51 protein-coding genes, 1 pseudogene and 1 riboswitch are annotated in these 56,284 nt (G+C 65.2%); of the genes and pseudogenes, 25 read left to right on the top strand and 27 right to left on the bottom strand.

Annotation, left to right across the window (positions count from 1 at the left end):
• The first annotated feature begins 451 nt into the window (after positions 1-451).
• The 5 genes from WHH00_RS08425 to WHH00_RS08405 all read left to right on the top strand — a co-directional run bounded on the left by WHH00_RS08425 (position 452) and on the right by WHH00_RS08405 (position 4,311).
• Positions 452-1,069 (top strand): hypothetical protein, encoded by a 618-nt coding sequence (locus WHH00_RS08425; RefSeq protein WP_190612414.1) that lies wholly within the window; start codon positions 452-454, stop codon positions 1,067-1,069.
• 205 nt (positions 1,070-1,274) lie between these two features.
• The gene (locus tag WHH00_RS08420; RefSeq protein WP_190612412.1) at positions 1,275-1,973 is read left to right on the top strand and encodes a hypothetical protein; all 699 of its coding nucleotides are present in this window, start codon (positions 1,275-1,277) and stop codon (positions 1,971-1,973) included.
• A 267-nt stretch (positions 1,974-2,240) separates the two neighbouring features.
• Positions 2,241-2,849: a sigma-70 family RNA polymerase sigma factor gene (locus WHH00_RS08415; protein ID WP_350006254.1), complete on the top strand. Its 609-nt coding sequence runs from the start codon at positions 2,241-2,243 to the stop codon at positions 2,847-2,849.
• On the top strand, positions 2,846-3,646 hold the full coding sequence (locus tag WHH00_RS08410; protein ID WP_350006253.1) for a peptidase M56 family protein: 801 nt from the start codon (positions 2,846-2,848) through the stop codon (positions 3,644-3,646). The genes WHH00_RS08415 and WHH00_RS08410 overlap by 4 nt, the downstream gene beginning before the upstream one ends.
• A gap of 131 nt (positions 3,647-3,777) precedes the next feature.
• Positions 3,778-4,311: a hypothetical protein gene (locus tag WHH00_RS08405; RefSeq protein WP_350006251.1), complete on the top strand. Its 534-nt coding sequence runs from the start codon at positions 3,778-3,780 to the stop codon at positions 4,309-4,311.
• 68 nt (positions 4,312-4,379) lie between these two features.
• On the opposite strand, the gene WHH00_RS08400 is transcribed toward WHH00_RS08405, so the two are convergent.
• Entirely contained in the window at positions 4,380-4,601 is a 222-nt protein-coding gene (locus WHH00_RS08400) for a hypothetical protein (RefSeq protein WP_406638021.1), read from the bottom strand.
• Between the two features lie 731 nt (positions 4,602-5,332).
• Here WHH00_RS08400 and WHH00_RS08395 point away from each other — a divergent pair.
• Both WHH00_RS08395 and WHH00_RS08390 read left to right on the top strand, forming a co-directional pair.
• On the top strand, positions 5,333-6,001 hold the full coding sequence (locus WHH00_RS08395) for a vitamin K epoxide reductase family protein (protein ID WP_350006224.1): 669 nt from the start codon (positions 5,333-5,335) through the stop codon (positions 5,999-6,001).
• 400 nt (positions 6,002-6,401) lie between these two features.
• A complete protein-coding gene (locus tag WHH00_RS08390) occupies positions 6,402-6,917 on the top strand; it encodes a barstar family protein (protein WP_190612410.1) in 516 nt (171 codons plus the stop codon).
• Between the two features lie 131 nt (positions 6,918-7,048).
• Here WHH00_RS08390 and WHH00_RS08385 read toward each other — a convergent pair whose 3' ends face one another.
• The 3 genes from WHH00_RS08385 to WHH00_RS08375 form a co-directional block, all read right to left on the bottom strand.
• A complete protein-coding gene (locus WHH00_RS08385) occupies positions 7,049-7,918 on the bottom strand; it encodes a hypothetical protein (protein ID WP_406638019.1) in 870 nt (289 codons plus the stop codon).
• Positions 7,919-8,586: 668 nt separating this feature from the next.
• The gene (locus WHH00_RS08380) at positions 8,587-9,399 is read right to left on the bottom strand and encodes a hypothetical protein (RefSeq protein ID WP_190612403.1); all 813 of its coding nucleotides are present in this window, start codon (positions 9,397-9,399) and stop codon (positions 8,587-8,589) included.
• Positions 9,400-9,581: 182 nt separating this feature from the next.
• Positions 9,582-10,193 (bottom strand): RNA polymerase sigma factor, encoded by a 612-nt coding sequence (locus WHH00_RS08375; protein ID WP_190612401.1) that lies wholly within the window; start codon positions 10,191-10,193, stop codon positions 9,582-9,584.
• 284 nt (positions 10,194-10,477) lie between these two features.
• Between WHH00_RS08375 and WHH00_RS08370 the strand changes: the two genes are divergently transcribed.
• The gene (locus WHH00_RS08370; protein WP_314216569.1) at positions 10,478-10,675 is read left to right on the top strand and encodes a hypothetical protein; all 198 of its coding nucleotides are present in this window, start codon (positions 10,478-10,480) and stop codon (positions 10,673-10,675) included.
• Between the two features lie 730 nt (positions 10,676-11,405).
• Here WHH00_RS08370 and WHH00_RS08365 read toward each other — a convergent pair.
• A complete protein-coding gene (locus tag WHH00_RS08365) occupies positions 11,406-12,209 on the bottom strand; it encodes a thioesterase family protein (RefSeq protein ID WP_350002404.1) in 804 nt (267 codons plus the stop codon).
• Between the two features lie 184 nt (positions 12,210-12,393).
• Between WHH00_RS08365 and WHH00_RS08360 the strand changes: the two genes are divergently transcribed.
• Positions 12,394-13,071, top strand: a complete 678-nt coding sequence (locus tag WHH00_RS08360) for an endonuclease/exonuclease/phosphatase family protein (RefSeq protein ID WP_350002405.1) — start codon at positions 12,394-12,396, stop codon at positions 13,069-13,071.
• On the opposite strand, the gene WHH00_RS08355 is transcribed toward WHH00_RS08360, so the two are convergent.
• Positions 13,068-13,571, bottom strand: a complete 504-nt coding sequence (locus WHH00_RS08355) for an NUDIX hydrolase (RefSeq protein WP_350002406.1) — start codon at positions 13,569-13,571, stop codon at positions 13,068-13,070. The genes WHH00_RS08360 and WHH00_RS08355 overlap by 4 nt on opposite strands.
• A 56-nt stretch (positions 13,572-13,627) precedes the next feature.
• Positions 13,628-13,825 (bottom strand): DUF1918 domain-containing protein, encoded by a 198-nt coding sequence (locus WHH00_RS08350; protein ID WP_066276358.1) that lies wholly within the window; start codon positions 13,823-13,825, stop codon positions 13,628-13,630.
• Positions 13,826-13,969: 144 nt separating this feature from the next.
• On the opposite strand from WHH00_RS08350, the gene WHH00_RS08345 reads away from it, so the two are divergent.
• Positions 13,970-14,476 (top strand): metallophosphoesterase family protein, encoded by a 507-nt coding sequence (locus tag WHH00_RS08345; RefSeq protein WP_406638015.1) that lies wholly within the window; start codon positions 13,970-13,972, stop codon positions 14,474-14,476.
• 89 nt (positions 14,477-14,565) lie between these two features.
• Positions 14,566-15,459, top strand: coding sequence for a glucose 1-dehydrogenase (locus tag WHH00_RS08340; protein WP_231456889.1), 894 nt, complete (start codon positions 14,566-14,568; stop codon positions 15,457-15,459).
• An 85-nt stretch (positions 15,460-15,544) separates the two neighbouring features.
• On the opposite strand, the gene WHH00_RS08335 is transcribed toward WHH00_RS08340, so the two are convergent.
• The 5 genes from WHH00_RS08335 to WHH00_RS08315 form a co-directional block, all read right to left on the bottom strand.
• On the bottom strand, positions 15,545-15,988 hold the full coding sequence (locus WHH00_RS08335; RefSeq protein WP_406638012.1) for a DUF1810 domain-containing protein: 444 nt from the start codon (positions 15,986-15,988) through the stop codon (positions 15,545-15,547).
• The gene (locus WHH00_RS08330; protein ID WP_406638010.1) at positions 15,972-16,541 is read right to left on the bottom strand and encodes a DNA alkylation repair protein; all 570 of its coding nucleotides are present in this window, start codon (positions 16,539-16,541) and stop codon (positions 15,972-15,974) included. The genes WHH00_RS08335 and WHH00_RS08330 overlap by 17 nt, the downstream gene beginning before the upstream one ends.
• Positions 16,538-16,897: a TraR/DksA C4-type zinc finger protein gene (locus WHH00_RS08325; protein ID WP_231457981.1), complete on the bottom strand. Its 360-nt coding sequence runs from the start codon at positions 16,895-16,897 to the stop codon at positions 16,538-16,540. Before WHH00_RS08325 ends, WHH00_RS08330 begins: the two co-directional genes overlap by 4 nt.
• 19 nt (positions 16,898-16,916) lie before the next feature.
• A complete protein-coding gene (locus WHH00_RS08320; RefSeq protein WP_406638007.1) occupies positions 16,917-18,272 on the bottom strand; it encodes a lytic transglycosylase domain-containing protein in 1,356 nt (451 codons plus the stop codon).
• A gap of 107 nt (positions 18,273-18,379) precedes the next feature.
• On the bottom strand, positions 18,380-19,360 hold the full coding sequence (locus WHH00_RS08315; protein ID WP_406638005.1) for a dienelactone hydrolase family protein: 981 nt from the start codon (positions 19,358-19,360) through the stop codon (positions 18,380-18,382).
• Between the two features lie 274 nt (positions 19,361-19,634).
• Positions 19,635-19,836, top strand: a riboswitch (cyclic di-AMP (ydaO/yuaA leader).
• Between the two features lie 3 nt (positions 19,837-19,839).
• Here WHH00_RS08315 and WHH00_RS08310 point away from each other — a divergent pair.
• Complete coding sequence (locus WHH00_RS08310) at positions 19,840-20,691, top strand: LysM peptidoglycan-binding domain-containing protein (RefSeq protein WP_406638003.1); 852 nt, start codon at positions 19,840-19,842, stop codon at positions 20,689-20,691.
• A 137-nt stretch (positions 20,692-20,828) separates the two neighbouring features.
• On the opposite strand, the gene WHH00_RS08305 is transcribed toward WHH00_RS08310, so the two are convergent.
• From WHH00_RS08305 to WHH00_RS08290, 4 genes are all read right to left on the bottom strand, one after another.
• Complete coding sequence (locus tag WHH00_RS08305) at positions 20,829-22,304, bottom strand: protein adenylyltransferase SelO (RefSeq protein WP_406638001.1); 1,476 nt, start codon at positions 22,302-22,304, stop codon at positions 20,829-20,831.
• Positions 22,301-23,743 carry an APC family permease gene (locus tag WHH00_RS08300; RefSeq protein WP_406637999.1) on the bottom strand — a complete coding sequence of 481 codons (1,443 nt, stop codon included), beginning with the start codon at positions 23,741-23,743 and terminating at the stop codon, positions 22,301-22,303. Before WHH00_RS08300 ends, WHH00_RS08305 begins: the two co-directional genes overlap by 4 nt.
• A complete protein-coding gene (locus tag WHH00_RS08295) occupies positions 23,740-24,717 on the bottom strand; it encodes a ribonuclease Z (protein ID WP_406637997.1) in 978 nt (325 codons plus the stop codon). Before WHH00_RS08295 ends, WHH00_RS08300 begins: the two co-directional genes overlap by 4 nt.
• 66 nt (positions 24,718-24,783) lie before the next feature.
• Positions 24,784-24,966 (bottom strand): hypothetical protein, encoded by a 183-nt coding sequence (locus WHH00_RS08290; RefSeq protein WP_231457746.1) that lies wholly within the window; start codon positions 24,964-24,966, stop codon positions 24,784-24,786.
• Positions 24,967-25,214: 248 nt separating this feature from the next.
• Between WHH00_RS08290 and WHH00_RS08285 the strand changes: the two are divergent.
• A pseudogene (locus WHH00_RS08285) lies at positions 25,215-26,417 on the top strand (globin domain-containing protein).
• Between the two features lie 24 nt (positions 26,418-26,441).
• Here WHH00_RS08285 and WHH00_RS08280 read toward each other — a convergent pair.
• The 3 genes from WHH00_RS08280 to WHH00_RS08270 form a co-directional block, all read right to left on the bottom strand.
• A complete protein-coding gene (locus WHH00_RS08280; protein WP_406637995.1) occupies positions 26,442-27,797 on the bottom strand; it encodes a phenylacetate--CoA ligase family protein in 1,356 nt (451 codons plus the stop codon).
• A gap of 32 nt (positions 27,798-27,829) precedes the next feature.
• On the bottom strand, positions 27,830-28,090 hold the full coding sequence (locus WHH00_RS08275; protein WP_406637993.1) for an SHOCT domain-containing protein: 261 nt from the start codon (positions 28,088-28,090) through the stop codon (positions 27,830-27,832).
• Between the two features lie 236 nt (positions 28,091-28,326).
• Positions 28,327-28,755, bottom strand: coding sequence for a hypothetical protein (locus WHH00_RS08270; RefSeq protein ID WP_231457750.1), 429 nt, complete (start codon positions 28,753-28,755; stop codon positions 28,327-28,329).
• Between the two features lie 238 nt (positions 28,756-28,993).
• On the opposite strand from WHH00_RS08270, the gene WHH00_RS08265 reads away from it, so the two are divergent.
• The 5 genes from WHH00_RS08265 to WHH00_RS08245 all read left to right on the top strand — a co-directional run bounded on the left by WHH00_RS08265 (position 28,994) and on the right by WHH00_RS08245 (position 36,106).
• A complete protein-coding gene (locus WHH00_RS08265) occupies positions 28,994-29,860 on the top strand; it encodes a universal stress protein (RefSeq protein WP_406637991.1) in 867 nt (288 codons plus the stop codon).
• A gap of 63 nt (positions 29,861-29,923) precedes the next feature.
• Positions 29,924-31,666 (top strand): DUF4389 domain-containing protein, encoded by a 1,743-nt coding sequence (locus tag WHH00_RS08260; protein WP_406637989.1) that lies wholly within the window; start codon positions 29,924-29,926, stop codon positions 31,664-31,666.
• A 98-nt stretch (positions 31,667-31,764) separates the two neighbouring features.
• Positions 31,765-32,223, top strand: coding sequence for a universal stress protein (locus tag WHH00_RS08255; RefSeq protein WP_406637987.1), 459 nt, complete (start codon positions 31,765-31,767; stop codon positions 32,221-32,223).
• A 40-nt stretch (positions 32,224-32,263) separates the two neighbouring features.
• A complete protein-coding gene (locus WHH00_RS08250; RefSeq protein WP_406637985.1) occupies positions 32,264-33,283 on the top strand; it encodes a polysaccharide deacetylase family protein in 1,020 nt (339 codons plus the stop codon).
• An 18-nt stretch (positions 33,284-33,301) separates the two neighbouring features.
• Complete coding sequence (locus WHH00_RS08245) at positions 33,302-36,106, top strand: HAD-IC family P-type ATPase (protein WP_406637983.1); 2,805 nt, start codon at positions 33,302-33,304, stop codon at positions 36,104-36,106.
• A gap of 37 nt (positions 36,107-36,143) precedes the next feature.
• Here the strand turns inward: WHH00_RS08245 and WHH00_RS08240 are convergent, their stop codons facing one another.
• Complete coding sequence (locus tag WHH00_RS08240) at positions 36,144-36,776, bottom strand: hypothetical protein (protein WP_406637981.1); 633 nt, start codon at positions 36,774-36,776, stop codon at positions 36,144-36,146.
• Between the two features lie 180 nt (positions 36,777-36,956).
• On the opposite strand from WHH00_RS08240, the gene WHH00_RS08235 reads away from it, so the two are divergent.
• Positions 36,957-37,484 carry a hemerythrin domain-containing protein gene (locus tag WHH00_RS08235; RefSeq protein WP_406637979.1) on the top strand — a complete coding sequence of 176 codons (528 nt, stop codon included), beginning with the start codon at positions 36,957-36,959 and terminating at the stop codon, positions 37,482-37,484.
• An 11-nt stretch (positions 37,485-37,495) separates the two neighbouring features.
• Here WHH00_RS08235 and WHH00_RS08230 read toward each other — a convergent pair whose 3' ends face one another.
• Positions 37,496-37,957 carry a universal stress protein gene (locus WHH00_RS08230; protein ID WP_350002428.1) on the bottom strand — a complete coding sequence of 154 codons (462 nt, stop codon included), beginning with the start codon at positions 37,955-37,957 and terminating at the stop codon, positions 37,496-37,498.
• 315 nt (positions 37,958-38,272) lie between these two features.
• Between WHH00_RS08230 and WHH00_RS08225 the strand changes: the two genes are divergently transcribed.
• Positions 38,273-38,896, top strand: a complete 624-nt coding sequence (locus WHH00_RS08225) for a response regulator transcription factor (RefSeq protein WP_231454033.1) — start codon at positions 38,273-38,275, stop codon at positions 38,894-38,896.
• A 42-nt stretch (positions 38,897-38,938) separates the two neighbouring features.
• On the opposite strand, the gene WHH00_RS08220 is transcribed toward WHH00_RS08225, so the two are convergent.
• Entirely contained in the window at positions 38,939-40,618 is a 1,680-nt protein-coding gene (locus tag WHH00_RS08220) for a GAF domain-containing sensor histidine kinase (protein ID WP_406637976.1), read from the bottom strand.
• Between the two features lie 252 nt (positions 40,619-40,870).
• Here WHH00_RS08220 and WHH00_RS08215 point away from each other — a divergent pair, with 252 nt between their 5' ends.
• The 5 genes from WHH00_RS08215 to WHH00_RS08195 all read left to right on the top strand — a co-directional run bounded on the left by WHH00_RS08215 (position 40,871) and on the right by WHH00_RS08195 (position 46,352).
• The gene (locus WHH00_RS08215) at positions 40,871-41,332 is read left to right on the top strand and encodes a pyridoxamine 5'-phosphate oxidase family protein (RefSeq protein WP_406637973.1); all 462 of its coding nucleotides are present in this window, start codon (positions 40,871-40,873) and stop codon (positions 41,330-41,332) included.
• A 55-nt stretch (positions 41,333-41,387) separates the two neighbouring features.
• Entirely contained in the window at positions 41,388-42,263 is an 876-nt protein-coding gene (locus tag WHH00_RS08210) for a universal stress protein (RefSeq protein WP_406637971.1), read from the top strand.
• 24 nt (positions 42,264-42,287) lie between these two features.
• On the top strand, positions 42,288-44,732 hold the full coding sequence (locus tag WHH00_RS08205) for an HAD-IC family P-type ATPase (RefSeq protein ID WP_406637969.1): 2,445 nt from the start codon (positions 42,288-42,290) through the stop codon (positions 44,730-44,732).
• Between the two features lie 79 nt (positions 44,733-44,811).
• Entirely contained in the window at positions 44,812-45,816 is a 1,005-nt protein-coding gene (locus WHH00_RS08200) for a zinc-dependent alcohol dehydrogenase family protein (RefSeq protein ID WP_406637967.1), read from the top strand.
• 113 nt (positions 45,817-45,929) lie between these two features.
• Positions 45,930-46,352 carry an Hsp20/alpha crystallin family protein gene (locus tag WHH00_RS08195; RefSeq protein ID WP_406637965.1) on the top strand — a complete coding sequence of 141 codons (423 nt, stop codon included), beginning with the start codon at positions 45,930-45,932 and terminating at the stop codon, positions 46,350-46,352.
• Between the two features lie 56 nt (positions 46,353-46,408).
• On the opposite strand, the gene WHH00_RS08190 is transcribed toward WHH00_RS08195, so the two are convergent.
• The 5 genes from WHH00_RS08190 to WHH00_RS08170 form a co-directional block, all read right to left on the bottom strand.
• The gene (locus tag WHH00_RS08190; RefSeq protein WP_406637963.1) at positions 46,409-47,434 is read right to left on the bottom strand and encodes an ATP-dependent 6-phosphofructokinase; all 1,026 of its coding nucleotides are present in this window, start codon (positions 47,432-47,434) and stop codon (positions 46,409-46,411) included.
• A complete protein-coding gene (locus WHH00_RS08185; protein ID WP_406637961.1) occupies positions 47,431-50,637 on the bottom strand; it encodes an HAD-IA family hydrolase in 3,207 nt (1,068 codons plus the stop codon). The genes WHH00_RS08190 and WHH00_RS08185 overlap by 4 nt, the downstream gene beginning before the upstream one ends.
• 42 nt (positions 50,638-50,679) lie before the next feature.
• The gene (ppsA, locus tag WHH00_RS08180; RefSeq protein WP_406637959.1) at positions 50,680-53,094 is read right to left on the bottom strand and encodes a phosphoenolpyruvate synthase; all 2,415 of its coding nucleotides are present in this window, start codon (positions 53,092-53,094) and stop codon (positions 50,680-50,682) included.
• 113 nt (positions 53,095-53,207) lie between these two features.
• Positions 53,208-55,760: a cation-translocating P-type ATPase gene (locus tag WHH00_RS08175; RefSeq protein WP_406637957.1), complete on the bottom strand. Its 2,553-nt coding sequence runs from the start codon at positions 55,758-55,760 to the stop codon at positions 53,208-53,210.
• Positions 55,757-56,221 carry a universal stress protein gene (locus tag WHH00_RS08170; RefSeq protein ID WP_406637955.1) on the bottom strand — a complete coding sequence of 155 codons (465 nt, stop codon included), beginning with the start codon at positions 56,219-56,221 and terminating at the stop codon, positions 55,757-55,759. The genes WHH00_RS08175 and WHH00_RS08170 overlap by 4 nt, the downstream gene beginning before the upstream one ends.
• Between the last annotated feature and the right edge of the window lie 63 nt (positions 56,222-56,284).

The raw sequence follows: 56,284 nt of genomic DNA, 5'->3' as shown, positions 1-56,284 counted from the left end.
GCCCTTATCGTGGCCTCACCAAACATTGAGCCATTCCCTACGCGCCCGGGCCGGTCGCCCGTCCGCTGGGGTTACCCGCAAATCGTGGACAGTTGATCAGGCGGCTTGTGCTGGCTGAGGTTTATCACTGGTGAGGAACTGTTCGTGTTCTACGGGCGTGGTGTATCCCAGGGAGGTCACGCTCGAATATGGAGAAACGAGAGTTGTTCTCCCGCCAATCTGACTAACCAGTGTGAGACCTTGAGGTTGTCACTGCATGTCTCGGAACTCTAGGGATTCGAGGCGCTGAGGTTATAAGACATCAGGAGTTCATCTGTCCCGCAAGGGGAACCTGCATCGGGCAGTGGAGCGTCCGATTCTCTTCCGAGACCGTTCGGATGCTCTAGACCGAACACTACGGACGTGATGCGACCTCTTTAGAGCTGGCTCCCGGGGCGGTTAGGCTTCGCATATGAAGATGGGGTGGTTGCCGTTCACCTTCACCAAGCACCTGGGGTTCAAAAAGCGCCTTATGTATGGAAAACGTTCGGCGGAGACGGACGAGGACCGCGCGTCGCGCCTCAGTTCGGTGTCACAGTTTCATGTCCGCGAGGTCGTGCTCAACAACGCAGATCGGCAAGCAGTCCTACTGAAGGTAAGGGCCAAAGTGCCCGGGTTCCCGACTGAGCGCTACGAGCAGGCCTTGGATGAAGCAGAGAATTGGGTAAGGGCTGATCTCGAGCGTTCCCGTCAACGCAGGGCCGAACTCGTACGGGCCGCGCGAAAAGAGGATGTCCTGAACGCCGTCTTCGTTTTGCGCTACTTCAACCACCGGTACTCTGGTCGAGTAACGGAGTACGACCTCGGGCAGGTCAATATCTACGAAAGCCTCCGAGATCTCTACGACCAGGCCGACATTGACGCTGCCGTGGTCCGGGTCGATGCCCTAATCAGGGATGCAGCAAGGAGTGTCGAATATGACCCCGAAGCCGGAAAGGCTCGGTGGCAGGAATTGATGCACTCCCACCCCGGCTTCAACAACCGGAGCCTCCATAAGGCCATGGAGTGGGGCTACTTCTCAAACCGATAGAGCGCGCCGTAAATTTGGAGTTCTTGTGACACCCGCGTTCCCGTCAGATCCCTGAATGCGACAGCGACATCTCAACGGTAATCAGGCTTGCAGGCGTCCTTTGAAGGATCCCTTAACGGGTGGCGATGACCTGGCGTATAGAAGACTCACCCTCGTGAACAACGATTCCAAAGGGACCTTGCACCAAAGCCGGTAGAGTGCGTCCATGACATTGGGGGATGCCACGCCGAACACTGACCGCCGCCCGTGGACTTTCGCCGCGGTCTGCGCCATGGTCCCGACACTGACGCTGATGGTGTTCAACCTGGCCGATCCGGTGATCCAGTTGCTGCCTTGGTACGTGGCCACCTACCTGCTGATCGGCGCCTGCATCTTTGGCCCGACAAGAAAGTTCCCGTCGCTGCGGCAGGCCGGTGCGTTCCTGCTTCCCGGCGCCCTGCTCGTGCCGCTGGCGCTGACGAACGTCGGCTGGTGGTGCGGCGGCTGGCTGCTCGGGCTGCCGGCCTGGGGCTTGCTCCTGAGCCGTTGGACGCCGGAGAATCCGCTCCCGGCAGTGCAGGTGCTGAAATTCCTGGGGCTGTTACTGCTAGGCATGACGATCTACACGTTCAACGGGATCTACCCGATCCCCAGCCTGGGCCTGTTCCTGCTCCCGATCATTCCCCTTGTCCGGCTGGCCTACCCTGAGTACCGCGCCAGACCGCTGCAGGCGGCCGTGGAGGCCGTTCTGGCCGTGGCTGCCATCGTGATTGCTTTTGCTATTCCCACCCCCAAAGGGTCATGGTCCTCGCCCTGGACCTACGCGGGTGGGGCCGCCACTGCTGGACTCATGATCGCCTATTGGGCCTGGAGGCTCCCCCGCCGTTCCCGGCACCGGCAGATCGATAACGGCGCCATCGTCTAGCCCTCGGTCTTCGGTAATGGATCGGCTACCGCGACCGTCTAGGGGCAATTGCCCATAGCCCGGTTGTGGCGGAGGGCGCTGGTCTTGAAACTCAAAAGGACTGAGCGACGGGTATCTTCAGGCCCCCGGCTCTAGAAGTGGCATTTGCCCTGGGAATGGCCGCTCGTTGGTTCGGCGCTTTCGAAGTATTTCTGTGCATTCGGCCGTGGGCCTTAAACTTTTTCGGATTCGGTGAAACCTTTTGGGCTTTGCCGGACACTAAAGGGCATGGGGAACAACGGAGACAGCGAAGAGGGGTTGTGGCGCCAGAGTCTTCTGGGCCAGGGAGATCCCTTTGGTGCCCTTTACGACAGGCATCGGGACAGGGTCTTCCGCCATGCATACCGGCTGTGCGGGAATCACCACGACGCTGAAGACATTATGGCTGCCGCCTTCCTCGAGCTCTGGCGGCGGCGAAAGCAGGTCAGGGTCGTGGAAGGATCAATCCTTCCGTGGTTGCTGGTGACGACCACGAACATGGCACGTAACAGCGCCCGGACGGCATTGCGCTATCAACGCCTCTTGAAAGCCCTGCCCCGATCCGAGGACATCAGCGACCCAACAGCAAATTCTTACCGCTCTTACCAGGACGCTCTTGACCATGACCTTGCACGGGCTCTGGCCACACTGACGGCCGAGGACCTGCACCTGGTCACACTGGTCGTTTTCGAGGAACACACCATCGTTGCCGCCGCCGCTGTTCTAAATCTGACCCCTGCAGCAGCGAAATCAAGGATCCACCGAGCCCGGCAGCGGCTCAGAGCAGCCCTCGACGGAGATGCATCAACAAACCCGCCGACCGCTCCAACCCCGGTACTGGAAGGAGGACGGCAATGAACCAGCTCCACGTCGATGACCGTTTCAGTGACGCCCTGCGGGCAGAACTCGTCTCCCAAGTCAACAAGGAAACACCGGCCGCCAAGCGGAGGCGCACCAGGGTGTGGCTTGGTACCGGCGCTCTGACCGGTGCGGGACTGCTTGGCATTGGAGCGGCGGCGGCAGGTCTCTTCGTCATCCCCGGCGGTGAAAAGGTGACACCGTTGGCCTCGCCTGTGACCACAACCTACGCCGGCACAGCAACCGTTGAACTGGGCACTCCTCCCGAGGGAACCACCGGGATTCAAATGGAACTTAGGTGCCTGACCCCTGGCTGGTTTGAGTTTCCCGACGGTGCGTCCAGCAGCTGCTCCGAGGAGGATGCAGCCAGCGACAGGCTGGGCTGGAGCGGCTACACCATCCCCCTCGCACCCGGCCAGGACAGTGTAACGATCAAGGCCGGCCCGGAGGCCCACTGGCAGCTTACGGCCGAGTATGTGAAGCAGGAACGAACGCCCCTGGGTGTCAATGCCAAGGGTGAAACCTACGGTGTCGAAAGCCAGGAAAACGGAACCCCCGACCTGATCGCGGTGATGGCCACCAACGGGCAATCCGGTTACGCCTACGCCAGTGACCTATACGGCGGCCCCATGCCAACCAGCCCGGAAGACGCCGTCAAGAACTTCAGCACCCCGCGCCCTCCGCACGAGATCCCCGTCTTCCAAAGCGACGGAGAAACCCAGATCGGTATCTTCATGGCCTCCGGTTCCGGCGGAGGGATACCCTCCTACCCCACGCGAAGTGCCCCGCCAGAATGAACCGATCAGTCGCCGGCCTTCACATGCTGCGCCGTTTGATGTCGCTCCCCCTCCGGTCCGAGAGCGACATCCGTGAGTGCAGGTACGCAACTCTATTTCCACCGATCAGCATCCACCTTTGAGGGAACAGAATGAAGCGCGTTCGGTTATGGCAATGCCTGATCCTGCCCCTACTTGTCACGATGCTGGTGACTTCGTGCGGCGACAAGTTGGCGGGAGGACCGGGAACTGCGGAACCCACGACGAAGGCCACTAGCTCAATCGCTGGCTCCACCGGTAGCCCCGTTCCGAGCGGTGGCCCCTTCGCATGCGTGGACTGGGTCCGGTTCGCCAACCCGCAGGACCAATACGACAACGCCGGCCTGGTGCTCATCGGAAAATCTGTAAGCCAGGCCGGAGAGATCACAATTTACGGTCATCAGGCCACGACTCACCTCGTGGAAGTCGAACAGGTACTCAAAGGGAATCCCCGGGAGGGGAACCTGCGCATCACCTCCACGCCTCCGACCTGCACTGCAGGAGAGTCCTACCCTGACGGCGACCCACTCGACACCGCTGAAAGAGTCATTATTTTTGCCAACAACCAAGGCGGCGAGTGGTTCACCATAACCCCCACGCAAGGAGTCATGTCCTTCCCCCAAGGCTCAAAACTTCCCTTTCACTGAGTCACACCCCATTGGAGAACCAACCAGCAGGCGGTAGAAGAGCTCATAAGCCGATCGGCTTACGGCCTTCAGTTGAGGGTGAGGTGCACGGGCTTGAATCTGAAAGGACCTCCGCATCCAAGCCCGAACGGATATTCACCGGTGGATTCCGTTTCTACTGGCATGTCAGTCGCTATTCGGCCGCCAATCGCAGCTATCGCTTCGACATGGATCGAGGTGATGCTGACAGGACCGTTCAGGTACGGCGCGGATTGCGGCACCAGCCACTTTCGCTCGTCATTCTGTGACACCGGCTCAGGCTGGCACCCTTCCCCAAAACAAGCTGCAACTGACGACGGTGGAGTGGAAAAAACCAACTCCACGGGACCTGTGTAGGCATATCCAATGGCTGGGCACACTCGGGGCACCCGATACATTCCGCTGATCACAGCGATGACCGTCAACACTGCGATACCTATGCCTACTGCAAGTAGGACTGCCCCCCGACGCTTCATGAAGTGAGACTAGCTCTTCAAGCATCCATAATTCTCGGCTACGAGCGTCCGGGTGAAGGATCCTCCACCGGCGCGCTGCCGAGGGTACCGTCCCTGCTCGACGCCTGGGCAAGGCTGAGTTCCGTAGTATCGGATGTAGCTCACATATGACGTAGGGGGACGTGAATGAGCAGGACTATTAGTTGGGGGCTAATTCTCGCTGTCATGGCCTTATTGGTGCTGGCATTGATTGGGGTAGCCAGGACCCCCGTGGCTATCCCTGCCATTGCCCCACCCAGCCACGGCGTCAGTACAGCTACTCGCTCCACTCTTGCGACGATCGCAATCTTAGTGGTCGTAGTCCTTGGCCTTGCTCATGCTTTTGCTGCTGACCGGATTGCCGACCGTAGGGCGAGATTGTCCTCAAACGGAGTTCTCTGGATGGTCGTTGCGGGAGTCGTCATTGGCCTCATAGCCCTGTTCTCAGCTGGTTTCTGAGAAGTCTCCCCGTACTGGCCTGGCTACTCACGAAGAAGGAAAACAAATCCATGAACCCCAACGCAGCTGGGATTGTCGACCACTCCGGCCATACGAGCGAGACCCCGGAAAGCCATGCCAGGACTCGACCTCAGATGACTCGTGAGTTGCCTTTTGGCTGGCTCTTGGTCATAACTGGGGCCATCGGCTGGATAGCCTCTGGCGTCCTGGTTTTGGAGAAGCTTGCTGTGCTGCAGGACCCAAACCATACGACCGTCTGCGATGTAAACCCTTGGATCTCCTGCGGCCAAGTGATGCAGAAATGGCAGAGCTCGTTGTTCGGGTTCCCCAACATGTTCATCGGCATCGTGGCGTTCGCCGTCATCCTCACCGTGGGCATGGCGCTGGTCTCCGGGGCGACATTTGCCCGGTGGTTCTGGGCATGCCTCCAGACCGGCATCACCCTTGGCTTCGCCTTTGTCGTCTGGTTATGGTCCCAAGCCCTTTATGACATCCACATCCTCTGCCCGTTCTGCATGATCGTCTGGGCAGCCATGATTCCCCTCTTCGTGTGGGTCACCATCCGAAACATCACCGCCGGCATCATCCCCGTCCCGCCAGGCGCCGCGCGCATCATCTCCGACTCCGGCTGGATCATCACAGCCCTGCTCTACGTCGCCGTCATCGCCAGCATCTTCTTCGCATTCATCCAGGTCTTCGCAGGAACGTCAGGGTTCTAAGGAAGCAAAACTTCTCGAAACCTCTGTGCCTGGAAAATCCAGCCATGGAAGACCGCGGGGCTGCGGTGCGGCGCCCGGTAGAGGATCCGCTTACGGGACAGCTGAATTCCTGTGTCTTATAACCTCGGCGTGTTGAATCCCTAGAGTTTCGAGGCGAGTTCGAGCCGGCGCCTGCGGGCCTGCTGGGCCCGTGCCAGCCCTGGGATAGTTATCCGAGGGCGACACGGAGCGGCGCAAAAACACCGCCATTTATCGCCAACAGTCATACCGCGGTCTGACTGCTTAGTCTGATTCTCACTTCCCTGATGCTGCTCCCATAGGGTGTAGGACATGAGCCAAAGGGATGCGGGCGGAAGAGGCCACCTGAGTTTGCGCCCGGACGTGTGGGGGTGAGGCACGGATGAAGAACCCGACAGACTTCCTGGAGGTGCCCACCAGCCCGTCCTTCCAAGTGTTGGTCTCGGACCCCGGCGCAGCCGACACTCTCGCCCGGGGATGGGCCGACAACGGGCTGCTCGTGCGCATTGTCCGAGGAGCGAAGATGCGCACGACCACTGCCGCCATGGATGAAATGGCAGCGGCCTTGCAGTTCCCGTACTACTTCAGCGAAAACTGGGCAGCGCTGGATGATTGTCTCTCCGATATGGACTGGCTTCTGCCAGCACCGGCAATTGTCCTGCTGGTCCGTAACGCCGGCCAGGTACTCGCCGATGAAGACCCCCACCAGCTCGTAATCCTTGCCCGGACACTGGCAGATGCGATCAACGAGTACGCAGCCCCAGTTGCGCTAGGAGAATGGTGGGACCGGCCCGCAGTGCCATTCCATGTCGTACTCCAGGCAGATGAGCACGGGCAGGAGGCCCTAGTGGCGCGGTGGGAAGCCGCAGGTGCCCAAACTTCGGTCAGGAAGCCCTGAGCAATTCGCCTTCGGTGGCTTTACTGCAGCCGGCATTCCATCACCGTCGCCCCTGCCGGACGGCGCACGTGTTCTTGCCGTCAGCGCATTTGGCCGGGTCCCGCGACAAGGATCTGACTGGGCTCCGTGGGCTAGAGAAGGTGTTTGGCCTCCGAAATTGCCTGGCGACTGGGAACGTAAAACTTTCGGGATTGAAGTGATAGGGCCCGAAGGTTTGGAAGTTGCAGCAAAGGAGCCAAGTCCCCGTCGCTGACTCTTGTTGAGCCGTAGGCGTGGAACTCCTCCAGCCCTTCTAAGTGGGCGAGGGGGCGGATAGATTGGATGGCGCCACATTCGCTTAGATTCAAGAACTTCAGTGCTTTAAGCCCTTGAAGTGGGCCAATCTCGGAAATTCCCTTGCAGGCAACCAACTCAAGTCTGCTTAGCGGAGCCGACATGGATGACAGTGCTGAGATGTCTTGCAACTTAGTCGCCAGAAATATGCCGAGCTCCTTAAGATGTGTCAGATCCTCCAGCCCGTCCAAGGAGACGAGTTTTGGCCTATCTTTGAGCCGTACACTTTCGAGCTCAGGGTGGACTCCAAGACTTCGCAGGTCAGTGGGGTTGAAATGGCGCAGGAACAGGGCTTTGAGATGTTCAAGCCCAGAGAGGGTTTTTGACACCTGCTCCCAGTCCGCGCCGAGGCTTGCAATATGTGGCAGCTCTGAGAGGTCAAGAGCTGTGGACGGCGCAGTCAGAACGTCAAGGTCGGTAAGTGATTCGCTCAAACGATAAATGGGGGAAAGGTCAGCGATGTGCCGGGCTAGGATCTTCAACCTGGCCAATGGCCAGGACTCCAGGAACTCAAGATCCGGCGCAGCAAATCCATGAGCAGTGTTAAGGACCAGACCATCGACTGCTCCGCTAGTGACAACATCTTGGCATAAAGATGTCCAGGGACCCTTTACAACCAGGTCGACCCCTTCATCCGATCTCTGTAACTCATACTCCAAGGAATTCACACCCCTAAGGTATGCGAATGCCGGCCGTGTATTGGGCTGGTTGGGCATCAACCAACCCTCCATGGCACAGATCTCGCAAAGTTCCGACGAAAGACCGGAAGCCTCCGCCGCATAACCCTAGGGATTCGAGGCGCCCAGCTTACGAGACACCTAGATTGGGAGCCTTATGGGTTCACCTCGACACTGAATGTGCATAGCTCTGTCGGACGTGGAGGGTGGCTAACTTCCCGGGCTGGTGGATCTTCCCCGGCGGTGACGAAGGGCGATTATCAGTGTGGCAGCGGTCGCGAGGGCTGGAACTGTCAAGAAGACCTGTGCGCCGTTTGGCCCTGTGCTGATTAGTCCGGCGATGCCTATCCACCACAGCAGGGCAGAGGCAAATGCTGCCAGGGGCACAACTGAATGATGGGCGCCGGATAGGGTCACGTTCCTGTGTTTGTGTCGTCGTTGAAGCGGTTGGATTCGCCAGCGGCGTCTGGTGCGATTTCCGATCATGATGGTTCCGATGGTGGCCAGGGCCGGGATGGTCAGGAACATGAGCGCACCGCCTCCGGTGGTTATGACTCCGACGATGCCGATCCACCAGAGGAGGGCTGTTGTGAACGCCGCCAGAAGCACGAGGAGTGTTCTGCGGTTGGGCCTTGCCGTGGTCCATGCGTTTCGGTGGGTCACTTTACTGGTCCTCCGGCCTCCTGGGCTGGCTGGTTGGCGGGCGGTGCTGACCCCACGATGCTGTAGTCAATGGCGGTATGGGCTATGAGGTTATTCGCTCCTACTCCAAAGATCGCATAGGTGGTGACCACTCGTTCGCCGATGACCAGGCCAGTGGCCGGGTCAATGATGATTTCATCGCGTTGTCCGGCCCGGAGCGGCTCAGATCTTCCGATTGCGATCCCTGGTTTGCCATCGAAGTTGGTTTGTTCGCTGGCGTTCACCCCCGGGATTAAGGCCAGAGCCTCATAGAGACCGGCGCGCAGGTCCGCTGAGATGAGTCCGGTCCGCAACAGATCTGTGATGCGCACGAAGTTGTCCTCGTCCCTGGAGGCGGACCCACCCTGATATTGGGCATTGAAGTGATCGATCAGGGCTTTGCCTTCGCGTGGCAGGTCCTGGATTTCCTGGTCACTGATCACGGTCCACGGGATCCCGTAGAACTCGCCATTAGGCGCGTGAATGGTGTCCTTCTGACCGGGGCGCGGGGCCACTGATCCCCAGTCTCGATCCAGTACCCAGTCCCGGGAGGGGTCCCCTGGAACATACACGTCGATGGTCTGGGCGTTCATGTGGGTCTCGATCGTGTTCCCGGAGACCAGCCAGTTTGCGTGCGTATGGACTCGCAGGTACTCGCCCCGGCCCGGGGTGGGGTCGGAAAAGGCCATGGTCTGTTCGGCTGCTGACCGCAGGAGACTTGCCGCATGGGCGCTTTGGATCGATATATTGGTTTGCCCCAAAACGATCACGCCGAGACTGGCTGCGGCCATTGTCAGTACCACTCGGCGCGTGCGGTGCGGCCGACGAATCGAGTCACGATCTCTGTCCACGAGATCGGTTGCATCGCTGCCCGAGCTCCCGGTTAGCCGTCTGCGGGGGAATTCTTGTTCCGCCATGTCTACGAGCTGCCTGCGAAGCGCATCGCTCCTGTCGGGCTGGAACTGATGGGTTTTCATAAGGGCCTCTGTCCTTGCGCGGCCTGCCGGTCGATCGCATACGTGCTGGAAACTTCGTCATATAAATCCCCGAGCCTTGCTTTGGCCCGGTTCAGTCTGGATTTCACGGTGCCTTCGGGGACGCCGAGTGCGGCCGCAGCGTCTCGTATGCTCATTTCTTCAACCACACAGAGCGTCAGCACGTTACGGTCCCCTGGGCGCAGCCGTGCAAAAGCCCGCTCTAACGTGGCGGCCTCAAACTCCTGCTGATCCCCGTCGGCGAACGCCTCAGCGATATCAGGGCTGTTGGCTGGGGGCGGGAGCCGGCCCAGGAAGCTCCTGTACCGCCGGCGTTGGCGCAGCTCGTTCCGGAGTGTGTTGTTCGCAGTAACCAGCAACCAGGCAACAATGGACCCGTTCACCATCCGCACGTACTCCCGGCGACGCCACGCCTCATAAAACACCATCGCCGTGACGTCCTCGGCTGCGTGAGCGGAGCCTATGACCCCCAGTGCGTGATGCAGCACTCTGTCACGGTGACGGTCGAAGACTGCGCCAAAGGCGTCACCGTCCCCATTTACGACGAGCCTCCAAAGAACCTCGTCTGTCCCTTCCAAATCTCCGCCCATACCCCATAGTGTCCGCACACATGGAAAGGTTCCATGTTTTGAGGCACAACTTTTCGCGCATCAGCGTTGAGGGCCTCCACCCTACAAAAGACGAATGCTCACTGGCCCGGCTCACCACCCAAAGGAGCTGGCTACCGGATTACTAACGTTCGTGCTTCAGTTCACGTATGGCATCACAATTCCGGAGGAAACCGCGGGCAAGCCCGCACCCAGTAGACGCGAATCCTGAGGTCAAGCGCCGGCTGAGTCGCCTGGTCTACTTCGGCGGGGCTTTGGCGTTGGTGATGATCACGCTGAACCTCATGCCAATTAATTCCGAGCCTTGGGTTTGGATAAAGCTGGTCATCCTTGCTGCCGGGACGACGATATTCGCCATCTGGGCCACGCGGTTTTCATTGTGGCAACGTGACGAGTACTGGCGCGAACGCGGCAGAGACCCTAAGCATCCTGATCGCTTTCCCGATCGCTCAGACGAGAACTAGCGGCGACGCGCCAGTTCTAGGGATTCCAGGCGTTACGATTGCGGCTGCGCCACGGGCGGGCCCTGGCGACGGAAGCCCGTATGGCCTGTCCGATTAGCCTCCCGGGGGCGTCTCTCATTCGAGGCACGTTGTCGTCTCATAACCCTTGGGAAACGAGACGTCTCGACGAGCTAGCAGTCGCCTGACCTGCACGGTTACAGATTTTCTGCGGAATCTTGGACGCGCGATGGCATTGGCGATTCTCGTAACTATGTCTCATAACCTTCTGGCAAAAATCGAGTACTTAGCCTTAGTTATGAGACACCTCGAAGCAGCCCGTGACAGAACTGATTTGCTACCCAGTAGCCCGGCCCGGCAGCGCTCCACTAATCGAGAACAGGCGGACCTTCTGGCCTCCGGCGTCCGCCGTTTATGACCACTACGTTGAGTACGGCATGTCTGAAGCGAGAGCTTCACGCCCCTATGCCGTCCGGCCCTCGAGGCGCTGATCGAAACGACACCCGGGCCATATCAACCCTGGACAGACTCGGGCAACCCATCCAGCGCATGTCCGTCTTCGACGACGAACCTGGCAACGCAGACGGCGATCCCGAAGCGCAAGGTGCCCTCGAGCCTGGGATGTATCGAGCAGCCTTCTGCAGGCTCACGATCATTCAATAACCATCCGGGCGCCAGCAAGGATCGCGAAAATACCGCCATCCGATGCCGTGCTCCACACCCGGCGGGCCGGTCAGGTCTTTCGGAGCGTAAGGATCTGCTCTGCGCGCCCGAACGACCCCTGGAGGTCGTGCAGAACTGTGGAGGTCAGCCCTATCCCGTCCCCGCCGAACGAGACCGCGTTGTCCAGCCCCAACCACTCCCCTTCCGGGCGGCGGTACATGTGGATCTGCAGGTCAAGGTTGGGAAACGAGTAGCTGTCCTTGCCGGGCGGAACCCTGGCCGCGATGCCATTGGCCGTGTCCACCATGCCCATGAGCCGGGCCAGGGCACCGCTGTCCCCTCGGTCGGTCAAGGGATGTTCCGTGCGCAGCCAGACCTTTCCGGCCCCGGGGCGGTGCCCTTCCGCCACGCGCATTTCCAGCGAGCGGATGTAGCCGCCGGGCCACACGGACGCGCCGTCGTACGGCTTGCAGTCTTCCGGGCCGGGGATGGGAGTGTCCTCTATTGCGGCCACCGGCGTTGTATCGCTGGTAGCCAGCCGCCAGGCGGTGGCACGGATGGCGGTCCGACCGCCCGCCACCAGCTCGGCCTGCAGGAGCTCGATGGTTTTTCCCGGCCGAAGGGTGCTGGCTGCGATGTAGAATTCGCCGCCAGGGATGAGTCCGAGGATCTCGTAGCTGATCCGGGCCATCCGCATGTCCGGCCGCGGGTCATGGCGTTCCAGGCTGTCCGCGAGCAGGCCGGACGCCGGCGCCATGTGCTGCTCGTGAACGTTCCAGGCACCCTGGGCATGGATGGTGGAACGGAAACGGCCTCCCCCCAGGTTCAGGTAGTAGAAGTTTCCCTCAGCCAGTTCAGGCAGCTCTGCGGTCAACGTTGGCCCCTTCGGAGTTCCAGTGAATCGGCCTTAACTCTAGCTGCGCCGGGCCTTGCGGCTGTCCCGGACCCTCGGCCCGTCATTCCACCGGAAGGGACGCGGCGAAATGTTGGCCACTAGCAGTATCCATCCGGCTAGACTCAGGAACTGGTCCTGTCAGCAACCTCTGAAGAGGTGTTCCATGCGCGTCATCAGCTACAACCTCCGCAAGCACAAAGCCAGTGGCGAACTCCTCGCACTGGCGCGGAACCATGACATCGATGCGCTGTGCCTCCAGGAGGTGGATTCCAGCGATCTTCCCGAAACACTGGGGCCGCTCCATCTGGCCGATGCCACCAAGGGCAACCGCCTGGGGCTGGCCATCTACTACCGCACCAGCCGCTTCACCGCCCTGGACACCCAGTCCTTCGCGCTGAAGAAGTCGATGCATGACCGCGTCCTGGCCCCGGCCCATGAACGTCTGATCGGCACCCGGGTCATGGACAACGAAACACAGCATGAACTGGTGATCGGCTCGTTCCACGCAGCACCGCTCACGGCCTCCAACTCGCTGCGGCGCAAGCAGATCCACGCTGCCCACGCTGAGCTGCTGAGCATGGGCAAGGGCCTGATGACCCTGATGGTGGGCGATTTCAACTACCCGTTCTTCACCAAGAACCTTGACCTGCACATGAAAAACTCGGGCTACGCACTGTCCCTGAGCAATAGGCGCACCTACACCCGGTACAAGGTGTTCAAGGGCCACTTCGATTTCGCGACGTCGCTGGGCCTGGATATTGCCAGCGTGGAGACACTGCCGCGCGGCAATTCAGACCACCTTCCCATCCTGGTCACGGCGGAGTACGGCCCGGACTACTAGGACTCGAGCCTTGCACGGAGGTCCGGCCAGGACGCTTCGAACCCGGGGTGAAGTTCCAGTCCAGCCACTTCGGGCAGCGGGACCCACCGGAGTTCCAGGCTTTCGGGATCGCTGATCACCGGGTCAAAAGGCTCCCTCACCAGCACCACAACCGTGGTGTACGTCCAGTACCCCACGTCCAGCAGGGACGTAAAAAGCACCTCCACGTTGCCCGCGGGCACGGCGGCTTCCTCATAGGCCTCCCGCAGCGCACCGGTGACGGGCTCCTCACCCTCATGGAGTGCGCCGCCGGGCAGCCCCCACGTTCCGCCGTTATCGCTCCACACGGCACGGTGCTGCAGGAGCACCCCCTTGCCGGGATCGTAGGCCAGCACTCCAGCCGCGCCAAAGCGGCCCCAGAAGCGGCCGCGGTTTCCTTCCACCCAGGCATCGCCGGGGTCCCTCGGGCCAGTACGGACGGGAGGGGCGGAGGACGCGGTGGAGGCAGAAAAGTGATCCATCGCTCCAGTCTGACAGGTGCAGCGGGTGGGCTGCACCCGCCAGTCCGCCGCCCCGGTCAGGCCTGGTTCGCGGTGCCGCGCTCGACGGCGAAATCACCGCCGGGGTACATGATGGTCTCGTGCCCGTCATCAAAGCGGACACGATAGGGCGGCGTTCCGCCCTGGCCGCGCACCTCAAGAATCACTCCATGCCGGTCTGCGGCACCCACCGTCCTGCCATGCACAATGATGCGGTCGCCCTGCGTTGCCTCCATGGCAATCACCTCCGAGCCCAGAGTACGACTGGCTGCCCGCAGGGAAAAGGGAAAAGGGCGAATCGGAACACCGGCCGGAAAGGCGCACTGGAGAAGGTCACCGGCGGTTCCGCAGTACCCCGGCGGGCGTGGCAGGATTTTCCCATGCCGCTGAACATCGTCCTGGTCGCCGATACCCATGTCCCCAAGCGCGCCCGCGACCTTCCTGCACAGGTGTGGTCCGCCGTCGAAAGCGCTGATGTGGTGTTTCACGCGGGCGACTGGGTGTCGGCGCCCCATCTGGAGGAGTTCCAGCGGCGGAGCCGCCTGCTGGTGGGCGTCTATGGAAACAATGACGGCCCTGAGCTGCGCCGCAAGCTTCCGGAAACGGCGGAGATCACGCTTGAAGGCGTCCGCTTTGCCATGGTTCACGAGACCGGGCAGGCCAAAGGGCGCGAGGCCCGGTGCGAGGCGCTGTACCCGGAAGCGGATGTGCTGGTTTTCGGGCACAGTCACATCCCGTGGGACACCACCACCCCGCGCGGGCTGCGGCTTCTGAACCCGGGGTCGCCCACTGACCGCCGCCGGCAGCCGGCCTGCACGTTCATGACGGCCACGGTCGACGCTGGAACGCTGGGGGACGTCCGGCTTCACGAGGTCATCAGGGATTGACCCGGGTTGGCAAGGGAGGCATCAGGTGCCTAGGCTTGGAACGGTAAGCATACTTAGCTTTTTGTTACCCGAGCACCAGGAGGACTGCAATGACAGACCAGTACACCTTCCGCAATCCGGTCACCGCGTACGAAAAGATCTCCCCGCCAAAGCAGCACCAGCCCGAGCCGGGACTGGACGCGGAGCTGGCACCCAAGGCCGACCTGGGTGAGGAAACCTACCGCGGTACCGGCCGGCTGGAAGGCCGCAAGGCGATCGTCACCGGCGCGGACTCCGGCATCGGCGCGGCAACGGCCATTGCCTTCGCCCGGGAGGGGGCCGACGTCGTCCTGTCCTACCTTCCTGAAGAGGAGGAGGACGCCGCGCGCATTGCCGGCATTATCGAGGCCGCCGGGCGCAAGGCCGTCAAGGTCCCGGGCGACCTCAAGGACGCGTCCGTGTGCCGCGACGTAGTGGACACTGCCGTGGCGGTGCTGGGCAGCATCGACATCCTGGTCAACAACGCCGGGAAGCAGGTGGCCCAGGAGGACCTCGCCGACATCACCGATGAGCAGTTCGACCACACCCTGAAGACCAACGTGTACGCGATGTTCTGGCTGACCAAGGCTGCACTCCCCCACATGCCGGCCGGGTCCACCATCATTAACACCACGTCCATCCAGGCCTACAACCCGTCCCCGACGCTGGTGGATTACGCCACCACCAAGGCCAGCATCAACAACTTCACGAAGGGCCTGGCGCAGCAGCTTGCGCCTAAGGGCATCCGCGTCAATGCGGTGGCGCCGGGTCCCATCTGGACCCCGCTGCAGGTCAGCAGCGGCCAGCCGAAGGAGGAGCTGCCGGAGTTCGGGCAGTCGACGCCCCTGGGCCGGGCCGGCCAGCCGGCGGAGCTTGCCCCCGCGTACGTCTTCCTCGCCTCACCGGAATCCAGCTATGTTGTGGGCGAGACCCTGAACGTTAACGGCGGCAGCCCCACGCCGTAGCCCATGGCTCCAGAGAAAAGCGGCCGACGGCGGTGCCTCGCGCATGGTGCGCAAGGCACCGCCGTCGGCTGTTACGGTTCGGCCCCTATTTTTCGTCAGTCTCGGCCAGCAGGTCGTCGGTGGCGGCGTCGGGCTGGCCGTCGAAGAACTGGGCCAGGACGGTCTTGAACACCGTTTCCCCCGGGGCTGCCCGGAGGAACAGCGTCATGGAGGAGTGCAGCTTCCGGGCGTCGATGCTCCCGAAGATGTCCTCCGCAGGGGCGCCTGAGTGGTTGGTGACGGCAAGGGCGGACTCGAGCAGCCTTGGGCCCAGCACCGGGTGGTCCAGGTACTCCCGCGCTTCAGCGAGGGAGCTGATGGCGTACCGGCGGGACATCTCGCTGTGCCCCAGGCCTGCGATCTGGGGAAAGATGAACCACATCCAGTGGCCGGACTTCCTGCCCAGCTGCAGTTCTGACAGGGCCTGATCGTAAGCGCCGCCGCTCTCCTGCGCAGCAACGAACCGGTCGAGGTTATAGGGATCGCTCATGGGTGTCTCCTTGTGGTGGTGCTTCGGGGGCGGCTTGTTGGTGGATGTAGGCGGCGGCGGTGCGCAGCTGGCTGTCGGCGTCCGTCCGCCATCGGGCAAGGACAACATCTGCACGCTGCCGGTCCCGCCCGCCGAGCCGGGAAAGGAAAGGCGCCAGGACGTCGGCCAGCAGGGGTTCTGCCAGCTCGCGGGTCCCGGCAGACCGCAGGAACCCCTCAATGCGGGTCAGGTCCGAGTGGCGCAGGAGCGGCACCCTGGTTTGCAGCAGCACAATGGCGGCCAACCGGCGTTCAAAAACCGCTTTGGAACCTGGGCGGGGCTGGCCCCACAGGGCGGATGCCAGCTGCACAACGCCGTCGTGGTCGAGGTCCTTGTACTTCCGCAGGGCGTCGCGGACGGTTCCGCGGACAGCGCCCACCGACGAGCCGTAAGAGGAGAGCCGGCCGCCCAGCCTGCCCTCGACGTCGTCCGCCCGATGCCAGGCGCCCTCATTCTGCAGCGTACGGTCAATAAATTCTGCAGCAGCCATCACCGGGCCGGCGCCGCTGCTCACTGGTTGCGGCCTGCCGATGCGTGGCGGATGCAGAACGGGGTCCAGGGGCGTGCCTCCAGCCTGCCTTCGGCGATGGCTTCCCCGCAGACGGCGCAGGTCCCGTACGTGCCGGCGGCGATCCTGGCCAGGGCTGCGTCAACCTGGTCCAGCCCCGCACTGCTTTGCTTCAACAGGGCTGACGCCTGGGACAGCTCGAAGGCGATAGTGGAGCCCTCCGGGTCATGTTCGTCGTCCACGTTCGAATCCTGGCGCGCCGAGTTCGCGGCGGCGATGTCCGCGCGCAGCGCCGGAAGCAGGGCCACCTTCCGTTCCCGCTCCTCCTCGAGCATCATCCGGAAGCGTTCATAGTCGGGCATGGGAAAAGCCTACGCGGGGTCAGTACCAGTTCTTTGCCATGGAGTGGTTCCAGGCGGCGCAAGGCGAGCCGTAACGCTCCCGGATGTAGCCCAGTCCCCAGTCGATCTGTGTCCGGTAACTGGTCAGCCAGTCGGCGCCGGCACTTGAATACTTGCCCGGCGGGAGGGCCTGGGCGATTCCGTAGGCGCCGGAATAGGGGTTGGTGGCTGTGGTCAGCCAGTTCGATTCCTTGGTCCACAGCTGGGCGAGGCAAAGGAACTGGTCCTGGCCCCAGCCGTGCGCGCCCAGCCTGCCGGAGGCGTAGCTTTTGGCTCCTGCCGGGTCATTGACCGCGCCGCCGGGGAGGGAAGGCACGACGACGGGCGGCGGGTTGGGCGGGGCGGGCGGCGGGTTGGGCGGGGCGGGCGGCGGGACTGCAGGGGAAGGAAGTGCCGGGGCAGGGTTTGCCGGCGCAGGGTTTGCCGGAGCAGCGGCGGGACCAGCCGGGACGGGTGCAGGACCAGCAGGCGCGGGGCGGGCGGCGGGCAGCGCCGGCCTGGTGGCCGCGTCGGCCTGTCGGCGGGACTGTTCTTCGGAGGCGGCCCGTTTGGCCGCCTGGGATGCCTCGTAGGCGGCGCGCGCCGCCTCGCCTTGCCGGTATGCGTTCTCCACCTCCGCCGTCGTACCTTTGAGCGACGCCAACTGCGCTGTCAGCTGCGCGCTCCGCTCCTTTTCCTCCGCCGCCTTGCGGGCCAGGCCGTCCTGGGCGGAGCGGGCAGCTCCGAGCCTGGCTTCGGCTTCAAGGGCCAGCCGTCCGCGCTCATCCTTTGCGGCCTGTTCCTGGGCAGCCAGTGCAGCAGAAATTTCCCCTGCGGCCCGCGCCTTATGCACGAGCGCGGCGGTCTTGTCCCCCACGATCTGCACCACGTTGAGCCCGTGCACGGTGTTGGCCTGGACAGCGTCCAGGGCAACAAAGAACCCCATGTTCGTGCCGCCCGTCTTGTATGACTGGGCCGCCAGCGCACCAAGTTCCTTCCTGTACTGGACCAACTCCGAGTCAGCCTGTAGTGCCTGCTGTGCAAGGGCCTCCACCCTGGAAGCGGCGGCCTGCAATGCCGCGTCGGTGGCTGCATACTCCGCCGCCGCCTGCACCGCAGCGGAGCCGGCGGCCTCGGATTGCTCCTGGAGGCTGGAGAGCAGGCCATCAATCTTGGCGATTTCCGCGGCCTTTCCGGCCTCGCTGTCCTTCGCGTCCTGCACCTCCTCCCAGGACGGGTAATCCCCGGGACCGCTGTCCGCGGCGGCTGCCGGCACCAGCCACAGACTTCCTGCCAGGGCACACGAAAGAAGCGCCACGGGCAGCGGCGCCCTGGATTTGGTAACGAACCGGGACATAGTCCGGAAGCCTACCGCCTTGATCCGCAGGTTGAAGGCGGACGTTTCTACATCGTTATGGAGCGGAGGAAGTTCAGTTTCGCCGAACAGGGCCGGGACGCGGGTTTTTACAGGTGCTGGTCAAACCAGGCAAGGGTGTCGTTCCACGCGGCCGTGGCCTGGGCTTCGTTGTAGCGGTCGCCGGTGTCGTTGTGGAAGGCATGGTCCACGCCGGGGTAGACCGTGAGCTGGTGGACAACGCCGGAGGCTGCCAGCGCATCCTTGAGTGCAGGCATAGGGCCAGTGATGCGCTGGTCCAGTTCAGCGTAGACGCCGAAAACGGCTGCCTTGATGTCCGGCACTTTGGCCAGGTCCGGGGCGGGCCCGTAAAACGCCGCGGTGGCTTTCAGCCCGTCCAGTTCCGCTGCCGCCTGCCAGGTGATGCCGCCACCGAAGCAATAGCCGGTCATGGCGATGCGTCCGCCATCCACAAAGTCCTGGGCCTGGAGATACTCCAGGGCTGCTGCGAAGTCGGCCACGTGCCGCTGGGCGCCGGCCTGGGTGAGGGCACCGGGTACGGCGTCGCGGTCCATTCCGGCCGTCCCGCCTTCACGGCTGAGCAGGTCAAGCGCGAGGGCGGCGTACCCCTCCTTCGCGAAGCGGCGGGCCACGTCTTCGATGTGGGGCGTCAGTCCGCGGTTCTCGTGGCAGATCAGCACGGCAGGACTGCGACCGTCCCGCTCCGGCCTGGCCAGGTAGGCACTGACGGAGGCGCCGCCGGACGGAAACTGGACGGACGCCGTCGTCAATCCTGGCGCCCCCTCCGGAACGGAGAGCGGGCTCTTTGCCCCGGGGACCGCACCCGATCCCGCAGTCCCGAGGGTCCCGGCAGCGGACGTAGGGGACGGTTCCGGGGTGGGCATGGGATCGGTGCTCCGCGGCACCTCGCTGGGGGTACAGCCCACCAGCAGCATCGCCGCCGACGCTGCCGCCATGCTGCCGGTAATGAAGGCAACCCGCCGGGTAAAGGTGCGCTGGCTCAGCGCGCCGGACTTGTAATCGTCGAAGAATTCCTCAATCAGGTATCTCTCATACTTGCCAAGCTGCATCACAATGCCTCCTCGTGGGGTGCCGAACATACTCCTCCCCCGGGCACGTGAAGAACAAGGTCGCCGGGCGGGCTCGGTCCCACCTTAACGTCTTTGTGATAAATAACACGTCCCAAAAAATCGGCGCGCCTGCCCGTCCGGGCTGGACCGCCGTGGCACTGGGAAATCCAGTTGATTGCGTAATCGAGAGCCGCGCCTCGCATGTTATCTAAATGTGACAATGGGTGGTAAGTCGGGTTATGGTCTTCAGGTGTCCCTCCCAGACGGGACATTCCCCGTCAGAATGCCGAGCCCTGCCACTGACCCGGGAACCAACGCTTTCCAGCTGGCAGGGACGGGGGAACCAAGTTTCCGCGGCCTTTTGAAGGCCTTGGGGTTAAGTCGATAGCGCGTCCGTTCCATTCGGAGGTGTTGCCGGCCGGGTATCTCCAACCCGAACCCGACAGCTCACCCCGCAGGCATGGGAGAGGCGATCAACTGTGTCAAAAAATTCCATCACTGCCCGTCACCGTGCAACCCCGGCCCGCTCCATCGTGATCGAAGGACTGTCTGTTTCGGCCAAGTCCCTGGGCCGTCCGGCTCTCGCCGTGGCAGCAGCCTCCGGCATTGCCTTCGGCGTCGGCGCCCCGGCCCACGCCGGTGTGAACGGTCCGGACACCACCGAGACCGCTAGCGTCCAGGCTTACGCCGCCCCTGCTCCGGCAGCCGCAGCCCCCGCCGCAGCAGCCGGCACCACCCACACGGTTGTATCGGGCGACACCCTTGGTGCCATTGCGTCGCTCCACGGTGTCAGCCTGAATGACGTCCTGTCAGCCAACGGGCTCTCGGTTTCCACCATCATCTACCCGGGCGACCAGATCCAGATTCCTGCCGCCGGTTCCGCTCCGGCTGCGCCCTACGTTGCACCGGCCTACGTTGCACCTGCTGCAGCACCGGCACCGGTCCAGACCGCTGCTGTTACCACCCCGGCGAACACCGGCATGAACATGTCCTACGCGTCCGCACCGGTTGCAGCCACCGGCAGCGGCGCCGGAGCAGCCATCCTGGCCAACGCCTACGGCCAGGTGGGCCAGATCCAGGACTGCACCGCGATGGTGGAGAAGGCCCTGCGCACGGTCGGCAAGTCCGTCGGCGACCTTGCCCCCGGCCAGTTCTACCAGTACGGCACCACCGTGGGCACCCCCGCCCCCGGCGACCTGGTGATCACCGCCGGCCACGTTGGCGTTTACGCCGGCGACGGCCAGGTTGTCAGCGGCGGCGTGAACGGCAACCAGACCGCAGTTCACTCCATCAGCTGGCTCAGCGGCGCTTCCTTCGTCCGCGTGGCATAGTCACCACAGACACAGGCGCAGCCGGCCCGTAAGGGCCAGGCCACTCCAGGCAAGGGCGGCAGCCGGGTTCTCCCGGCTGCCGCCCTTGCCTTGTCTCCCCGGGACTTCCTCACGCACGGTTTCTCCCGGGCCCCGCCTCAGGTACCGCAGAACGTCCGGTAGGTGCCGAAGTCTTCCGGCGGACCTTCGGTATAGCGATCCAGCCCCTGGCGTTCCTCGAACGGGGACCTCACCACCTCCAGGAGGCGGCTGAAGGGGCCCATGTCCCCCTCCGTTGCTGCTGCCAGTGCTTCCTCCACCAGATGGTTCCGGGGAATGTACACCGGGTTGACGCTGTCCATCAGACCGGCGTCGGGCTTCAGGCGGGCCCAGCGCTCAGCCCAAGCATCAAACGCGGCGAGGTCCAGGACCATGCCGCGCGCCGGCCTGGTATTTCCCCTGGCTGCCTGGCCAAGGCTCCGGAAGAACTGTGTGTAATCGACAGGTCCGTCCTTCAGCAGGCCGATGACCCCGTCCACCAGTTCCGATGCCTCGTCGCCTTCTTCACTTCCGGCCGGGCCGGCGGCGATGCCCAGCTTTGCCTTCATGCCGTCGAACCAGGCGTCGCTGTACTGGCTGCGGAACTTCCCCAGCGCCTCCACTGCGGGCGCGACTGCCTGTTCCTGGTCCTCGTGGAAGAGCGGCAGCATCGCCTCCGCCAGCCGCGCCAGGTTCCACTCGGCCACCACCGGCTGGTTGGCGTAGGCGTAGCGCCCGCCGACGTCGATGGAGCTGTACACGGCACCGGGGTTGAAAGCATCCATGAAGGCGCAGGGCCCGTAGTCGATGGTTTCGCCCGAAATGGTCATGTTGTCCGTGTTCATGACGCCGTGCACGAACCCCACCAGCATCCACCGGGCCACCAGCCCGGCCTGGGCAGCCACCACCGAGGCGAACAGTTCCAGGTAGGGATTTTCAGCCTGCGCTGCGGCCGGGTAGTGCCTGCTGATGGCGTGGTCCGCGAGCCGGCGCAGGAGCTCCATGTTGTCCGTGGCTCGGGCATACTGGAAACTGCCCACCCGGAGGTGGCTGCTGGCCACCCGGGCGAGGACGGCGCCGGGCAGCATGGTGTCCCGCCGTACCGGGCGTCCTGTGGCCACAACGGCCAAAGCGCGTGTGGTGGGAATGTTCAAGGCATGCATTGCCTCGCTCACCAGGTATTCGCGAAGCATGGGGCCGACGACGGCGCGGCCGTCGCCTGCCCGGGCAAAAGGTGTGCGGCCGGAGCCTTTGAGGTGCACGTCCCGCAGGCGCCCGCCGCCGTCCGGCAGTTCGCCGAGCAGGAGTGCCCGGCCGTCGCCGAGCAGCGGCGAGTAACCGCCGAACTGGTGCCCGGCGTATGCCTGGGCCACGGGCGTGGCGCCGGCCGGGACATGGTTGCCCAGGAGGAGCCGCACGCCTTCGGTGGTCCGCAGGTATTCGGGAGCCAGCCCCAGCTCACCGGCCAGTACTTCGTTAAGGACCAGGAGCGAGGGTTCCGGCGCTTCCTCTGCCTGCCAGGGAACGGAGAGTTCCGGGAGGTCGCGGGCAAAAAGGCCTTCGAAGGTGACAGTTGATTCTGCTGCTGCAGTCATGAATCAACCCTATCGCCGTCGTTGGCGCGCCGGTTGATCAGCCAGGTGATAAGCCACAGGATGACTCCAATGGCCATCAGTCCGCCGGCAATCTGGTACTGGATGATGTTCCTGCCGACCCACGGGCCGGCCAGGAAGGCGCAGAGCAGCGCGGCCACGAGCGGCAGAGGGCCCGGGGATGTGAAGAACACTTTGCGGTGGGGATGCCGCTTGCGGCGCAGCACCAGGCAGGCCACGTTGACCACCGTGAAGACACAAAGCAACAGGAAGGCGGTGGTGCCGGACAGGTTGGCCACGATGTTGCTTTCGGGATCACTGGTGACATACAGGATGAGGCCCAGGGCCAGGACAGTGGAGAAGGCGATCCCCGCCCACGGGGTGCGCCGGACCGGAAGGACTTTCCCCAAGGCGCCGGGCAGGACGTGCTGGCGGGCCATGCCGTAAATCAGCCGGCTGGCCATGAGCATGTTGATGAGTGCCGTGTTGGCGACGGCGAAGACGGCCAGGAAGGGGAAGACCCTGTCGATCGGGAAGTCCGGCGAGCCCTTGTGGACCACTTCCAGCAGGGCAGCGCCTTCAGCTTCCCGGATGCCCTCGAGCTCCGTGGGCGAAAGGACGCTCACCACGGACACAGCTACCAGCATGTACAGCAGCACTGCTATGCCCAGGCCGGTGAGCATGGTGCGGGGAAAGATCTTTTCGGGGTTCTGGGTCTCTTCCACCATGTTGACCGAATCCTCGAAGCCCACCATGGCGAAGAACGCGATGGACGTCGCTGCGGTCACGGCGAGGAAGAGCCCCTTGTCCTGGGAGTCGTTGAAGACGAAGATCTCGCCCGGGTTTCCCGTCCCCTGGGCCATGACAAAGAACCCGACACCGATCACGATGCACAGTGCTGCCATCTCCACCACTGTGAGCACAACATTGAACTTGACGCTCTCCCCCACGCCCCGCAGGTTGATGGCAGCCAGGAGGAGCATGAATCCAAGGGCAACCGCGGTAATCACGCCCTGCCCGGGTTTGCCCATCCAGCCATTAATCTCGAGGCCGCCGAAGAAGTTCTGGGCAAGGACGTTCGCAGACGTGGACGCGCTGGTGATTCCTGAGCAGACCACGGCAAATGCCACCAGGAAGGTGACGAAGTGGATCCCGAATGCCTTGTGCGTGTACAGCGCGGCGCCCGCAGCCTGCGGATACTGCGTGACCAGCTCGAGGTAGGAGAAGGCGGTGAGCGTTGCCACCACGAAGGCCAGCAGGAACGGCAGCCAGACGATTCCCCCTACGGTGCCGGCCATGGTTCCGGTTACGGCGTAGACGCCGGCACCCAGGATGTCGCCCACAATGAACAGCAGCAGGAGCTTGGGTCCCAGCACCCGCTTGAGGGTGGGCTCCTTGCCGTGGGCAGTAACGTCCGAGACTTCTTCTGAAGCTGCGCTCATGTGTGGCCTCCAAGGCTGACTGGGCTGGGTGAGGGGCTTGGCATTGGTGCATCGGCTGGCCCGCGGCGCAGTGCGGGGCCGTGGGATAAGCGCCGCCGCCGGGGGAAGGGGATGCGCTGCAGGTCCTCAGCCGCGATGACCGCAGCAGAACCCGCGCGGGCACCGGCTTGGGCCAGGAGCAGTGAGGCGTCGTCGCCGTACCGTGAGGAGAAGTGCGTGAGCACCAGGGTGCGGGCGCCGGAACGTGCCGCCAGTTCTCCTGCCTGCCCGGCTGTGAGGTGGCGGTACTGGCCGGCCAGCCCGGCGTCGTCGTCAGCGAAGGTCGATTCGGCGACGAGGAGGTCGACGCCGTCGGCAAGTTCCTCTGCGCCCGGACAGGGCGCGGTGTCCATTACGAAGGCGAATCGCTGGCCCGGCCGGGCGACGCTGACGTCTTCAAGCTGCACGCCGCCCAGGCTCCCTTGGCGCTGCAGCCGCCCTGCGTCCGGCCCGGATATCCCTGCCGCCTGCAGGCGTTCCGGCAGCAGGGTCCGGCCGTCCGGTTCGGCCAGGCGGTAGCCGTAGGTTTCTATCCGGTGTTTGAGGGGCCGGACTTCCAGTCCTTCTGCCACCGCTCCGCCTTCGCCGTGCGGGTGCAGCCTGAGGTCGATACCCGGTGTGCTGACGGATACAAGGGCGCGGACCACGTCCCCGCCGGAGGATGGATAGTGGAGATGGACCGGATGGGGCACGGCGTCGAGGGCCATGCGCGAGAGCACCCCCGGCAGCCCGAAGCAGTGGTCGCCGTGAACGTGGGTGAGGCAGATGTGGGTGATCATGTTCGCTGAGACCCCGGCGTGGATCATTTGGCGCTGCGTTCCCTCGCCGGGGTCGAACAGCATGCCCTCGCCGTCCCAGCGCAGGAGGTAGCCGTTATGGTTCCGGGTCCGTGTGGGGACCTGGGAGGCGGTGCCGAGGACAACGAGCTCGCGCATGGCTTTAAGGACCAAAAAGCAGGTGCCGGAGAATCCGGTACCTGCTTTCTTGGATGCGGCGGCGGCTTAGCGCCGCCGGAGCATTCCCATGATCCTGCCGGCCACGCCGCCCGGCCTGGCCCCTGCGGCACCCGTTGTGCCGGGCGTCCGGCGGGCTGCATTCAGCCCGGTCCCGCGGGCAGTCCCGCCGGTCCCCGTCCTGCCTGCGAATCGTCCAGCGGCATTTTTGATCATGCTTCCCAAGTTCATGTGAAACTCCTTCAGTAGTGATCCTGCCAACCGATATTCATCAGCCTGCTTATGATTTTAGCGCAGTTTGGCCCCACGTCGAGGGGACAGGCCGAACATCCCCGCTCAAGCTTGCTTCCTGGGGGCGCGGCCTGGGAGCTCGGGAATAGGGGCGGTTGCCCCTATCGGCGGGTTCGTGCGGCTGCTAAATTGGCACGCCTCAGGCCACCTCCCCCGCCAGGGAACCCGCTATCCGGAAGGTAACCAACATGCTTTCAGACACCTCCCTCCCCGTGATCAGGGCAACGCTGCCTGTGGTGGGCGAAAACATCCAGGAGATCGCCAAACGGTTCTACCAGCACATGTTTGACGCACGGCCGGACCTGCTGGACGGCCTGTTCAACCGGGGCAACCAGGCTGACGGGCGGCAGCAACAGGCGCTGGCCGGATCCATCGCAGCGTTTGCCCGGTACCTCGTGGAAAAGCCCGACCAGTTGCCTGACCACCTGCTGTCCAGGGTTGCCCACAAGCACGTCTCCCTGGGCCTGAGCCCGGACCAGTACGAGATTGTCCACGAGCACTTGTTCTGGGCCATCGTCGATGTGCTCGGTGAGGCCGTGACGCCCGAGGTAGCCGCTGCCTGGGATGAGGTCTACTGGCTGATGGGCAACATGCTGATCAACCAGGAACGGGGGCTGTAAAACGCTGTTCACTTGTCGCCGGAAACCATCTGGCGCACTTGGCGGGTGGCTGAACGCATCCAGGAGACGGACGACGTCGTCACTTTCGTTGTGGAGCGCATCGACGAGAGGGCGGTGAAACCTTCCCTGCCGGGACAGTACGTGACCATCAAGATGCTCATGAAGGACGGCGTCCACCAGCCACGGCAGTACAGCCTCACCCGCGCCGACGACGGCAGGCACCGCCACTTCGCCGTCAAGCGGGTGCACGGGCAGGGAACGCCTGACGGCGAAATGTCCAACCTCCTGCACAACGACGTCAAAGTGGGCGACGAGGTGGTCCTCTCGGCGCCCTTCGGGGATGTAGTGCTGGAGTACACGGACAGGCCGGTGGTTATGGCCAGTGCGGGGATCGGGGTGACGCCGATGGCCGGCATGCTCTCGCACCTGGTCAAATCCGGCAGCCAGCGCCAGGTGATGCTCCTGCATGCCGATGACAGCCCGGGATCGTTTCCGCTGCGCCGGCAAGTCACCGAGGACCTGGCGTTGCTGTCCGACGGCTCCATGCACACCTGGTTCCTCAACCAGGACCAGGACTCCGGGTCTTCCAGCTTCACCGGATTCATGGACGTGGCCGCCGTTGAGCTCCCGCTCGACGCCGAGTACTATCTCTGCGGCCCGCTGCCCTTCCTCCAGTCCGTTCGGAGCAGCCTCATCTCCAAGGGCGTTCCGGCCAAGGACATCCAGTACGAGGTGTTCGGTCCGGACCTCTGGCAGGCCGACTTCCAGTAGGGGAATCCGCCATGGCCGGAAGGCTTAGCGGATGAGCCGGCGGACATACGGCGCCTTGCCTGATGGTGTCCGTTCAAGCTGTGACACGACGGCCACGTCAACAGGGGTCCCGACGACGCCTGCCGCGCGGAGCGCGCCGGCCACCGCAGCCTGTACTGCCTGGGGGGAATTTCCCGCGGCAAGACCTGCCAGGAGGACACGCAGCCGCGCCGGCTCCTGGACTACCTGCCATCCACCGGCAGCGGCCTGGTCCAGCACGTGGTGGAACACGATGGGATGCACCCTGACCGGACCCGCCGAACCCTGCATGTCCAGAACATCCTCGATCCGCCCTTCAATGTCCTCCAGCAAAGTGAAGGAGCGTCCGCACGGACAGCCCCGGCCGCCCAGCCTCACGGTGTCCGACATTTCATACCGGATGAGTGGCAGCGTCCGCGAAAACAGGACTGTGACCAGAACTCTCGCCCCTGTGGTTCCCCGCGGCACCGGATTCCCGTCCCGGTCCACGGGTTCGACGATCAGCAGGTCCTCATAGAGATGGCGGTTCCGGTAGACGCACGGGGAGGCGATGCCGGCCGTTTCAGTGGCAGCGTAGACATCGACCGGCGCGCTTCCCCAGGCTTTCGCCAGTTCCTGCGCGGCGGAGGGCGTGAGCACCTCGGAGGCTGACATCACCGCCTGCGGCGAGATTTTCAGGTGGCCGGCCAGCTGCTCCAGGGCCAGGGGGCGCAGGGCCGAGGCGTAACCAACCAGCGCCCTGGGCTGGAACCTGTTGAGTGCGGCAACAGTCTCGCCCATCGGAGCCGTGACATCCAGGCGGAGCGTGGGGACCAGCCCGGAGCGCAGTGACGCTCCAACGACGGCGGACTGGTGCGTGGGGACGCGGGACGTCACCAGTGCTACTTTCAATGGACGTCCCAGTCCGGCCTGGATCCCGGCCCAGTCGTTTGCCCGGGCGTAGGAGGCCAGCACTGTTGCCCACTCGGAACGGTTCCAGATGAAGGTTCCCCGCGGGCCTGCGGTACCGGCCGTCGCTGCTGCCCACCAGCGTCCCCTCCAGGGCACGCCGGGGTCACCGTTTTCCGCGGCCAGTGCGCGGAGATGCTGCTCCACGTCCGCCAGCTTAAGGTCCGGTGTGGTGACGGCCTCGTCGAAGTGGCTCATGAGGTCTGCTTTGGTCACGGGAGGCAACTGGTCAAAGGGTGCCTCCTGCAGCCCCGCATGATGACGCCGGTAGAACTCCGAACCCGCATAGGCCGCGCGGAGCAGTTCCTGCAGTGCGCGGTCCTGGTGAGCGGCAATTGTCGTGGCGTCCCAGTGGTCCCGCCTTCGCCAGGCAGCCCGGAGGAACAACACCCGGGACACAATCCGAACGTCCATGGCCAACGCTGAAAGGGCGTGGAGCCGGGTGCTTAGGCCCCGCGGGCGCGGCGCAGGGCCGCCAACCGGGCCGTGTATTCAGTCTCGTCGATGTCGCCGCGGGCGAAGCGTTCGGCCAGCAGGTCCTCCGCAGCACTTCCACCGGGTCCGTTGCTCCCGCGCCCGCGGTTACCCGGGGACATGGAGCGGGCAAAAAGGACAAGGGCCGCAATGACTGCTCCCCAGAACAGGATGAAGCTCACCACCATCAGGACGTAGCCCCAGGCGCCCATGTTTCCATCCCAGTACATCATCGCTGCTCCTCCCGCCCTGCTGCCGGCCCCTGATTGACTGTCCCGGTAAAAGGCCTTCTGGAGCCAGAGTCTTTCGTCCCGCGGATCCACTGACGGGGCTCGCGGCGGTTGCAGCGCGCGGTACCTCCCGATTCCCGGCAACCGCTATGCGGAAACTGCTCCCCGAAAGCCGGAACGGTTTCCCGGCCCAACGTTCGGGGAGCAGCCAGCCCCTCTGCGGTGTGTCCTTTTGTTCCTCAACGTTCCAGGTCGTCGGGTTCGAATTCGCTCAGTGGTGAACCGCCAAAGTTTTCCTCGTCGTCGCTGGCATCAGCTTCAAGCCCTGTGGGTTCTTCGCCAAAGTCGACGTCGGCAACCGCCTCCCCCAGGGTGGGCGTAGCGGAGGCGGCCTGCCCCTCAGCTTCAGAGCGGGCCTGCGCTGATTCATCCCGGAAAGTCTGTTCGCTGATGAAATCCTCTTCCTCACCGGAAACCGCCTCATCCTGGATCAACGGATCCTCCTGCCAGCGGTCCGGATTGTTCTCTGCCGCGCCCGGGTAGGTGTCCGGCTCGCCATTCACAGGGTCAAGCTCAAGGGAGGAAGCCGCACCCGGAGTCTCATCAAGGAGCACGTCGTCATCCTGGACAATGTCGAGCCCCTCATCGGGAAGGTTCTGTTCCGTCATGGTGATGCCTTTCTCTTTGGACAGCTGGAGTGAACAATAGTAAGCATACTGACGACCCCGCGGCGTTGCTAACGTCTCCGCGACTGATCGCCAGGAATTCGTGCAGGTTCTTCGACGAGCTCCGCACCCCGCCCGTCCCCAACCCGCATTTTGCCGTGACCTTTGGCCCTATGTCCGCCGTGGCTGCGGGGCCAGTCTTATAGGTGACCCACGCCCGTGCGAATGAGGAGATCCGGTCATGACAACTCGTAAACCAATCGCCGCCGCCACCAATGACTCTCCGCAGAGCCAGGCGGCGGTGCTGTGGGCTGCGCGCCGGGCGGAGCGCTCCGGTGTGCCCCTGGTGATCCTCCATGTTGTGGACGACAGGTGGGTGGCGGAACCGTATCCCTGGATCGGCGTTATGGAAGAGGCCGGTGACCGGCTCCTGCAGACTGCGGCGGGACGGGTCCGGGACGCGTTCCCCATTACTATTACCACCCGGCTCCTTACCGGAAGCGTAGGACGTTCGCTGGCGAAGTATTCCGCCAAGGCGTCCATGGTGGTCATCGGCTCAGGCACCGGCCACCTGGGCGGTTCACTGGCCGACCGGGCGCTTCAGGTTGCAGCCTCTTCGAAGGTTCCGGTGGCCGTGGTGGGAACGCAGGACCTGGAGGGCCGCTCCGGCGTGGTGGTGGGTGTTGACGGTTCCAAGGAAGCGACGCAGGCCGTGGCTTTCGCCGCAGCTGAGGCAGACCGGGAAGGTGACGAGCTGACAGTGGTGTACGCCATCATCGCCCCCGACCGTGTGGTGGATGCCGGCCTGACATCCACCAGCCTCGCCGAGCTTATTGCCGAAGAGGAGCGGCTTGTCCTGGCAGAGACGGTGGCAGGGCTGAAGGAAGACTATCCAAGCCTCCAGGTGCACCAGGTGCTGGAAACCGAGAGGAGTCCGGTGGATGCGCTGGTGGATGCCGCGGTGAACGCCAGGATGCTCGTGGTGGGGAGCCGCGGCCGGGGCGGGATTCAACGGCTCCTGCTGGGATCCACGGCCCACGGCGTTCTGCGGCACCTGCCCTGCCCCACTGTTATTACCCGCATCCAGGCCACCAAGAACAAGAACTAGGCCGGACCGGGCCTACTGCTTCTCCCCATAGCTGTACCCACCTCCTACGTTCGGGTTGGCGTCATGAAGAAGACTGCTTCGGTAATAATGCTCATCCTCGGGATCCTCATCTCGATGGTCGGCCTCGCCACTCTCGCCGGAGGGGCGGCGGCCTCAGTGGTGGGATCCGCGCAGGGAGATGGTTACCTCACGTCCGGCACTGCCCGCCTGGCCGTTGGGTCCCACGCCCTGACCTCGCCCAGGCTTGATGCCGTCGGCGAGGGCGTCCCTCCGCGCCTGCCTTTCGACGTCGGGACGCTGAGGCTGCGGGCCACGTCCGCGGACCCGGGAAAGGAAATCTTCATAGGGGTTGCCCCGCAGGACGACGTTGAGCGTTACCTTTCGGGCGTGCACCATTCCGAACTGCTCGAAGTGGACAGCCGGCCCTTCCGGGCCGAATACCGTGACATTCCAGGCACCGGCACGCCCGAACCTCCGGCAGAGCAAACGTTCTGGAGCACGTCCGCCTCCGGGCCCGGCGAACAGGAGCTCACATGGGACCTTGCCGCCGGCAGCTGGGAAATCGTCATCATGAACGCTGACGGCAGCCTTGGAGTGGACGCCGAGGTGCAGGCGGGATTCCGCTCGGACCTGATCATGCCGGCTGCCACAGGCCTGCTGGTGGGAGGGGCAATTGCGCTGGCACTGGGGATCCCCTTGCTGATCCTGGGAGCCGTGGGCCTCGGCCGGCACGCGAGGCAGCATCCCCGGGGGCCTGCCGCACCGCCACCTGGATACGGGCCGCCGCCGGGGTATGGAACACAGCCCGCGTACGCGCAGGGGTATGGGTCACAGTCCGGCTATGCGGCGGGCTACGGCCCGTCGACCGGCTATGGGCCGCCTGCCGGGCCTGCCGGAGCAGTGCCCGGAACACCAGTCCCCGGAGCCCTTGGAGCACCAGGTGCGCCAGGGGCCGGAGCATCACCTGTGCCGGGAGCCGGAGCACCTGGTATCCCACCGGTGCCGCACCCCGGGGCCGCAGACCGGGCAGACCGGGCTCCCTATCCCGCCAGGCTCTTCGGTGACCTTGATCCGGCCCTGTCCCGGGCGATGTGGCTGGTCAAGTGGTTCCTGGCCATTCCGCACTTCATCGTGCTGGTCTTCCTGTGGTTCGCGTTCCTCGTGACCACGATTGTGGCAGGCTTCGCCATCCTGTTCACCGGCCGCTACCCGCGCCCCCTGTTCGACTTCAACGTCGGAGTTCTGCGCTGGAACTGGCGGGTGGCCTTTTACGCGTACGCTGCTGGGGGCACTGACCGCTACCCGCCCTTCACCCTGGCACGCACCGATTATCCGGCGGACTTCGAAGTGGACTACCCGGAGAAGCTTTCCCGCGGGCTGGTTCTGGTGAAGTGGTGGCTCCTGTCCCTTCCGCATTTGCTGATTGTCGCCGCCCTGTCCGGGGCCACCTGGACCTGGGAAACAGAGGCCGACGACCTCGGAACGACCTATGAGCGCGCAACAGGGCCGTCCCTGCTGGGCTTGCTCGTCCTGGTGGCCGTGGTGGCGCTGCTGTTCACCGGGCGGTACCAGCGGCCGCTGTTCGATTTCATCCTCGGCATCAACCGCTGGATCTACCGCGTCCTGGCCTACACGGCACTGATGCGTGATGAATACCCGCCATTCCGGCTTGACCAGGGACCTGCGGACGTCCTGCCGGGGGTGCCGGAGCCACCGCAGCCGGAACCATTGCGGCAGGAAACACTGCAGCAGGAACCACCGCGCCGTGAACCGCCTGCGCAGGCGCCACCGTCGGCTCTCCCCTAACCTGCCGGTGGCCCCTGCCGTGACTTTCGGCCCTACCTCCCGTTGTCCCGCCGGGACATCATGTACCAAGGACCGCCCGGGTCACCTGAGGAGCTGAGATGAGTACTGCTGGAACACCATTTGCCCGGATCCTTGTGGGCGTCGACGGCTCGGAACCGTCCATCGAGGCCTTGCGGCAGGCCCAGCGCCTGGCAACGCCGCTGGGCGCCAAGGTCCTGGCCAACGCCTACTGGGATTACCCGCAGGTCTATGCCGGCTACGTGATGATGGGCATCGAAGGCTTCGAGGAGCGCGCCGGGGAGATCCTCGATGACGCGGTCAAGAAGGCTTTCGGCGGCGAGACGCCGTCGAACGTTCTTCCCAGCCTGATCCGCGGCCATCCGCGGGATTCGCTGATCGACGCCAGCCGTGATGCGGACATGGTGGTGGTGGGACGCCGCGGGCACGGCGGTTTTGGCGGGCTGCTCCTGGGCTCGGTCAGCTCAGCCCTGGTGGCCCACGCCCACTGTCCGGTGCTGGTGGTCCACACGCCGGAAGATCGCCCGGGGGCATCCTGAAGGAGGTCCACGTGGCCGGGACCACGGCAGGCGCAGTCCGTTGACGGAGCCGCTGCGGGGTGACGCACGACGACGGATGGCGGCTGCCGCCGTCGTGCTCGCCCTGATTGTCCTAGCCATCGTTCTTGCCGTACTGCTGCGGTCACCGGCGGGAACTTCTTCACAGCCGGCCGCACCTTCCTCTCCCGGCGCCTCCACCAGCCCCGGCCCGGCCGCCTCCAGCGCCCCTCCCGCCACAACACGGCCATCCACAGCAGACCCCTCCGCATCCCAGCCTGTGGAGGCATCGACGGAAACACCGGAGGCAGGGCAGAACCCTGTCCAGCCTCCCGCCACTGTGCCTCCTGTCCCGGTCCCGCCGCCCGCAACGGACGGCGAGCCCGGCCCTGGGCCGGATCCTGTCCCGCCGGCGGCGCCGTTCCCCTCCTGGCTGATCAGCCAGGACCTCACGGTCATTCCGAACGCGGGGCGCGTGGTGGCGCTGACGTTCGATGCCGGAGCCAATGCGGCAGGACTGCCGAAGATCCTGTCCACCCTGTCCGCCAAGGGGGTCACGGGCACGTTCTTCCTCACCGGCAACTGGGTGGATGCCAACCCCGGCGGGGTGAAGCAGATCGTTTCTGCGGGGCACCGGGTGGCCAACCACTCCATGACCCATCCTGGTTTCACCGGCCTGGACGACGGGCAGATTGCCCAACAGGTGCGCGGAGCGGAACAAACAATCCTGGCAGCCGGCGCCGACCCCCGCCCGCTGTTCCGTTTCCCGTTCGGCGAAAGGGATGCCCGCACTATTGCCGCTGTCAACAGCCTCGGCTACGTTGCCGTCCGGTGGACCGTGGACACCCTGGGGTGGAAAGGTACCAGTGGCGGCGTCAGCACCCAGGCCGTCGCAGACCGCACGCTGGCCGCCCTGCAGCCCGGCGAAATTGTCCTCATGCACATTGGTTCCAATCCCGACGACGGCTCCACCCTTGACGCCGACGCCCTGCCGGACATCATCGACCGCATCACCGCCGCCGGGTACGGCTTCGCCACGCTTGACGCGCTGCTGGCCCCCTAACTGAAGGAAGGGCCGCTAATGGAAAAGACCAGGCAGGCAAAAGCCGCCGGCAGGCGTCCTGCTCCGGCAGCCAACGGAACGGCTGATCCCGCACACCACGGGCTTCCCCTGCATGAGGTGGTCCTGCTGCTCGGGACGGACCACGTGCAGGGCCTCGCGTCCGCGGAGGTTGCCCGCCGCCAGGCCGAGTTCGGAGCCAACGTGCTGCCGCGCTCACGCGGCGGGGGAATCTTCCGGAAACTGGCCCGGCAGTTCCATAATCCGCTGGTCTACGTGCTGCTGGCCGCGGCGGCCGTCACCTTGTTCCTGGGTGAATATTTGGACTCGGGCGTCATCCTCGCCGTCGTCCTGGTGAACACATTGATCGGCTTTGTCCAGGAAGTCCGGGCGGAGGCTGCCCTGGATGCACTGCACTCCCTGGTCCGCACGCGCGCTGTGGTGGTCAGGGACGGGCAACGGGAAGAGGTCCCCTCGGAGGACCTCGTCCCCGGAGACCTAGTAATCCTCGAGGCCGGCGACAAAGTCCCGGCGGACCTGCGGCTGGTCCGGCTGTCCGGCCTGCGTGCCGATGAATCCGCCCTGACGGGCGAGTCCGAGACAGTAGAGAAGAACGAGGTGGTCCTTCCCCCGACCACGCCGGTGGCGGACCGCCGGAACATGGTCTACAGCGGCACCCTGGTGACGGCCGGCACCGGCGCGGGGGTTGTTGTCGCCATCGGTGGGGAGACGGAACTCGGTGAGATCCACCGGCTGATGGGCTCGGTGCAGCAAATTGCCACCCCGCTGACCCAAAAGCTGGCGCACTTCAGCATGACGCTGACGGTGGCCATCCTGGCACTTGCCGCCGTGGCTTTCCTTGCAGGCGTGGCACGCGGCCAGCAGCCGCCACAAATGTTCACCGCCGCCGTCGCGCTCGCGGTGGGGGCAATCCCCGAAGGACTTCCCGCGGCAGTCACGGTAACCCTCGCCATTGGCGTCCGCCGGATGGCCCGGCGCCGCGCAGTGGTGCGCAGGCTGCCGGTTGTTGAGACGCTGGGCAGCACCACGGTTATCTGCTCCGACAAGACCGGCACCTTCACCGAAAACCAGATGACGGTGCGGGCACTGTGGACTTCATCCGGAGCTTACGACGTGACAGGTTCCGGATATGGCCCGGAGGGGCGCGTCCTTCCCGCAGGTGCGGGTGTACAGGGCGCCTCGGAAGGGAGCGCCGCGGAAGGGACCGAGGCGACGGCGGCGCGGGACTTTGCGCTGCACTGGTCCCTGCTGGCGGGAGCCGCCTGCAATGACGCCAGGGTGGTGAGGGAGGGCGACGCCTGGCGCGTCCAGGGGGATCCCACGGAGGCTGCGATGCTGGTGACCGCCGGGAAGGGCGGAGTGGATACCGCGCAGTTCCTTTCCGCCTATCCCCGCCGCGGGGCGCTCCCGTTCACGTCAGAGAGCCAGTACATGGCCACCCTCCACGCCCCCCGGCTCACGGACGGCAGCGGCACGGGGCAGAACACCGTGCTGGTCAAGGGCGCCCTGGAACGGGTGCTGGAGCTGTGTGCCTGGCAGATGGACGGCCCCGGTGACAACGGGCACCTCAACAAGCAGGCTGTCCTGGAGGTTGCGCACCGGTTTGCCGGCACCGGGCTGAGGGTCCTGGCGACGGCCATGATGCACCTGCCCGCCGGCACCTCCCTTGACGAGGCAAACCTGCGCGGTCAGCTGACGCTGACGGGGCTCCAGGCGATGTTCGACCCGCCGCGGGAGGCAGCGGCGGCAGCAGTGCATGCCTGCCACCAGGCGGGGGTGGCCGTCAAGATGATCACCGGCGACCATATTGGTACTGCAGCTACCATTGCCAGGGCAGTGGGCATCACTGCGGACCGGGCGGACGGGACCGCGCTGACGGGAACGGAGCTGGACGCGATCCCCGAGGACCAGCTGCCCGATGCGGTGGAGCGCGCAACAGTCTTCGCGAGGGTGTCGCCCGAGCAGAAGCTCCGCCTCATCGGTGCGCTCCAGTCCCGGGGGCACGTGGCTGCCATGACGGGCGACGGCGTCAACGACGCGCCGGCACTGCGCCAGGCGAACGTAGGGATCGCCATGGGACGGTCTGGAACGGAAGTGGCAAAGGAGGCCTCGGACATCGTCCTGACAGATGACGACTTCGCCACCATCGAGGCGGCTGTCGAGGAAGGCCGGAACGTCTTTGACAACCTGACCAAATTCATCGTCTGGACCCTGCCCACCAATATGGGGGAAGGCCTGGTGATCCTCGTGGCGATCCTGGCCGGAGCAACCCTTCCCGTCCTGCCCACGCAGATTCTGTGGATCAACATGACCACAGCGGTGGCCCTGGGACTGATGCTGGCGTTCGAGCCGAAGGAGCCCGGCCTCATGTCCCGGCCTCCCCGGGCACCCGGCCGCCCACTCCTGACCTGGACCCTCACCCTCCGGATCCTGCTGGTCTCCACGCTCCTTGTGGCAGGCACCTGGTGGATTTTCGAACTCGAACTGGCCGGTGGTGCATCGCTTGCCGAAGCCCGGACCGCTGCAGTCAACCTCTTTGTGGCGGTGGAGACCTTCTACCTCTTCAGCTGCCGTTCCCTCACCCGGTCCGTGTGGCGGATCGGGTTCTTCAGCAACCGCTGGGTGGTTCTCGGTGTCCTGGTCCAGGCGGCCGGCCAGCTGGCCATCACCTACTCCCCCGTAATGAACGAACTCTTCCACACAGCCCCCATCGGCCCGGAGACCTGGCTGCGGATCCTGGGCATCGCAGTGCTGGCTTCACTCGTCGTCGCCGTGGACAAGCGCTTCAGGCGCCACTCGTTCTAGCCCGGTCCCGCCGTTCCAGGTACTGCAGGAGCGGGCCTCATGGCTTTGGCAGGAGCCGGACCAGCACCAGTCCCGTCACTGCGGCCATTGCCACCGCCATCAGGACCGCCGCCCCAATTCCAATGGCGGCTGTCAGCCACAAGTCCTGGCCGGGCTGCCACAGCGGAGTCGCAACGGCCATGAAAACGCCCAGTCCCACGGCCCAGGCAGCCGCGCTTCCGGCGATCCACCGCCAGGCCCTGGGGACATGACGGCGCAGTTCGAACCATTGCGCCAGGCCGATCGAGACCAGGAGCACCATGGCGGCCCCGGTTCCCGTAACTATTTGGGCTGCTGCCGGCCACCCGTGCCAGGACTCGCTGCTAAAGGACAACAGGCCCACCGTCCAGGCAACGGCAGCTGCGGCGGCGGTGAGCAGGACCCAGCGCCGGACGGACACGGCGGGAAGCCTTGATTCGAGAACCCGCCCCTGGAACCACCCCAGGACGGCACCCTCTGCAAGGCCGGCAAACACCAGCAACGGAACCCCGGCCGCTGGCCAGAAGGCAACCGAAACGGACTGGGCCGCCGCAGGGGCAAGGAAGCCGAGGCTCTCGCCCGCGCTCACCCATGCCACCCAGCGGACAAGAAAGGTGGTCCTGCGCGGCGAATCGGCTGCCTCAGCACCCATCAGGCACGGCCCTCCCTTCATGGTTCTTCCAGCGTAGGGGACCAACGGCTCTGCCACGCGCCCGGCCCCACTGCCCATAGTTAAGGCAAGGGACGGGTGGGACGCTGCCGGCAGCCTGCAGGCACAGGCCTGCCACACCCTGGAAAAGGACGATCGGGAAGGGACGATGAGGAAGGGACCATGAACCAGGACAAGGACGCTGCCGCCGAGGCAGAAGCACTCCAGGCGGTTGAACGACACCACGCACACATGCTCAAGCATCTGAACGGACTCGTGGCCCTCCTGATGGCAGCAGTGGAGGCACGTGATGCCGCTGCCGAGGAAACAGCGCAGGCAACGCTCCTGGACTGGTGCGACAGCCACCTCATCCCCCATGCCCTGGCCGAGGAGGGCCCCCTATACGGCGGACCGCACGCTACCTCCGGGGGAAGGCTGCTGGTGGAGGGGATGCTGGCCGAACACCGCGTCATTGTGGACCTTGTGGAGGAACTGCGCACCTCCAACGGACTAGCCGCCGCGGTGGCAGGTTCTGCCATCCAGCGGTTGTTTGCCCTGCACCTGGACAAGGAAAACCGCCTCCTGATGCCCTTCATCGTCGAGTCCCCGGACATGTCCCTCGCCGCGTCCGTGCAGGGGCTTCACGAACTGACAGGAGAAGGCGCGGGCCACCACGCCGGAACGCACGACGACGGCACGCAGCATCGCTGATGACACGTCGCTTATTGCCCGCCGCCGCTTTTCCGGTGCGCGGCTTCTTCCGGGGCGTGGACCACCAGGACCGGACAGTGCGCGTGGCTGACGCACGCCGAACTCACCGAGCCCAGCACCAGGCTGCCATGGCCGCGCCGCCCCACGATGAGGAGGGACGAGTTCCGGCTCCCCTCAATCAATTGCTCACTGGCTTTGCCCCGCACCAGCCGCGGGTGGACAAATGCCGGCAGCTCCGGGCCGAAAGCGTCCGCAAGGGCCTGCTCCAGCGACTGCCTGGCTGCGTATTCGAAGCCTTCGATGCCCACCACAAGGTAGAGCCCATAGCCGGGAGGAACGTCCCAGCATGCCCACGCCTCCACAGTTGCGCCAAGGGGCCCGGCCAGGTCCCCGGCTGCACGGAGGGCGGCGATCGAGGCATCGGATCCGTCCACGCCAACAACAATCCTGGGGTGCTCCTCGGGGGCGTCCATGAGGCTCCGATCTGTTTGGTCTGCTCCCAGACTGTACAGGGTCCGGGCAGCGGGATAGGGCCGAAAGTCACCGCCGGGTGCTGGTCGCGGGCCGGCACGGGGCAACCGCCGGCGAGGGGCTGCGGTTGTATGATCAGGACTCGCGACTTTGGTCCCTTCCTGCTGGTCCGCACAGACGGAAAGATGGGACCAGGCCCCTGGCACGGGCTGCCTGTACAGCAGTGCAGGCATAGTCCTTAAGACAATTGGGAGCATAGGGTGCAAAGGCATGAGTCGGGCCCGGACGGGGCTGCAGGTCCCCAGGAGCCGCTGCGCGTGTTCATTCTCGATGACCACGAGCTTGTTAGGCAGGGGCTGAAGGACCTACTTGAGGGCGAAGGGTTCGAGGTGGTCGGTGAGAGCGGATCCGCGGCGGAGGCCACGCGCCGCATCCCCGCACTCCAGCCGGATATCGCGATCCTGGACGGACGGCTCCCCGACGGCACGGGCATCGAGGTATGCCGGGATGTGCGCTCGCTGGACCCCCGCCTGCACTGCCTGATCCTGACAAGCTACGACGACGAGCAGGCCATCCGGGGCGCCGTCCTGGCAGGAGCGTCGGGATACATCCTCAAGCAGATCAGGAGCGATGACCTCCTCGCCGGAATCCGCAAGGCGGCCGCAGGCGAGTCCCTCTTTGAGCCCGGCGTCAGGGAGCGGATCATCGCCGGACTTTCCAAGGCCCCGACGGACCCGCGGCTGGATGCGCTCAGTGCCCAGGAGAAGAAGGTCCTGACGCTGATCGGGCAGGGCATGACCAACCGCCAGATCGGCGAGGAGCTCTTCCTGGCCGAGAAAACAGTGAAGAACTACGTGTCATCCATCCTGGCGAAGCTGGGATTCGAGCGCAGGACCCAGGCCGCCGTGTACGTCACACGGAACACCCCGGACGGGCAATAAACCAGTCCCATTGACCGAAGCTGCCTGCTGCCTTCCCGTCCGTCACAAACGCTGGGCGGACCAGGTGATCCGGGTGCCTTCCCCCGGCGTGCTCCGGATGGTGCAGCTGCCGCCCAGCATCTCTGCCCGGCGCCGCATATTGGCCAGGCCACTCACCCGTGCGGGTTCTTCGAAACCGCACCCGTTGTCCTGGATCACCAGCTCAACCTGCCGCTGGGTCACGGACACCGCAACCCGTATCTCCTTGGCACCTGAGTGGCGGGCGGCATTGCTCAGTCCTTCGGAAAGCACGGAAAGCACATGGCCGGCAACGTTTTCCCGGACGGTGTCCACGGGGCCGGCAAAAGCCACTTTTGGTTCAACGGCATAGCTGCGGGAGTTGTCCTGGACCACCCCCAGGATGCGGTTTGTCAGCGGTTCACGGTTTTCCTCCCCGGTCCGAAGGGAGTAGATGGTGTCCCGCAGCTTCCGGATGGTGTCGTCCAATTCGGAGGTGACGGTGGCAATCCGTTCGTGCGCTATGGGATCTAGGGTGTAGCGGCGGAGGCTCTGGATACTCAATCCGGAGGCGAAAAGCCTCTGGATGACAAGATCGTGCAGGTCGCGGGCAATCCGCTCCCGGTCCGTGAACAGGAGGTTCTGTTCACGGAGCGCATGGACACGGGCAAGGTCGAGTGCCAGCCCGATCCTGCTCCCGAAAATCGAGCTGGAGTCCGCTTCGGCCTGGCTGTAGGCGGTTGAGCCCTGTGGACGGGCGAGCAGCAGAACACCGTTCTCGCTGTTGCTGTGGCCGATTGCGCAGACCAGCACCGAACCCAGTTTTTCCGCCACCTCATCGCCGAAAACCCGCTGGGGATCACGCACCACGCGGGACTCCCCCGTCTCGATGACCGAGGAGACTGCGTCGGAAGCACCAATCTCCTGCCCCGCCTGCAGGCCCTGGACGCCCAGGGAGGACCTGCACCTGAGGACCCCGTCACCCGCAGGAACAGCAATCACGGCCAGCGCGGACTCTGACACCCGCAAGGCTGTTTCGGCCACCAGGTCAAGGTTGTCCGAGTCCCCGGGGTGCGGGGCCATGATCAGCCGGCTGCTCAGTTCCATCCCCGCCTCCAGCCATTTCTGGCGCCGCTTGCTGTCCTCGAACAGGCGGGCATTCTGGATGGCCACACCGGCGGCAGCGGCGAGGGCCACGGCAAGGTCCTCATCCTCCGGCGTGAAGTCCTGCCCGCCGTCCTTTTCCGTCAGGTAGAGATTTCCGAACACTTCGTCCCGGACCCGGACCGGCACTCCGAGGAAGGTGTTCATCGGTGGATGATTGGGCGGAAAGCCTGAAGCCATGGGGTGCTGGCCGAGATCGTGCAGCCTCAATGGCTGCGGCTCCCGGATCAGGTGGCCCAGGACCCCGTGCCCCGTAGGCAGGTCCCCAATGGACCTGATGTCCTCCTCATCCACGCCCACCGTGATGAAGTGGCTCAGGCTGCGGTCCTCCGCGATCACGCCCATCGCCCCGTACTTCGCGCCCACAAGTTCACACGCGGACCGGACCAGGCGGTCCAGCACGGCTTCAAGGCTCAAATCCTGGGCGAGGGCGACGACGGCGGCAAGCAGGCCGTTCATGCGTTCCTGGGTTTGCAGCAGCTCATCTGCGCGGGCAACAAAGTCCCGAAGGAGATCCTCGGCCCGTTCCTTCATGGGAGAGCTCCACGGTTCAGTGCTCATGTCCGACCTCCTGTGGAAAGTGCCTGCGTCGTTGCAGGCCCTCAGCGGTGTTGCACGCGTCCGGGAGGTAGGTTCCCCCGGCAACGCCGCTTCCGCCCCAGGACGAAGCGACGTCCGGCACCAGTCTAGGAGAGTAAGTCAAGGTCTGAAATGCCCCAATTACGGAAAGCCGGACAGCAGCAGCCGCCGGGACCGGGTGCAGCAGGACCTTCTTCCCTAGCCCCGCCCCGCTGCGCGTCCTAGGCTACGGCCATGGACACAGCTGCAGCAGAACCGGAACCCGAAAACCTTGGCGTGCATGACTGCTGGAGATACCTGCGGTCAACGTCCGTTTGCAGGATGGCCTTCACCCGCGGGGACACGGTGGAGATCTTCCCGGTCAACTTCGTGCCCAGCAACGGCACCCTGCTGATCCGCACCGGCCCCGGCACCAAAATGGACGCAGTGGCCGGCCGCAAAGCAGTGTCCCTGGAGGCCGACGGACTGAACCAGTACGGCACCATTGCCTGGAGCGTAGTGGTGAAGGGGCACGCGGCCGTTGTGGACGACACCGAAGACTTCCAGGATGCCTCCGACGCAGGTTTGTCTCCCTGGCAGGCTGGCCCCAAGGACAGCCTCATCCGGGTGACACCCGAGGAGATCACCGGGAGGAGATTCTTCATCACCCCGCCCACCCGGTGGTGGGCCCCGCAGGAACCGGCCGACAGGGCCTGAAGCCCTTTCCGGCACTAAAACTCTCAACCACCAGCAGCACCACGGAAGGTACCCCATGGACGCACACAAGCCCGTCGCCGTCGGCATCGCCGATTCCGCCCCTTCCAAAGCGGCCCTGCTATGGGCAGCGGCCCGCGCGCGGCGGCAAAAGGTGCCGTTGGCAATCCTGCATGTCCTCGACGACCGCTGGATGGCAGGCGAAAGGATCGAAGCGCTCCCCTACATCGACGTCCTGCGCCAGTCCGCGATGGACATGCTGAAAGACGCCGCAGAAACGGTGCGCAGCGCCGAACCGGACCTTCAGGTGTCACAGGAACTGCTGGAGGGAAGCGTTGGGGCCTCGCTCGGGAAGTACTCGAAGGACGCCTCGATGCTGGTCCTGGGCAGCAGCGGCCACTCCCGCGGCGCACTGACCGACCGGGCACTCCAGGCAGCCGCCACGGCCGAATCCCCGGTAGCGGTGATCGGCACAGGCAAAAGCAGCGGGCAGGGTGTTGTGGTGGGCGTTGACGGGTCGGAAGAGTCCACCCAGGCCGTGGCTTTCGCGGCGGCCGAGGCTGACGCACTGGGCGAGGAACTCACCGTCCTGTATGCGTTCACTGGCCCCAACCGGTGGATCAAAGCGGGCCTCCCGTCCAGCAGCTTCGCCGGGCACGTGGTTGAAGAGGAACAGATTGTCCTGTCCGAGACAGTCGCGGGGCTGCGCCAGGACTACCCCGGCCTTGTGGTGCACGGAATCCTGGAAACCGTCATGGAACCCGCAGACGCCCTGGTCCGGGCAGCCGCCGACGCCCGGATGCTGGTCCTGGGCAGCCGGGGCAGGGGCAGCTTTGGCAGGCTCCTGCTCGGATCGACGGCGCACGGCGTCCTCACCCAGCCTCCCTGCCCCACGGTGATCACCCGGCTGAAGAAATCCCGGCATGACGCATGACGGGTGGGCTCTGCGCTCCACGTGATGTTTGAAGCAGGGGAAAGCACCGGACGCCACGTGGGGTCCGGTGCTCCGGCGGGTCGGCCGGCGGTGGACGGGCTCTCCTCCGACGAGGTCCTGTCACGGACCAGGGCCGGACGGATCAACAGCATCCCCGGGGCAACAAGCCGCAGTGTGTGGGACATTGTCCGGGCGAACGTCCTGACCCTCTTTAACGCCATCGTGGCTGGCTGCTTTGTCCTGCTGCTGGTGCTGGACCAGTGGCGGGATGCGCTGTTTGGCTTCTCAGCGCTGGGGAATTCCCTGATCGGAATCATCCAGGAATACCGCGCCAAGCAGTCCCTGGACAGGCTGGCTATTCTCCACGCGTCGCAGGTCAGGGTGGTCCGGGACGGCAGCCCAAAGCTTATCCCGGCGGAGGCCCTGGTCCCGGATGACATCGTCCTGCTCAGCGCCGGCGAACAGGTGGCCGCTGACGTGCGCCTCCTGGACGGCGGGTACGTGGAGGCAGACGAATCCTTTTTGACAGGCGAGTCAGCCCCGGTTCCCAAGCTTCCGGGAGCAGCGCTCCTGTCCGGGTCGCTGATCATGGCCGGGAGCGGACGGGCGGCGGTGGTCCGGGTGGGCCCCGAGACGTTCGCCTACAAACTGACTGCCGAAGCGAGGCGGTTCGCTTTGGTCACGTCCGAGATACGCTCCGGCCTGGACAGGGTGCTTCGCGTCATCACCTGGCTGCTCCTGCCGACTGCGGTCCTGGTCACCCATGCCCAGGTCCAAAACGCCGGCGGCTGGGCGGCTGCCTTCAGCTCCGGCCAGTGGATACCTGCGGCAGTGGGACTGGTGGCCAGCATCATGTCCATGATTCCCCTTGGCCTGGTCCTGCTTACCAGCATGGCCTTCGCGGTGGGCGGGGTCCGCCTGGCCGGCCACATGGTCCTGGTCCAGGAGATTGCGGCCGTAGAGGTACTGGCAAGGGTGGATGTCCTGTGCCTGGACAAGACCGGTACCTTGTCTTCCGGCGCCACGGCGTTCGACGCCGTACACGACGCCGGAGTGCCGGCGGCCGAGGGGTGGCGGCAGGCCCTTGAATGGTTCGGCGCCAAGGAGGAGGCAAGCACCACCGCCAAGTCCATCGGTGACGCGTTTCCCGCGGCCGAGGTCCTGCCGGAGGCGTCATCGGTGCCGTTCACCTCCGCCCTGAAATGGAGTTCAGTAACGTTCCCGCCGGGCTCGCCGGCCGCCGGTTCCTGGGTTCTTGGGGCACCGGACTTTGTTCTGGCGGACTCGTCCGCCGGCGCCCACGCCCGCCGGAGCGCCGCAGCCCTGGCCTCCACCGGCCTGCGGACGCTGGTGCTGGCCCACATGCCCGGGGCCCTTCCCGGGTCCGCGACAAGCGGCGCACTGCCCGCTGAACTCGTTCCTGTGGTGCTGCTGACCTTCCGCGAGGACATCCGGAAGGAAGCACCGGGGACCCTTGCCTACTTCCGGCAGCAGGGCGTAGGCCTCAAGATCATCTCCGGGGACGACCCCCGCACCGTTGCAGTGCTCGCACGCGCGGTGGGCCTTGGGACGGGCAAGGCCTACGACGCCAGGAACCTGCCCACGGACCCGTTGCTGCTGGAAGAAGCAGTGGAAAACCATCACGTTTTTGGAAGCGTGTCCCCGTCCCAGAAGCGGGACATGGTCCAGGCGCTGAAGCGGCGCGGGCACACGGTGGCCATGACAGGCGACGGGGTCAACGACGTCCTGGCACTCAAGGAAGCCGATCTGGGCATTGCCATGGACACGGCGTCACCGGCCACCAAGGCAGTAGCCCGGCTTATCCTCCTGGACGGACGCTTCGACAGGTTGCCGGCGGTTGTTGCGGAAGGCCGCAGGGCCATCAGCAACATCGAGCGGGTCTCCATGGTTTTCCTCAGCAAGACCGTCTACATAACCGTTATTTCGCTGACGTTTGCCCTGCTCCTGTGGCCTTTTCCGTTCCTTCCGCGCCAGATGTCAGTCCTCGACGGGCTGACCATCGGCCTGCCGGCATTCTTCCTGGCACTGCAGCCCGGTGCGCAGCGTTATGAGCCCGGATTCCTGAAGCGGTCCCTTGCCTTCTCCGTGCCAGCCGGATTATGCGGCGCCCTGTGTGTGCTCGCTGTCAGCATGTACGCGCACTTCGCCGCACCTGGCAGTGCCGAAGCCACGCAGTCGGCCGCCGTCATCACCCTGGCCCTGGTGGCCTCCTGGATCCTCGTGACGGCATCCCGGCCGCTCAACTGGACGAAGACCCTGATCCTGGCGGGCATGTACGGGGGCCTGGCGCTCCTGTTCACCGTGCCCCCGGCAAAAGAATTCTTCCGGCTGGACTGGCCGCCCGCGGACCTCCTGGCCGCGTCCGTCACCGTAGCCGTGGCCGGCAGCCTGGTCATCGAAGCCATCCGGTACTTCCAGCGGCGCCTCGCCGGACGCCCGGAGGACTGATGGCATTGGTGACCTTCGGCTCTGGCATGCGCGTCCCGGCCCCGGCCATTGTTGACTAAGCCGGCGGAAGGAGGACAGCGTGCTCGCATGGTGGGTGGGCCGGCCCGGCCCCATATCTGCCCGTCCCCTGGTCAAGAGCACCCGCGAGGACCCCAGGCCCGCGGCCAATGAACTGCTGGTGAACGTCAGCGTCTGCGGAATCTGCCGTACCGACCTCCACCTGGCCGAAGGGGACCTGCAACCACGCCGCCCCGGAGTTGTCCCGGGCCATGAGGCGGTAGGCGTGGTGGTGGAAACAGGGCCGGAGGCCTCCCGGTTCGCGCCGGGCGACAGGGTGGGCGCAGCGTGGCTGGGCGGTGTCTGCGGGAGGTGCGCCTACTGCCGCCGCGGGGACGAAAACCTGTGCTCGGCGCCCGTCTTCACGGGCTGGGACAAGGACGGCGGCTACGCCCAAAAACTCACCGTCTCCGAGGACTTCGCGTACCTCATTCCGGACGTGTTCACCGATGAACAGGCCGCGCCGCTGCTGTGCTCGGGCATTATCGGCTACCGAGCATTGAAACGCGCCAACCTCCCGGCCGGAGGGCGCCTTGGCATCTACGGGTTCGGCAGCTCCGCCCACCTGACCGCGCAGATGGCCATGTACCAGGGGGCATCCGTTTTTGTCATGACCCGCTCTGAGGAGGCCCGTGCCCTGGCCCTGGAGCTGGGAGCGGAATATGCCGGCGACGCCTATGACACTCCTCCGGTGCCGCTTGACTCGGCGATTCTGTTCGCCCCTGTGGGCGGCCTGGTGCCGGCCGCGCTCGCTGCCCTTGACCGCGGCGGGACGCTGGCGGTTGCCGGTATACACCTCACCGACATCCCGCCACTGAACTATGAGGCCCACCTCTTCTACGAGCGCCAGGTCCGCAGCGTTACGGCCAATACACGGGCCGACGGGAATGAGTTCCTGGCCCTCGCGGCCCGGATTCCACTGGCACCAACCACCACCTCCTACCCGTTCGATGCCGCGGACACGGCCCTCGAGGATCTCGCTGCGGACAGGATTACCGGCTCGGCCGTCCTGCGGGTCCGCCCGTAAACACCGCGGGGCCACGGTGGGACCTTGGACTCTGGAACAGCACCCGCAGAGGGCGGATGGTGTTAATGCCGGGCAAATGCGTCGGCCCGGCTCACAATGAGCAGGAGGCAACAATGACTGACCTGATGAAGTGGTTTGATTCCCGCCGCTCCCCCATGGATATGATCGAAAGACTCTTCGAAGGAGAGATGGGTTCGTCAGCCATCCGGGTGGAGGAAGTGGTGGATGGCAACACCCTGGTGGTGCGCGCGGAACTGCCCGGGATCGACCCGGAAAAGGACGTGGACGTGACGGTGACCGACGGTGTCCTGTCCATCAGGGCCGAACGGCAGGAAAAAACGGAACACAAGGACAAGGACAGCTACCGTTCCGAATTCCGCTACGGTTCTTTCGTCCGGCGGCTCCCCCTTCCCAGCGGGGTGCAGCAGGCTGACGTCACCGCTTCATACAAGGACGGCGTCCTGGAAGTCCGCGCTCCCCTTCCGGACCAGCAAGAGGTAGCCTCGGCGTCGAAGATCCCGATCAGCAGGGGCTGAGGTTTGGTGCCTGGTCCCTCCGGGGCCAGGCACGGTCACGCCATCGAAGTGTTCTTTCACCCGAACAGGACTGCCGCCTCCTTGTACCGTTCCTCGGGCACCACCTTCAGGCGTCCGAGGGCAAGCTCCAGGCCTACGGTGACGACGTCCGTCCCGCGGAGGGACACCATGGTCCCCCATGAGCCGCCGGCCGCTGCCTCGACGGCGGCCAGGCCCAGCCGGGTGGCAAGGACACGGTCGTAAGCGGTGGGTTCTCCGCCACGCTGGATGTGGCCCAGGACAGTGGCCCGGGTCTCGATCCCGGTGGTGTGCTGCAGCTGCTGCTCCAGCAGCCGGCCGATGCCTCCAAGACGCGGCCGGCCAAAGGTATCCAGCCCGCGCGGCGCGTAGGGTGTCTCCTGCCCCTCCGGTACGAAGGCTTCAGCCACCACCACCAGGGGCGCCCGCCCCCGGTCCCGTGCTGACAGGACCCACGCGGAGATCTGGTCCAGGGACACCGGATGCTCCGGTATGAGGATCGCGTGGGCACCAGAGGCCATTCCGGAGTGCAGCGCGATCCAGCCGGCATTGCGGCCCATGACCTCCGCGATCATGCACCGGTGGTGGGACTCCCCGGTGGTCCTCAGCCTGTCAATGGCTTCAGTGGCTGTCTGGACGGCGGAATCAAACCCAAACGTATAGTCCGTGGCACCAAGATCGTTATCGATCGTCTTGGGAACCCCGACCACGTTGATGCCCTGGTCGCACAGCTCCTTCGCTGCGGCCAGTGTTCCCTCGCCGCCAATGGCGATCAGGCCCATCAGGCCGTTGCGCCGCAGGCTGTCCCGCACCGCATCGGTTCCGCCGCCCTCAAGCGGATTGGTGCGGGATGTCCCAAGGATGGTCCCGCCGAGCCTGGATAATCCCCGGACACTGCGCCGGGGCAAGGGCACCACATCCTGTTCCAGGACTCCCCGCCAGCCGTCACGGAACCCCACGAATCCATAACCGTGGACAACCTCGCCGCCCAGCACTGCCCCGCGGATGACTGCGTTGACGCCGGGGCAGTCTCCGCCGCTTGTCAGGATCCCGAGTTTCTTCATGATGCAGCCGATCCCTCCACCGGCACGGGAAGCCGGAATGTCCTGGCCTGGCCGGCCGCGAGCGCCGCCTTCCTGCCGTTGACGCGCACGCTGATGGGTTCGGCGTCCCCGGCCGCCGATGCAATCCTCATGCGCCCGTCCTTGAGTTCGATGTTCAGGTGATGCCCCCGGTACCGGACCCTGAAGGCGACGGACCGCAGGCCGGTGGGCAGGTTGGGGGCGAAGACGATTGCGTCGCCGCTGAGCCTCAGCCCGGCGAAACTGCGCTGGATGACATCAATGCTTCCAGCCATGGCGCCCAGGTGGATGCCCGTCCGTGTGGTGCCGTGCTGGGTATCGTCGAGGTCGGCGTCGAGCGCTTCGCGGAAGCTGTCCCAGGCACGGTCGGCGTCCAGCGCCGCCAGCACGGACGCGTGGGCTACCCGGCTCAAGGTGGACCCGTGGGCAGTCCGAGCGAGGTAATACTCGATGGTCCGGTTCAACAGGTCTCCCGTGAACGCGTATCCCAGTTCTTGGAGGAGGGCGATCACACCTTCATGGCCCAGCAGGTAGGGCAGCATCAGGACATCGGCCTGCTTGGCAAGCTTGTACCGGTTGGTTTCATCCCCCTCGGCTTCCAGGATCAGGTCGAGCCGCTCGATGCTGTCATAGGTTTCCCGGTACCGTTCCCAGTCGAGTTCGTCGAGTTCCTCGTATCCGGCAAACTGGCTGATCACGCCGTCCGTGTGGAAGGGGATGAACATGGCCCTGCCCACCTGCTCCCAGCCGGCGGCCTCCTCACCGGTGACGCCAAGCCTCTCCATCAGGCCGTCGAGTTCGTTCCCGTGGAAGATGCCTATGATCTCCGCGGCCCGAAGGCAGGCCCAGGCAGCCATGGCGTTGGTGTAGGCGTTGTCGTCCAGCCCGGGATCCGGGCGGCCCGGATATCCTGTGTGGTACTCATCGGGCCCCACGACGCCGCGGACGTGGTACCGCCCTGTGTCCTGGCTGTACCCGGCCCGTGCTGCGAAGAACCGGGCAACGTCGATCACCAGTTCGGCGCCCTTGCGGAGCAGCCAGGCTTTGTCGCTGGTGGCCTGGAAGTACTGCCAGACGTTGAAGGCCACAGCCAGTCCGGAGTGCAGCTGCAGGTGCGAGTGGTCCTTCACCCACCTGCCGGATCTGTGGTTGTAGAGCCACTTGGGGGTTTCCTCCGTACCGTCACTCCCGCTTTGCCAGGGAAACTGCGCCCCCGGGAAGCCCTGAAGCGCTGCCGCGTGGCGGGCAGCCGGAAGCCTGCGCCACCTGTATTCGATGAGGGAGCGGGCCACATCCGGCGTCCTGGTGGTCAGGAGCGGCAGGACAAACAACTCGTCCCAGAAGACGTGGCCCCGGTATCCCTCGCCGTGGAGTCCCCGGGCCGTGACCCCGGCGTCGAGTTCTGCCGTGTGGCGGGTGAGGGTCTGCAGCAGGTGGAAGATGTGCAAGTTAAGGACCAGGCGCACCTGCACCGGCGCCTCGATGTCCACCAGGAACGGGTGGAGTTCGTGCCGCCACGCGTCCTGGTGTGCGGTCAGCAAGGCGTCGAAGTCCCCGCCGGCGCGGGTCAGCACTGTCACGGCGGCGGAGGCCGGGGAGGCGATGGCCCGGTCACGGGATGTCACCACCGCCACTGTCTTGCAGATTCTTGCTGCAGCCCCGTCAGCGAGGGCCACCTGGAATGTCCGGAAGTGGAACGGGCCGATGCTGCCGGGCTGCCCTGTGCCTTGTACGCCGCTGCCTGCTGCCCCCGACGCACTGGTGCGGTATGCCACGGCTATCCGGACCAGGCTTTGGGTTGTCTCAGCCTCGACGACGGAAACGTCATCCGGAGCCGGTTGCTTGAAGCCTCCGCCGTTCATGGTCCGGTCAACAAGGTGGATCCCGGGGCTGGAGACCGGTTCGGGGACATTCGAGTTGGTGACGCCCATGTTCACGCCGCTGCGCACTTCCACGGCTCCGCTCCAGCCCAGCGGCGTGATCTTCGTTTCAAGTCCCAGCAGGTGGGGCTCCGCCATGGAGACGAACCTCGTCTGGACGATTTCCATGCGCCGCCTGTCCCCGGTTTCCAGCAGGAGCCGCCGTTCCAGAACCGCGCGCTGGAGATCCAGCGTGCGGCGCTCGCGGACAGCCACCAGGCCTCCCTCCGACCACCACTGCCCGTCCGCCAGCCGCAGGTCCAGGGGAAGGCAGTCCGGGGCGTTGACCATGTGTTCTTCCACAAGCACCTCGCCGGCCACTTCGGCGGCCAGGCGGTTGAAGACTCCCGCCAGGTACATGCCGGCGTACCGGGCGCTGCCCCCACCTTCGGGCGATGCGCCCCGGACGGCGAGGTAGCCGTTGCCAAGGGTGGTCAGCGCTTCCCGGTGGCCCTCGTGTCCGGCGTCGAAGCCCTCGTAGACGAGCTGCCAGGGATCGCCAAGGACGAGCCCCAGGTCCAGTTCACTGACGTCGTTGAGGACTGTGCTGGCACCGGCGGCTTCGAGCTCCCGCCGGGTTCCGCTGCGGTCGATGCCCACCACGAGGCCGAACCCGCCCTTGTGAGCTGCGAGGACCCCTGCCACCGAGTCCTCGATGACCACGGCGTGGGACGGAGATACCCCAAGGCGGAAGGCGGCCGCCAGGAAGACGTCGGGAGCGGGCTTTCCCCGCAGGCCGAGGTTGGCGGCAGCAGTCCCGTCCAGGATGACGCCGAAAAGATCCGGAAGCCCGGCCGCGTCCAAAACTGAGGACGCATTGCGGCTGGACGTGACCACTCCGGTGGGGACCCCGGCGTCGGAAAGCCGTTGCAGCAGCTGCACCGTTCCCGGATAGCTCTGGACGCCGTCCCGCTTGAGCCGCTCCTGGAACAGCCGGTTCTTCAGGGCGCCGAGGCCGAACGCGGTCCAGGTGCCGGGCTCATCGCCGTCCGACCCCTTTTCGACTTTCACCCCCCTTGACGCCAGGAACTTCAGCACGCCTTCCTCCCTGGGAAGGCCATCGATATAGGTGCGGTAGTCGGCTTTGGAAAGGGGTGCGCGGTTGGCGGTGTCCGGCACCCGCGGATCCTGCCGGATGCGTTCGAACGCGTCCCTCCAGGCGGCCTGATGGACCAGCGCCGTATTGGTCACCACCCCGTCCAGATCGAAAATGACGGCGTCAAAGGGCGGCTTGGCAGCTGCAGCGGTGGGTGACGACGCGGTCATATGACAGGGATACCAGCAGGCCGTCCTCCGTTGACAGTGCCGTTAGGCCCCTCTGCCCAGCTGCTGCTCGGCCGCGGCAATGACTGGGACGGTCTTCACGTAGGTGTCAGGGTTCAGCGAAATCGAATCTATGCCGCGGCCAACCAGGAACTCGGCAAGATCTGGGTGGTTGCTTGGCCCCTGCCCGCAGATTCCAATCTTGATGCCTGCTGCGTGCGCCTTGTCGATCGCCTGGGCAATCATGGCACTGACGGCAGGATCCCTTTCATCGAACAGCCCGGCAAGCTGCTCGGAGTCGCGGTCCACGCCCAGGACCAGTTGGGTGAGATCGTTGGAGCCGATGGAGAACCCGTCGAAGCGCTCGGCGAACTGCTCGGCAAGCACCACGTTCGAGGGTATTTCACACATCATGTACAGCTGCAGCCCGGCACTGCCCCTCACCAGCCCCTGCCCGGCCATCGCTTCGATGACCAGGTCCGCTTCCCGGACGGTCCGGCAGAACGGGATCATAACGATGATGTTGGAAAAGCCAATCTCTTCGCGTACCCGTTTGAGGGCTTTGCATTCGAGGGCGAAGCCTTCGCGGTAGTGGTCGCTGTAGTAGCGGGAGGCTCCGCGGAAGCCCAGCATGGGGTTCTCTTCCGGGCGTTCGAAGAACCCGCCACCGATCAGGTGGCTGTACTCGTTGCTCTTGAAGTCGCTGAGCCGCACGATCACCGGTTTGGGGTGGAACGGCGCCGCTATCTTGGCGATCCCGGTGGCCAGCACGTCAACAAAGTACTCCGTGGGATCGCTGTAGCCGCTGGTGAGCCTCCGGATGAGCGCGGCTTCCTCCGGATCCGTCACTCTTTCAGGGTGCACCAGGGCCATGGGATGGATGCGGATGAGGTTGTTGATGATGAATTCCATCCGTGCCAGGCCAACGCCCGCCGCCGGCAGACGCCACCACTTGAAGGCGGCGGCAGGGCTGCCGATGTTGACCATCACGTCGGTCCGGGTGGCGGGAAGGGCCTCCAGGTCCACCTCTTCCACGGTGAACTCCAGCATCCCTTCGTAGACGCGGCCTTCCTCGCCTTCGGCGCAGGACAGGGTGATGGGGGCACCGTCAGTGACGGCTTCGGTCGCGTTCCGGGTTCCGACGACGGCGGGCACGCCGAGTTCCCGGCTGACGATCGCTGCGTGGCTGGTAGGGCCGCCGTGGTCAGTGACGATGCCGGCGGCCCGCTTCATGACCGGGACCCAGTCCGGGTCCGTCATCCTGGTCACCAGCACTGAACCGTCCACGAACGATTCGATGTCCTTTGCATCCCGGATGACGCAGGCCTGCCCGCTGGCGATGGAATCGCCAATGGCCGCCCCCGCGGTCAGCAGCCGGCCCTGCTGTTGGAGGTGGTACGTCCTGAAGGACGTGCTGCTGCGCTGGGCCTGCACTGTCTCCGGCCTGGCCTGCACCATGAACAGCTCGCCCGTTAGGCCGTCTTTGGCCCACTCCATGTCCATGGGCCGCCCGTAATGGTCTTCAACGGCCTTGGCCCAGCGTGCCAGCAGGACCACTTCCTGGTCGGACAGCACCAGGGAACCCTGCTCCCGTTGGGTGGTTTCCACCATTTGGGTGCGCGCGTTGCCCCCGTGGCTGTAGACCATTTTCCGTTCTTTCGCGCCCAGTTCCCTCTCGATCACGGGACTGAAGCGCTCGTCGGAGAGCAGCGGCTTGAAAACCTGGTACTTGTCCGGGTTGATGGTCCCCTGGACAACGGTCTCACCGAGGCCCCACGCTGCGCTGATGAGCACGGCCTGCGGAAACCCGGACTCGGTGTCGATGGAGAACATGACCCCTGCAGCGCCGAGGTCCGAACGGACCATGCGCTGGACGCCCACGGACAGGGCGACGTCGAGGTGGTCGTAGCCCTTCATTTCGCGGTAGCTGATGGCGCGGTCGGTGAACAGCGAGGCGTAGCAGTTCCGGCACGCATCGAGGACGGCGCGCCCGCCGGCCACGTTGAGGAATGTCTCCTGCTGGCCGGCGAAACTTGCATCCGGCAGGTCCTCGGCCGTGGCGCTGCTGCGGACTGCAACCGACACCTCGTGCTGGCCTGCCCGCTTGGAAAGGAGCCGGTAGCGCTCCTGGATCGCCTCGCCGATGCTGTCCGGGAACGTTGCCGACAAAAACAGCTCGCGGATGGCTGCTCCGGCCTGGCGCAGGGTTGCGCGTCCGGCCCGGTACTCCTCGATGTACGTCCTGATCCGCGGCTCCAGGAAGTTCGATGCCAGGAAATCGCGGTAGGCGCCGGCGGTGGTGGCAAACCCGTCGGGGATCCTCACACCGGCGGACTGCAGGGAGCGGCTCAGCTCGCCCAGCGATGCGTTTTTTCCTCCCACGGAGGCGATGTCCCCGATCCCGGTGTCCTCGAACCATTTGACGTGAACATCGGCCGGGGACGTTGCGGGAGCAGTCATGCCTTGATTCTGGGCCGTGCCCCGGAGGCAATGCAGAGTCTTTGGTCCCGAGCACCGGTCCGGCCCGGCTGCAAGCACAGGCAAGACCACCGGCAGGGGTTCCTGCGTGCTGCTCAGCGGGCGCCGCGGCCCCTGAATCCCTTGTAGGCCCAGTCGGCGGCCAGGACCGCCGGTACGGCCAGGGCGGCCAGGAGCAGCCCGGCCATCGGCGGCGGGGCCTGGCCCAGCAGGGCGGCGAGCGGCGGTACGTACAGGCAGGCTGCAAGCACGGCCAGTTCAGCCAGGACGGCCCACGCCAGGAGCTTGTTCGAGCCCCACCCCAGCCTCCACGGCGGCACGGTGGCACTCCGGCAGGCGTAGGCGTTGGCCAGCTGGCCCAGTACCACCGCAGTGAAGGCCGCCCCGGACGCGGCCATGAGAAGCCCGGGTTCGGGCGGTTCGCCCCGGGTCCAGCCGCCGCCAAAGAGCACCACGGAAAAAGCGGACATTTCAACCAGGGCCTCCACCGGGCCCAGCACGCAAAAGACCCGCACCATCAGCTGCCGGTCCATCAGGTGCCGCCGCTCCGGCGGCCGGGACAGCACCCGCTTGCCGGGCGGCTCGGCGCCCAGGGCCAGGGCAGGCAGCAGGTCCGTACCGATGTCCAGGGCAAGGATCTGCAGGACCCCCAGGGCCAGCGGGAACTGGCCGCCCGAGAGGGCCCAGACCACAAAAGGGGTCAGCTCCGCCACGTTGTCGGTGAGGTGGTAGGTCAGGAACCGGTGGATGTTCGAGTAGGTGGCCCGGCCCTGCTCGATGGCTGCCACGATCGTCGCGAAATGATCGTCAAGGAGCACCAGGTCGGCGGCTTCCCGCGCAACGTCGGTCCCGCTCAGGCCCATTGCCACCCCGATGTCGGCCTCACGGAGGGCCGGGCCGTCATTGACGCCGTCGCCCGTCATGGCCACCACATGGCCGCGGGACTGCAGGGCCTTGGCAACCCGGAGCTTCTGCTCCGGGGAAACCCGGCTCACCACTACCCCGTCCCGGTCCAGGAGTGCCCCCAGCAGTTGTTCGTCGTCGGGGAGGTCCGAGCCCTCCAGGATGAACTCCGGCGCCCCCATCAGCCCGATTTCGCGGGCAATGGCCGCTGCGGTCGCAGGATGGTCGCCGGTGATCATGGCCAGTTTGAGCCCTGCCGTGCGGGCAGTCCGGATGACGTCGGCCACGTCCGGCCGCGGCGGATCGTGGAGCCCGATCAGTCCCAGCAGCTCCATGCCGCGTTCGATGTCCCCGGGAGGGCGGGATTCCCAGGCTTCGGACGGCCCATCGAGCCGCCTGCGCGCCACGGCGATGACACGGAGTCCGCGGGAGGCCATGAGCTGGACCTGGCCTGCAACCTGGCCGTCGGTGTCGCTGCACAGCGGAAGTACGGCCTCCGGTGCGCCCTTGCAGAAGAGGTCGTGCCCCACGATCGCCGACTCCCGCCGTCGTGAAGGATCAAAGGCGAACCGGCGCGAAGGCGCCGTCCGGATCTCCGCCGCCCCGCCCAAACGCCGCGCCAGTACGTCGATTGCGGCTTCCATGGGGTCGCCCAGTGCCCGCCACTGCCCGTCATGCAGTTCGGCCCGGCCCTGCGAGGCGGCGAGCGCCGCGAGAGCCGTTTCCGCGGCCTTCTCCTGCCCGTCTCCCTGGGCAGCGCCCTCCGGGTTGTACCCCTCGCCCACGATGCTGACCGAACCACTGGAGGTGAAAACCTCGACGGCGTTCATCCGGTTCTGCGTGAGCGTTCCTGTCTTGTCGGTGCAGATGAAGGTGGTGGAGCCGAGGGTTTCCACCGCCTCAAGGTTGCGGACCAGTGCGTTGCGGGAGGCCATGCGCTGCGCTCCCATCGCCAGCGACAGCGTCACGGTGGGGAGCAGGCCTTCCGGGACAAGCGCGACGGCAACGCCGATGGCGAACAGGAAGGAATTTCGCCATTCGATCCCCACCAGCAGGGAGACCAGGAAAAACAGGGCGGCGATTGCCAGGGCAAGGGATGCCACCACCCGGACTATCCGGCGCAGTTCCAGGGACAGCGGGGTGGGCGGCGGAACTGCGCCGCTGGTGAGCGCGGAAATCCCCGCCAGGCGGGTCCCGCCACCGGTGGCGTTTACAGTGGCTTCGGCGTCGCCGTTGACCAGGAACGTTCCGCCCCAGGCGGAGTCACCGGCCGTTTTGGGCACCGGGTCGCTTTCGCCGGTCAGCATCGACTCGTCCACGGCGCACGCTTGTGCCGTAACAAGGATGACGTCTGCGGGGATGCGGTCGCCTGCCGTCAGGAGCACGGCGTCGTTGACCACCAGCTCACTGGCGTGGACTTTGCGGACGCGCCCGTCACGCCGCACCATGACGTCTGCCGGCAGCAGCCCGCGCAACCTGGCCGCGGCGTGCTGGGCCCGTTCCTGCTGGATGTGGGCAAAGATCCCGTTGACAAGGACGACGACGATGATCGCCACGCCCAGCTGCGGCAGGTCCGCGAGGAAGGCCAGGGCTGCCGCGCACCACAGCATGAGGGCGAAGAAGTGTGTCAGCTCCCCCCAGAGTTTCCGCCACTGCGATATGGACTTCTCGGCAGGGAGGACGTTGGGCCCTGCCTTCTCCAGGAGTTCCGCAGCCTGGCCGGAGGTCAGGCCCGCCGTTGTCATGGCACGTCGTCCGCCTCCTGGCCCACCAGGAGCACCGGGCACACGGAGTGTGCCGCGCACGCCTTGCTGACCGAGCCCATGGATGTGCCGAGGAATCCTCCCTCGCCGTGCCGCCCGACTACCAGCAGCTGCGCCCGCCGGCTCTCGTCCACGAGGACTTTTCCAGGCGGCCCGAACCTGACCGTGACGTCGATGTTCTGCGGACGCTCACCGGTGAATGCCCGCCCCAGGGCTTCCTCCACCAGGCGGGCGGCGGTTTCCTCCAGCCGCGCGGTCAAGGGGTGCTCACCGCTTTCGAGGTGCGCCACCACCAGGTAATCGGGCATGCCGATGCAGGTAATGACCTCCAGCCGCGCACCAAGGCGGGCAGCGAGGGATCCGGCGTACCGCAGGGCGGCGGAGGAATACTCGGAACCGTCAACGCCCACAATCACAGGCTTGGACACTGTTTCTGCGTTCATACCAACCACCTTCGCCACTCCCGGCGGACGGCGGAAGGGCCGAAGGTCATGCCGGTGCCTTCC

The sequence above is a fragment of the Pseudarthrobacter quantipunctorum genome, assembly GCF_045291495.1.
Classification (GTDB): Bacteria; Actinomycetota; Actinomycetes; order Actinomycetales; family Micrococcaceae; genus Arthrobacter; species Arthrobacter quantipunctorum.
Note: the sequence above shows the minus strand (reverse complement) of the source record. Positions and strands in the feature narration are given on the sequence as shown.

Bases quoted from the DNA above. Each gene is read 5' to 3' on its own strand.
- WHH00_RS08370 (WP_314216569.1), top strand. From the start codon at position 10,478: ATGATCACGCTGAACCTCATGCCAATTAATTCCGAGCCTTGGGTTTGG.
- WHH00_RS08260 (WP_406637989.1), top strand. From the start codon at position 29,924: ATGAAGAAGACTGCTTCGGTAATAATGCTCATCCTCGGGATCCTCATC.
- WHH00_RS08415 (WP_350006254.1), top strand. From the start codon at position 2,241: ATGGGGAACAACGGAGACAGCGAAGAGGGGTTGTGGCGCCAGAGTCTT.
- WHH00_RS08360 (WP_350002405.1), top strand. From the start codon at position 12,394: ATGCGCGTCATCAGCTACAACCTCCGCAAGCACAAAGCCAGTGGCGAA.
- WHH00_RS08375 (WP_190612401.1), bottom strand. From the start codon at position 10,193: ATGGGCGGAGATTTGGAAGGGACAGACGAGGTTCTTTGGAGGCTCGTC.
- WHH00_RS08295 (WP_406637997.1), bottom strand. From the start codon at position 24,717: ATGCGCGAGCTCGTTGTCCTCGGCACCGCCTCCCAGGTCCCCACACGG.
- WHH00_RS08410 (WP_350006253.1), top strand. From the start codon at position 2,846: ATGAACCAGCTCCACGTCGATGACCGTTTCAGTGACGCCCTGCGGGCA.
- WHH00_RS08305 (WP_406638001.1), bottom strand. From the start codon at position 22,304: ATGACTGCAGCAGCAGAATCAACTGTCACCTTCGAAGGCCTTTTTGCC.
- WHH00_RS08195 (WP_406637965.1), top strand. From the start codon at position 45,930: ATGACTGACCTGATGAAGTGGTTTGATTCCCGCCGCTCCCCCATGGAT.
- WHH00_RS08210 (WP_406637971.1), top strand. From the start codon at position 41,388: ATGGACGCACACAAGCCCGTCGCCGTCGGCATCGCCGATTCCGCCCCT.
- WHH00_RS08390 (WP_190612410.1), top strand. From the start codon at position 6,402: ATGAAGAACCCGACAGACTTCCTGGAGGTGCCCACCAGCCCGTCCTTC.
- WHH00_RS08345 (WP_406638015.1), top strand. From the start codon at position 13,970: ATGCCGCTGAACATCGTCCTGGTCGCCGATACCCATGTCCCCAAGCGC.
- WHH00_RS08315 (WP_406638005.1), bottom strand. From the start codon at position 19,360: ATGCAGCTTGGCAAGTATGAGAGATACCTGATTGAGGAATTCTTCGAC.
- WHH00_RS08235 (WP_406637979.1), top strand. From the start codon at position 36,957: ATGAACCAGGACAAGGACGCTGCCGCCGAGGCAGAAGCACTCCAGGCG.
- WHH00_RS08230 (WP_350002428.1), bottom strand. From the start codon at position 37,957: ATGGACGCCCCCGAGGAGCACCCCAGGATTGTTGTTGGCGTGGACGGA.
- WHH00_RS08270 (WP_231457750.1), bottom strand. From the start codon at position 28,755: ATGACGGAACAGAACCTTCCCGATGAGGGGCTCGACATTGTCCAGGAT.
- WHH00_RS08350 (WP_066276358.1), bottom strand. From the start codon at position 13,825: ATGGAGGCAACGCAGGGCGACCGCATCATTGTGCATGGCAGGACGGTG.
- WHH00_RS08190 (WP_406637963.1), bottom strand. From the start codon at position 47,434: ATGAAGAAACTCGGGATCCTGACAAGCGGCGGAGACTGCCCCGGCGTC.
- WHH00_RS08300 (WP_406637999.1), bottom strand. From the start codon at position 23,743: ATGAGCGCAGCTTCAGAAGAAGTCTCGGACGTTACTGCCCACGGCAAG.
- WHH00_RS08175 (WP_406637957.1), bottom strand. From the start codon at position 55,760: ATGACAACGGCGGGCCTGACCTCCGGCCAGGCTGCGGAACTCCTGGAG.
- WHH00_RS08265 (WP_406637991.1), top strand. From the start codon at position 28,994: ATGACAACTCGTAAACCAATCGCCGCCGCCACCAATGACTCTCCGCAG.
- WHH00_RS08420 (WP_190612412.1), top strand. From the start codon at position 1,275: ATGACATTGGGGGATGCCACGCCGAACACTGACCGCCGCCCGTGGACT.
- WHH00_RS08240 (WP_406637981.1), bottom strand. From the start codon at position 36,776: ATGGGTGCTGAGGCAGCCGATTCGCCGCGCAGGACCACCTTTCTTGTC.
- WHH00_RS08275 (WP_406637993.1), bottom strand. From the start codon at position 28,090: ATGATGTACTGGGATGGAAACATGGGCGCCTGGGGCTACGTCCTGATG.
- WHH00_RS08325 (WP_231457981.1), bottom strand. From the start codon at position 16,897: ATGCCCGACTATGAACGCTTCCGGATGATGCTCGAGGAGGAGCGGGAA.
- WHH00_RS08320 (WP_406638007.1), bottom strand. From the start codon at position 18,272: ATGTCCCGGTTCGTTACCAAATCCAGGGCGCCGCTGCCCGTGGCGCTT.
- ppsA (WP_406637959.1), bottom strand. From the start codon at position 53,094: ATGACTGCTCCCGCAACGTCCCCGGCCGATGTTCACGTCAAATGGTTC.
- WHH00_RS08215 (WP_406637973.1), top strand. From the start codon at position 40,871: ATGGACACAGCTGCAGCAGAACCGGAACCCGAAAACCTTGGCGTGCAT.
- WHH00_RS08255 (WP_406637987.1), top strand. From the start codon at position 31,765: ATGAGTACTGCTGGAACACCATTTGCCCGGATCCTTGTGGGCGTCGAC.
- WHH00_RS08185 (WP_406637961.1), bottom strand. From the start codon at position 50,637: ATGACCGCGTCGTCACCCACCGCTGCAGCTGCCAAGCCGCCCTTTGAC.
- WHH00_RS08280 (WP_406637995.1), bottom strand. From the start codon at position 27,797: ATGGACGTTCGGATTGTGTCCCGGGTGTTGTTCCTCCGGGCTGCCTGG.
- WHH00_RS08290 (WP_231457746.1), bottom strand. From the start codon at position 24,966: ATGAACTTGGGAAGCATGATCAAAAATGCCGCTGGACGATTCGCAGGC.
- WHH00_RS08355 (WP_350002406.1), bottom strand. From the start codon at position 13,571: ATGGATCACTTTTCTGCCTCCACCGCGTCCTCCGCCCCTCCCGTCCGT.
- WHH00_RS08205 (WP_406637969.1), top strand. From the start codon at position 42,288: ATGTTTGAAGCAGGGGAAAGCACCGGACGCCACGTGGGGTCCGGTGCT.
- WHH00_RS08405 (WP_350006251.1), top strand. From the start codon at position 3,778: ATGAAGCGCGTTCGGTTATGGCAATGCCTGATCCTGCCCCTACTTGTC.
- WHH00_RS08340 (WP_231456889.1), top strand. From the start codon at position 14,566: ATGACAGACCAGTACACCTTCCGCAATCCGGTCACCGCGTACGAAAAG.
- WHH00_RS08425 (WP_190612414.1), top strand. From the start codon at position 452: ATGAAGATGGGGTGGTTGCCGTTCACCTTCACCAAGCACCTGGGGTTC.
- WHH00_RS08380 (WP_190612403.1), bottom strand. From the start codon at position 9,399: ATGGCCGCAGCCAGTCTCGGCGTGATCGTTTTGGGGCAAACCAATATA.
- WHH00_RS08395 (WP_350006224.1), top strand. From the start codon at position 5,333: ATGAACCCCAACGCAGCTGGGATTGTCGACCACTCCGGCCATACGAGC.
- WHH00_RS08335 (WP_406638012.1), bottom strand. From the start codon at position 15,988: ATGAGCGATCCCTATAACCTCGACCGGTTCGTTGCTGCGCAGGAGAGC.
- WHH00_RS08245 (WP_406637983.1), top strand. From the start codon at position 33,302: ATGGAAAAGACCAGGCAGGCAAAAGCCGCCGGCAGGCGTCCTGCTCCG.
- WHH00_RS08220 (WP_406637976.1), bottom strand. From the start codon at position 40,618: ATGAGCACTGAACCGTGGAGCTCTCCCATGAAGGAACGGGCCGAGGAT.
- WHH00_RS08170 (WP_406637955.1), bottom strand. From the start codon at position 56,221: ATGAACGCAGAAACAGTGTCCAAGCCTGTGATTGTGGGCGTTGACGGT.